Source organism: Flavobacterium saccharophilum, assembly GCF_900142735.1.
GTDB lineage: Bacteria > Bacteroidota > Bacteroidia > Flavobacteriales > Flavobacteriaceae > Flavobacterium > Flavobacterium saccharophilum.
Map to the genome: position 1 here is coordinate 346,029 of NZ_FRBY01000006.1, position 57,671 is coordinate 403,699.

The 57,671-nt window shown below is 33.0% G+C and carries 54 protein-coding genes and 2 tRNA genes (2 of these 56 cut by a window edge); 25 read left to right on the forward strand and 31 right to left on the reverse strand.

The annotated features are described in order from the left end of the window. A protein-coding gene (locus BUA98_RS20010; protein WP_072975377.1) for a YceI family protein crosses the window boundary here: on the forward strand, positions 1–353 show its 3' portion. 181 nt of this gene lie to the left of the window's left edge; only the last 353 of its 534 coding nucleotides appear in the window; its start codon lies off the left edge, out of view; its stop codon occupies positions 351–353. A 203-nt stretch (positions 354–556) separates the two neighbouring features. On the opposite strand, the gene BUA98_RS20015 is transcribed toward BUA98_RS20010, so the two are convergent. Beyond that, positions 557–1,420, reverse strand: a complete 864-nt coding sequence (locus tag BUA98_RS20015) for a helix-turn-helix domain-containing protein (RefSeq protein ID WP_072975379.1) — start codon at positions 1,418–1,420, stop codon at positions 557–559. Positions 1,421–1,581: 161 nt separating this feature from the next. On the opposite strand from BUA98_RS20015, the gene BUA98_RS20020 reads away from it, so the two are divergent. The 4 genes from BUA98_RS20020 (at position 1,582) to BUA98_RS20035 (ending at position 4,006) form a co-directional block, all read left to right on the forward strand. Next, positions 1,582–1,944 carry a DUF983 domain-containing protein gene (locus BUA98_RS20020; protein WP_072975380.1) on the forward strand — a complete coding sequence of 121 codons (363 nt, stop codon included), beginning with the start codon at positions 1,582–1,584 and terminating at the stop codon, positions 1,942–1,944. Positions 1,945–2,017: 73 nt separating this feature from the next. After that, positions 2,018–2,893 carry an ACP S-malonyltransferase gene (fabD, locus tag BUA98_RS20025; protein WP_072975382.1) on the forward strand — a complete coding sequence of 292 codons (876 nt, stop codon included), beginning with the start codon at positions 2,018–2,020 and terminating at the stop codon, positions 2,891–2,893. Positions 2,894–3,025: 132 nt separating this feature from the next. Continuing rightward, positions 3,026–3,367 carry a LytR/AlgR family response regulator transcription factor gene (locus tag BUA98_RS20030; RefSeq protein ID WP_244279236.1) on the forward strand — a complete coding sequence of 114 codons (342 nt, stop codon included), beginning with the start codon at positions 3,026–3,028 and terminating at the stop codon, positions 3,365–3,367. 111 nt (positions 3,368–3,478) lie between these two features. Beyond that, the gene (locus tag BUA98_RS20035; RefSeq protein ID WP_244279237.1) at positions 3,479–4,006 is read left to right on the forward strand and encodes a hypothetical protein; all 528 of its coding nucleotides are present in this window, start codon (positions 3,479–3,481) and stop codon (positions 4,004–4,006) included. 313 nt (positions 4,007–4,319) lie between these two features. Here BUA98_RS20035 and BUA98_RS20040 read toward each other — a convergent pair whose 3' ends face one another. The 4 genes from BUA98_RS20040 to BUA98_RS20055 all read right to left on the reverse strand — a co-directional run bounded on the left by BUA98_RS20040 (position 4,320) and on the right by BUA98_RS20055 (position 7,284). Further along, positions 4,320–4,514 carry a hypothetical protein gene (locus BUA98_RS20040; RefSeq protein ID WP_072975383.1) on the reverse strand — a complete coding sequence of 65 codons (195 nt, stop codon included), beginning with the start codon at positions 4,512–4,514 and terminating at the stop codon, positions 4,320–4,322. A 148-nt stretch (positions 4,515–4,662) separates the two neighbouring features. After that, positions 4,663–5,676, reverse strand: a complete 1,014-nt coding sequence (gene galE, locus BUA98_RS20045) for a UDP-glucose 4-epimerase GalE (RefSeq protein ID WP_072975385.1) — start codon at positions 5,674–5,676, stop codon at positions 4,663–4,665. 30 nt (positions 5,677–5,706) lie between these two features. Then, on the reverse strand, positions 5,707–6,147 hold the full coding sequence (locus tag BUA98_RS20050; protein ID WP_072975387.1) for a nuclear transport factor 2 family protein: 441 nt from the start codon (positions 6,145–6,147) through the stop codon (positions 5,707–5,709). A gap of 3 nt (positions 6,148–6,150) precedes the next feature. Next, entirely contained in the window at positions 6,151–7,284 is a 1,134-nt protein-coding gene (locus BUA98_RS20055) for a DegT/DnrJ/EryC1/StrS family aminotransferase (protein ID WP_072975388.1), read from the reverse strand. Between the two features lie 137 nt (positions 7,285–7,421). On the opposite strand from BUA98_RS20055, the gene BUA98_RS20060 reads away from it, so the two are divergent. Both BUA98_RS20060 and BUA98_RS20065 read left to right on the forward strand, forming a co-directional pair. Next, positions 7,422–8,654, forward strand: coding sequence for a 3-deoxy-D-manno-octulosonic acid transferase (locus BUA98_RS20060; protein WP_072975390.1), 1,233 nt, complete (start codon positions 7,422–7,424; stop codon positions 8,652–8,654). Positions 8,655–9,003: 349 nt separating this feature from the next. After that, positions 9,004–9,216 (forward strand): PG1828 family lipoprotein, encoded by a 213-nt coding sequence (locus BUA98_RS20065; RefSeq protein WP_026985591.1) that lies wholly within the window; start codon positions 9,004–9,006, stop codon positions 9,214–9,216. 217 nt (positions 9,217–9,433) lie between these two features. Here the strand turns inward: BUA98_RS20065 and BUA98_RS20070 are convergent, their stop codons facing one another. The 4 genes from BUA98_RS20070 to mutS all read right to left on the reverse strand — a co-directional run bounded on the left by BUA98_RS20070 (position 9,434) and on the right by mutS (position 12,862). Next, positions 9,434–9,808 carry a DUF1508 domain-containing protein gene (locus tag BUA98_RS20070; protein ID WP_072975392.1) on the reverse strand — a complete coding sequence of 125 codons (375 nt, stop codon included), beginning with the start codon at positions 9,806–9,808 and terminating at the stop codon, positions 9,434–9,436. Positions 9,809–9,932: 124 nt separating this feature from the next. Then, a tRNA-Leu gene (locus BUA98_RS20075) sits at positions 9,933–10,018 on the reverse strand. Between the two features lie 14 nt (positions 10,019–10,032). Then, positions 10,033–10,105: transfer RNA gene (locus tag BUA98_RS20080), tRNA-Gly, on the reverse strand. 150 nt (positions 10,106–10,255) lie between these two features. Continuing rightward, positions 10,256–12,862: a DNA mismatch repair protein MutS gene (gene mutS, locus BUA98_RS20085; RefSeq protein WP_072975393.1), complete on the reverse strand. Its 2,607-nt coding sequence runs from the start codon at positions 12,860–12,862 to the stop codon at positions 10,256–10,258. A gap of 160 nt (positions 12,863–13,022) precedes the next feature. Between mutS and BUA98_RS20090 the strand changes: the two genes are divergently transcribed. The 3 genes from BUA98_RS20090 (at position 13,023) to BUA98_RS20100 (ending at position 16,338) form a co-directional block, all read left to right on the forward strand. After that, complete coding sequence (locus BUA98_RS20090) at positions 13,023–13,445, forward strand: DUF1573 domain-containing protein (RefSeq protein ID WP_072975395.1); 423 nt, start codon at positions 13,023–13,025, stop codon at positions 13,443–13,445. 78 nt (positions 13,446–13,523) lie between these two features. Next, positions 13,524–14,066 carry an RNA methyltransferase gene (locus tag BUA98_RS20095; RefSeq protein ID WP_072975397.1) on the forward strand — a complete coding sequence of 181 codons (543 nt, stop codon included), beginning with the start codon at positions 13,524–13,526 and terminating at the stop codon, positions 14,064–14,066. Between the two features lie 85 nt (positions 14,067–14,151). Then, complete coding sequence (locus tag BUA98_RS20100; RefSeq protein ID WP_072975398.1) at positions 14,152–16,338, forward strand: Ig-like domain-containing protein; 2,187 nt, start codon at positions 14,152–14,154, stop codon at positions 16,336–16,338. 108 nt (positions 16,339–16,446) lie between these two features. Here the strand turns inward: BUA98_RS20100 and folK are convergent, their stop codons facing one another. After that, on the reverse strand, positions 16,447–17,580 hold the full coding sequence (gene folK, locus BUA98_RS20105; RefSeq protein WP_072975400.1) for a 2-amino-4-hydroxy-6-hydroxymethyldihydropteridine diphosphokinase: 1,134 nt from the start codon (positions 17,578–17,580) through the stop codon (positions 16,447–16,449). Positions 17,581–17,856: 276 nt separating this feature from the next. Between folK and sppA the strand changes: the two genes are divergently transcribed. The 3 genes from sppA (at position 17,857) to BUA98_RS20120 (ending at position 23,354) form a co-directional block, all read left to right on the forward strand. Next, complete coding sequence (gene sppA / locus BUA98_RS20110; RefSeq protein ID WP_072975402.1) at positions 17,857–19,614, forward strand: signal peptide peptidase SppA; 1,758 nt, start codon at positions 17,857–17,859, stop codon at positions 19,612–19,614. A 15-nt stretch (positions 19,615–19,629) separates the two neighbouring features. Then, positions 19,630–20,577 (forward strand): alpha/beta hydrolase family protein, encoded by a 948-nt coding sequence (locus BUA98_RS20115; RefSeq protein WP_072975403.1) that lies wholly within the window; start codon positions 19,630–19,632, stop codon positions 20,575–20,577. Between the two features lie 182 nt (positions 20,578–20,759). After that, complete coding sequence (locus tag BUA98_RS20120) at positions 20,760–23,354, forward strand: AsmA family protein (RefSeq protein WP_072975405.1); 2,595 nt, start codon at positions 20,760–20,762, stop codon at positions 23,352–23,354. A gap of 82 nt (positions 23,355–23,436) precedes the next feature. Here BUA98_RS20120 and BUA98_RS20125 read toward each other — a convergent pair whose 3' ends face one another. Together BUA98_RS20125 and BUA98_RS20130 are read right to left on the reverse strand one after the other, a co-directional pair. Next, positions 23,437–24,489, reverse strand: coding sequence for a glycosyltransferase family 9 protein (locus tag BUA98_RS20125; protein WP_072975406.1), 1,053 nt, complete (start codon positions 24,487–24,489; stop codon positions 23,437–23,439). A 249-nt stretch (positions 24,490–24,738) separates the two neighbouring features. Further along, positions 24,739–25,533 carry a DUF2797 domain-containing protein gene (locus tag BUA98_RS20130; protein WP_072975408.1) on the reverse strand — a complete coding sequence of 265 codons (795 nt, stop codon included), beginning with the start codon at positions 25,531–25,533 and terminating at the stop codon, positions 24,739–24,741. A 266-nt stretch (positions 25,534–25,799) separates the two neighbouring features. On the opposite strand from BUA98_RS20130, the gene BUA98_RS20135 reads away from it, so the two are divergent. Next, positions 25,800–27,323, forward strand: coding sequence for a GH3 auxin-responsive promoter family protein (locus tag BUA98_RS20135; RefSeq protein WP_072975410.1), 1,524 nt, complete (start codon positions 25,800–25,802; stop codon positions 27,321–27,323). 299 nt (positions 27,324–27,622) lie between these two features. Here the strand turns inward: BUA98_RS20135 and serB are convergent, their stop codons facing one another. From serB to BUA98_RS20165, 6 genes are all read right to left on the reverse strand, one after another. Then, the gene (gene serB, locus BUA98_RS20140) at positions 27,623–28,852 is read right to left on the reverse strand and encodes a phosphoserine phosphatase SerB (RefSeq protein ID WP_072975411.1); all 1,230 of its coding nucleotides are present in this window, start codon (positions 28,850–28,852) and stop codon (positions 27,623–27,625) included. A gap of 156 nt (positions 28,853–29,008) precedes the next feature. Next, a complete protein-coding gene (locus tag BUA98_RS20145) occupies positions 29,009–29,455 on the reverse strand; it encodes a VOC family protein (protein WP_072975413.1) in 447 nt (148 codons plus the stop codon). Between the two features lie 60 nt (positions 29,456–29,515). Beyond that, positions 29,516–29,962, reverse strand: a complete 447-nt coding sequence (locus tag BUA98_RS20150; RefSeq protein ID WP_244279238.1) for an SRPBCC domain-containing protein — start codon at positions 29,960–29,962, stop codon at positions 29,516–29,518. A 2-nt stretch (positions 29,963–29,964) separates the two neighbouring features. Beyond that, positions 29,965–30,372 carry a VOC family protein gene (locus BUA98_RS20155; protein ID WP_072975415.1) on the reverse strand — a complete coding sequence of 136 codons (408 nt, stop codon included), beginning with the start codon at positions 30,370–30,372 and terminating at the stop codon, positions 29,965–29,967. Positions 30,373–30,479: 107 nt separating this feature from the next. Further along, a complete protein-coding gene (locus BUA98_RS20160; protein WP_072975417.1) occupies positions 30,480–30,884 on the reverse strand; it encodes an SRPBCC family protein in 405 nt (134 codons plus the stop codon). Between the two features lie 85 nt (positions 30,885–30,969). Continuing rightward, entirely contained in the window at positions 30,970–31,380 is a 411-nt protein-coding gene (locus BUA98_RS20165) for a VOC family protein (protein ID WP_072975419.1), read from the reverse strand. Between the two features lie 141 nt (positions 31,381–31,521). Between BUA98_RS20165 and BUA98_RS20170 the strand changes: the two genes are divergently transcribed. Together BUA98_RS20170 and BUA98_RS20175 are read left to right on the forward strand one after the other, a co-directional pair. After that, on the forward strand, positions 31,522–32,487 hold the full coding sequence (locus tag BUA98_RS20170) for a GlxA family transcriptional regulator (protein WP_072975421.1): 966 nt from the start codon (positions 31,522–31,524) through the stop codon (positions 32,485–32,487). Positions 32,488–32,545: 58 nt separating this feature from the next. Further along, positions 32,546–33,010: a hypothetical protein gene (locus BUA98_RS20175; RefSeq protein ID WP_139257031.1), complete on the forward strand. Its 465-nt coding sequence runs from the start codon at positions 32,546–32,548 to the stop codon at positions 33,008–33,010. 254 nt (positions 33,011–33,264) lie between these two features. On the opposite strand, the gene BUA98_RS20180 is transcribed toward BUA98_RS20175, so the two are convergent. The 8 genes from BUA98_RS20180 to BUA98_RS20215 all read right to left on the reverse strand — a co-directional run bounded on the left by BUA98_RS20180 (position 33,265) and on the right by BUA98_RS20215 (position 41,086). Next, the gene (locus tag BUA98_RS20180; RefSeq protein ID WP_072975424.1) at positions 33,265–33,720 is read right to left on the reverse strand and encodes a hypothetical protein; all 456 of its coding nucleotides are present in this window, start codon (positions 33,718–33,720) and stop codon (positions 33,265–33,267) included. 232 nt (positions 33,721–33,952) lie between these two features. Next, on the reverse strand, positions 33,953–34,534 hold the full coding sequence (locus BUA98_RS20185) for a hypothetical protein (protein ID WP_072975426.1): 582 nt from the start codon (positions 34,532–34,534) through the stop codon (positions 33,953–33,955). Positions 34,535–34,537: 3 nt separating this feature from the next. Continuing rightward, entirely contained in the window at positions 34,538–35,941 is a 1,404-nt protein-coding gene (locus BUA98_RS20190; protein ID WP_072975428.1) for a hypothetical protein, read from the reverse strand. A 159-nt stretch (positions 35,942–36,100) separates the two neighbouring features. Next, positions 36,101–37,333, reverse strand: coding sequence for an ATP-dependent Clp protease ATP-binding subunit ClpX (gene clpX / locus BUA98_RS20195; protein WP_072975430.1), 1,233 nt, complete (start codon positions 37,331–37,333; stop codon positions 36,101–36,103). A 161-nt stretch (positions 37,334–37,494) separates the two neighbouring features. After that, positions 37,495–38,169 (reverse strand): ATP-dependent Clp endopeptidase proteolytic subunit ClpP, encoded by a 675-nt coding sequence (gene clpP, locus BUA98_RS20200; protein ID WP_072975431.1) that lies wholly within the window; start codon positions 38,167–38,169, stop codon positions 37,495–37,497. A gap of 316 nt (positions 38,170–38,485) precedes the next feature. Next, the gene (locus BUA98_RS20205; protein ID WP_072975433.1) at positions 38,486–39,808 is read right to left on the reverse strand and encodes a trigger factor; all 1,323 of its coding nucleotides are present in this window, start codon (positions 39,806–39,808) and stop codon (positions 38,486–38,488) included. A 116-nt stretch (positions 39,809–39,924) separates the two neighbouring features. Continuing rightward, positions 39,925–40,269 (reverse strand): phage holin family protein, encoded by a 345-nt coding sequence (locus tag BUA98_RS20210; protein ID WP_072975434.1) that lies wholly within the window; start codon positions 40,267–40,269, stop codon positions 39,925–39,927. A 52-nt stretch (positions 40,270–40,321) separates the two neighbouring features. Continuing rightward, on the reverse strand, positions 40,322–41,086 hold the full coding sequence (locus BUA98_RS20215) for an alpha/beta fold hydrolase (RefSeq protein ID WP_072975436.1): 765 nt from the start codon (positions 41,084–41,086) through the stop codon (positions 40,322–40,324). 220 nt (positions 41,087–41,306) lie between these two features. Between BUA98_RS20215 and BUA98_RS20220 the strand changes: the two genes are divergently transcribed. After that, entirely contained in the window at positions 41,307–42,566 is a 1,260-nt protein-coding gene (locus BUA98_RS20220; protein ID WP_072975437.1) for a hypothetical protein, read from the forward strand. A gap of 50 nt (positions 42,567–42,616) precedes the next feature. Here the strand turns inward: BUA98_RS20220 and BUA98_RS20225 are convergent, their stop codons facing one another. The 3 genes from BUA98_RS20225 to BUA98_RS20235 all read right to left on the reverse strand — a co-directional run bounded on the left by BUA98_RS20225 (position 42,617) and on the right by BUA98_RS20235 (position 46,546). Then, the gene (locus BUA98_RS20225) at positions 42,617–43,471 is read right to left on the reverse strand and encodes a DUF4249 domain-containing protein (protein ID WP_072975439.1); all 855 of its coding nucleotides are present in this window, start codon (positions 43,469–43,471) and stop codon (positions 42,617–42,619) included. Positions 43,472–43,474: 3 nt separating this feature from the next. Beyond that, a complete protein-coding gene (locus BUA98_RS20230; protein ID WP_244279239.1) occupies positions 43,475–45,565 on the reverse strand; it encodes a TonB-dependent receptor plug domain-containing protein in 2,091 nt (696 codons plus the stop codon). Between the two features lie 267 nt (positions 45,566–45,832). Next, complete coding sequence (locus tag BUA98_RS20235; protein WP_072975442.1) at positions 45,833–46,546, reverse strand: pyridoxine 5'-phosphate synthase; 714 nt, start codon at positions 46,544–46,546, stop codon at positions 45,833–45,835. A gap of 116 nt (positions 46,547–46,662) precedes the next feature. Here BUA98_RS20235 and BUA98_RS20240 point away from each other — a divergent pair, with 116 nt between their 5' ends. From BUA98_RS20240 to murI, 8 genes are all read left to right on the forward strand, one after another. Beyond that, on the forward strand, positions 46,663–47,322 hold the full coding sequence (locus tag BUA98_RS20240) for a CBS domain-containing protein (protein ID WP_072975443.1): 660 nt from the start codon (positions 46,663–46,665) through the stop codon (positions 47,320–47,322). A gap of 134 nt (positions 47,323–47,456) precedes the next feature. Then, the gene (locus BUA98_RS20245; protein ID WP_072975445.1) at positions 47,457–48,341 is read left to right on the forward strand and encodes an NAD kinase; all 885 of its coding nucleotides are present in this window, start codon (positions 47,457–47,459) and stop codon (positions 48,339–48,341) included. A 173-nt stretch (positions 48,342–48,514) separates the two neighbouring features. Beyond that, positions 48,515–49,204 (forward strand): type IX secretion system protein PorG, encoded by a 690-nt coding sequence (porG, locus tag BUA98_RS20250; protein WP_072975446.1) that lies wholly within the window; start codon positions 48,515–48,517, stop codon positions 49,202–49,204. A 4-nt stretch (positions 49,205–49,208) separates the two neighbouring features. Further along, positions 49,209–49,949: an isoprenyl transferase gene (locus tag BUA98_RS20255; protein WP_072975579.1), complete on the forward strand. Its 741-nt coding sequence runs from the start codon at positions 49,209–49,211 to the stop codon at positions 49,947–49,949. Further along, positions 49,882–52,626 (forward strand): BamA/OMP85 family outer membrane protein, encoded by a 2,745-nt coding sequence (locus tag BUA98_RS20260; RefSeq protein ID WP_072975448.1) that lies wholly within the window; start codon positions 49,882–49,884, stop codon positions 52,624–52,626. The genes BUA98_RS20255 and BUA98_RS20260 overlap by 68 nt, the downstream gene beginning before the upstream one ends. Before the next feature lie 48 nt (positions 52,627–52,674). After that, complete coding sequence (locus BUA98_RS20265; RefSeq protein ID WP_072975450.1) at positions 52,675–53,691, forward strand: OmpH/Skp family outer membrane protein; 1,017 nt, start codon at positions 52,675–52,677, stop codon at positions 53,689–53,691. A gap of 15 nt (positions 53,692–53,706) precedes the next feature. Then, positions 53,707–54,210: an OmpH/Skp family outer membrane protein gene (locus tag BUA98_RS20270; RefSeq protein WP_208858007.1), complete on the forward strand. Its 504-nt coding sequence runs from the start codon at positions 53,707–53,709 to the stop codon at positions 54,208–54,210. 151 nt (positions 54,211–54,361) lie between these two features. Continuing rightward, complete coding sequence (gene murI, locus BUA98_RS20275; protein WP_072975451.1) at positions 54,362–55,138, forward strand: glutamate racemase; 777 nt, start codon at positions 54,362–54,364, stop codon at positions 55,136–55,138. Between the two features lie 4 nt (positions 55,139–55,142). Here the strand turns inward: murI and BUA98_RS20280 are convergent, their stop codons facing one another. Both BUA98_RS20280 and BUA98_RS20285 read right to left on the reverse strand, forming a co-directional pair. After that, positions 55,143–56,378 (reverse strand): BamG family beta-barrel-assembly machinery protein, encoded by a 1,236-nt coding sequence (locus BUA98_RS20280; RefSeq protein ID WP_072975453.1) that lies wholly within the window; start codon positions 56,376–56,378, stop codon positions 55,143–55,145. Next, positions 56,379–57,671, reverse strand: the 3' portion of a protein-coding gene (locus tag BUA98_RS20285) for a DUF4270 family protein (RefSeq protein WP_072975455.1). Its footprint extends 36 nt past the window's final position; the window shows 1,293 of its 1,329 coding nt (coding positions 37–1,329); its start codon lies beyond the right edge, outside the window — the gene reads right to left on this strand; it ends in the stop codon at positions 56,379–56,381. It abuts the gene before it with no gap.

Consider the following 57,671-nt stretch of genomic DNA (forward strand, 5'->3'; position numbering starts at 1 on the left):
CTGCAAATGCAGACAGAGACGGTCACTTAAGAAGTGCTGATTTCTTTGATGCCGAAAACAATCCAAAATTAACTTTCAAAGGTTCATCATTCAAAAAAATTGATGACGGAGATTACGAATTAACTGGAGATTTAACTATCAAAGGTGTTTCTAAAACTGTAAAATTTCCAGTAGAATTTAGCGGAATCATGACTGATCCTTGGGGAAATACTAAAGTAGGTTTAAATATTGAAGGTAAAATCAATCGTAAAGATTGGGGATTAAACTGGAACTCAGCTCTTGAAACTGGAGGTGTTTTAGTTGGAGAAGAAGTTCGTTTGAACATTGAATTACAATTTGTAAAACAAGCTTAATCCTGAAAAATAGGTTTTAATTTGGTTGGTTAAAAACCCTGTACTTTTTAGGAAGTGCAGGGTTTTTTCTTTTTTTTGGTTTGCCACGACTCGAGCGATAGCGAACAGGCGAAGCAATTACACTAATTTTCACTAATTTTTTATCTGCAAATTGTACAAAAATTAATTCGTGGAAATTTGTGTTATTCGTGGCTAAAAAAAAATCATCGCACAGTATTTCGAAATTCTGTGGGAGACATTCCGGTTTGTTTTTTGAAGAATCTTGAGAAATAAGAGTAATCTTCGTAGCCGACTGCAAATGCGACTTCGTTTACTGCTAATTGTTTATCGATTAACATTCTTTTTACTTCCAGAATTACTCTATCCATAATGACTTCTGTGGCAGTTTTTTGCAGAATTTCATTGCAGATTCTGTTTAAATGTTTTAGTGTGATATTTAATTTTTCGGCGTAAAAAGAAGGCAATTTTTCTTGTCTGAAATATTGTTCCAAAAGCAATTCAAATTTGTTGATTTTAATATTGTATGAATGTGCTTGATGCGAATACGTTTCACTATATTTTCTTGAGATTTCTATGTGAATACAATCAAGCAAATTCAACATTTTATCCAATTGCAATTTATTATTCTGAATATTCTCCTGAATGATCAAATCAAAATAAGGCAGGATTTTTAACATCTCCTTTTCTTCAAAAACCATTTCGGGCCGATTATGAATGGAATGGTAAAAATTATACTCGTTGATTTTTTTCTGTCCGAAATATAAATTATAAAGTTCCTGCGAAAAGATAATCACAAAACCCTCGATATCTTCAGACAAACTCCAATGGTGCATTTGTCCAGGTTGCATTACAAACAAACTTCCTCTTTTTATTTCGAACTGATCAAAATCGACTTCATGTAATCCGGATCCATTTGTAAAAAACACCATTAAATACGAATCATGCCGATGCGGTTCTTCTACAAAACTATGGCTTTTTAGATGTTCTCTAAAAGTATTGACATAAAAATCGCGATGAACATCGTTACAACTGAAATTCTGAACACTGTAAATAGGATATTTTTTCATTGCGAGTAGATTTTAGATTGCAGATTTTGGATTTTGCATTTGGAATTTTCACATTGAAATTTCAAACAAGATGTCTTTATTGTGCTATAAGTAGCGAAGATACTAAAAAGACTTTTATTCAACCCCGAATTACCTTTGTATAAATAAAAAATAACAAAATCATGTCAAGCGCATTAACCCATATTTTAAGCAACGAATGTCCGGTTTGTCATAAAGGAAAAGTATTTAAAGACAAGAATATTTTTTTGACTTTTGGTCTTCCGAAAATGAATGAATACTGCAGTCATTGTAATTACAAATTCCAAAAAGAGCCCGGCTATTTCTTTGGTGCCATGTATGTAAATTATGGATTGACAGTTGCACAAGGTATTGCTACGTATTGTGTTGCTCAATTTTTCTTTGATCAAACATTCGATTTACGAATCATTCCCATTATTGCCGTTGTTATTACTTTACTTACTTCTTTCAATCTCCGATTTTCAAGATTAGCATGGATTTATATGTTTAAGGATTATACGAGCTAAAAAAATACTATTTTTGCCTTTCAATTGAAACTAATTTTCAATTTCAAAAAAAATAAAAAAATAAATTAGACAAATGAAAGCATACGTATTTCCAGGTCAGGGCGCACAGTTTACAGGAATGGGCAAAGACTTATATGAAACATCGGCTTTAGCCAAAGAATTATTCGAAAAAGCTAATGAAATTTTAGGTTTTAGAATTACAGATATTATGTTTGAAGGTACTGCCGAAGAACTAAAGGAAACACAAGTGACTCAGCCAGCTGTATTTTTACATTCTGTTATTCTAGCTAAAACTTTAGGTGAAGATTTTAAACCAGAAATGGTTGCAGGACATTCATTAGGTGAATTTTCAGCATTGGTTGCTAACGGAACTTTATCTTTTGAAGACGGTTTGAAATTAGTTTCTCAACGTGCTTTGGCAATGCAAAAAGCCTGTGAAATTACGCCATCTACAATGGCTGCGGTTTTAGGTTTAGCTGATAATATTGTTGAAGAAGTTTGTGCTTCTATTGATGGAATTGTAGTTGCAGCAAATTATAACTGTCCTGGACAATTAGTGATTTCAGGAGAAACTACAGCAGTTGAAAAAGCTTGCGAGGCGATGAAAGCTGCCGGAGCAAAACGGGCGCTGATTTTACCTGTTGGAGGAGCATTTCACTCACCAATGATGGAACCAGCAAGAGAAGAGTTAGCTGCTGCAATTGAAGCAACTACGTTCTCTACTCCTATTTGCTCTGTTTACCAAAACGTAACAGCAAATGCAGTTTCTGATGCAAACGAAATCAAAAAGAACTTAATTATACAATTGACTGCTCCTGTAAAATGGACGCAATCAGTTCAGCAAATGATCGCTGACGGCGCTACTTTATTTACAGAAGTGGGTCCTGGAAAAGTATTAGCTGGTTTGATTAATAAAATTGACAAAGAAGCGGTTACTGCGAATGCATAATTAGTGTTCAGTGATCCGTTTTTTAGTGATCAGTTTAAAAATTATACTTATAAAAATCCTCATAACTTAATGTTTGTGAGGATTTTTTATATAAAACTATTTACATTTACTCCAGAATCTCAATCCCTTAAAATGATATTAAATAGGATGAAAGAAGAAAAATTTACATTCATAAAAACGGATAAAAAAATTGTAAAACTACATTTTGATTCTATAGCTGTAATTAAAGGCTTGGGGAATTATGTTCAGATTATAACAATAGAAAACATCAACCACACCTATTACAAATCTTTAAAAGACTTAATAGATGTATTACCTAATGAATTTATGAGGGTTCACAATTCATTTATAGTCAACCTAACCAATATAGATAGCATAGAAGACAATCACATTATAGCCAAAGGAAATAAAATAACCATTGGCAAAACTTATAAAGACTGCCTCACTAAAGCAATCAATAAATTCGTGCTGTAACCGTTAACATAAAAAAAACTTCCACACGTATATTATTTACCCACATCTGTATAAAAAAGTTTCTCCTGTGATTTACTATGATTTTATTTGCCCGAACTTAAAAACCCGGCAATGAAAAAATCAATTTTTAAAATCACATTAATTATGATAGCAAATACAGCACTCTTAAGTGGACAGGAGATTCAATACCCATTAAAAGAGGACGTAACTTCAATAGACGGAATCATAAAAGCTTCTTATGAAGTGGTTTCAGGCGATATTGGCGAAAAAAGGCAATGGAAAAGAGATCTTTCACTTCATAATTCAAATGCAATCTATTGTTTTCCTACGGTAAATTCAGAAGGAGAAACTAAACAGACCATTATGCCTATCAGTGATTTTCATAAATTAACGGACGATATGGTATTAACGACTCCTTTTTATGAAAATGAAATTAATCGCGAAGTACAAATATTTGGAAACATTGCTCATGTATGGAGCACTTACGAAACGAGATTAGTAAAGAATGGCCCGGTTGCCCGAAGAGGAATCAACAGTATCCAACTTTATTTTGATGATAAAAGATGGTGGATTATATCCTGGACATTTGACAAAGAGAGTGAAGCACAAAAAATCCCAGCAACTTTTGATCGACATTAGCTACTAAAGTTCTTTTGCTTCTGAGCAATAATTATTTATAATTCCCGTGATCAAATAATTTTGATCGCTTTGCTCAAAAAACGCGTACCAAGTTGTTCTGGCATTAGCTTTATAAAAAACAAAATTTAAACCCAAATATTGAAGTGATTTTAGAGTTTTCTTATGCGGAAATTTTTTAATTCTTTCTGGTATGACATCGTAAATATCATCAACATATTCTTCTGCAGATTCTATAAAACCAAAGTATTGCTTTTTATATAATATACAACCAAATCATCAAGATAACGAATTACAGATGGAGCAAAAATAACTTCTATTTTCCCCACCATTCTCTAATTCTTCTTTTTGCTTCAGCTTTTGCTTCCTCTGGAGTTAATCCTTTTGCAAACTCAGCATCAAAATCAAAAGTCTCGCGGTCTATTCCTCTAAATTTAGGTTTCTCAATTTCGTATTCAACTCTAGGCTCTTCAACTTTATCAGTCTTTTTATTATCTTTTTTCGACTCCATAATTCCTACATTTTTAATCTTACAAAATAAATCTAGTCAAAATAAAAATCCCAAATAATCATTTAAATTATTTGGGATTTCTTGTGCTAGCGCGAGACGCAATGCTGTGCGCCTCTACTGAAAACTGCGACTGTAACTGAACACTAAATTAAGAGCGAACTTTTTGTTCCCACTTCCAAGCACTTGCCATTGCTTCGTCTAAACTCAATTCTGCTTTCCAGCCTAAAACATTATTTGCTTTATCTGTGTTGGCGTAGGCTTCAGTGATATCACCTTCACGACGCGGCATGATTTTATATGGTAATTTTTTATCGCTTACTTTTTCAAAACTATTGATTACTTCAAGAACTGAACTTCCTTTTCCTGTTCCTAAATTAAAGGTTTCTACTTTTTGCAAATTCTTTTTATTGAACAAACGCTGTAATGCAATTACGTGTGCTTTTGCCAAATCTACTACATGAATATAATCGCGAACTGCAGTTCCATCAGGAGTTGGGTAATCATCTCCAAAAACAGATAATTCTTTACGCAATCCCACACCCGTTTGGGTAATAAAAGGTACTAAATTTTGAGGAACACCTAATGGTAATTCTCCAATTTCATTGGATGAATGCGCTCCAACCGGATTAAAATAACGTAATAAAATTGCGTTTATATTAGTTACTTTCGTAGTATCTGTTATAATTTCTTCTCCAATTTGCTTGGTATTTCCGTAAGGAGACATTGCTTCCTGTACGGGCGCGTCCTCGGTAATTGGCATTTTTTCGGCTTGACCGTAAACCGTACAAGACGAGCTAAAAATGAAACTTGCTTCAGGTTTTTGTTGTAATTCCTGTAAAAGATAAATCAAAGAGCTAATGTTGTTTTCGTAATACAACAACGGATTTTCAACACTTTCTCCAACCGCTTTTGAAGCGGCAAAATGAATTACTCCTGTAACATCGCTGTGTTTTTTAAAGAAATCCTGAACTGATGCTTTTTCTCTTAAATCTAACTTTTCGAATAAAGGTGTTTTTCCTGTAATGTTTGTAATTCCTTTTAAAACATCTTCTGAAGAATTCGAAAAATTATCAATTATCACAACTTCAAAGCCTTCGTTTTGCAATTCGACTACCGTGTGAGAACCAATAAATCCCAATCCCCCTGTTACTAATACTTTCATTTTTTGGTTGTTTTTTGTGTTGTTTTTTTTTTATGTAGTTAATTTATAAGCCTGCCTTGCAATCAAAATCCAATTATTCTTTTGTTTTTGCCACACAAGCATTATACCGATTTTAATATCTTTATCAATACCACCATCTTTCGTGTGCGCTGCCAGTACATGCCTAACAATCGCCACATCATTCTGAATCGTAATAGTTTGATCCTGAAATTCAATGGTTACAAAATCTGATTTTCCACTAACAATTCCATCTATAAATTCTGCCTGATTTTGAAAATTACCATTCGAATGAACGTAATTCAATTTTTCAGAAGTCAGTGATTTTAATTTAACACCATCCGCATCAAGCATTGCTTTACGCAAAATCTCTACCTGATCAATTACAGCTGTTTGTTCTTTAGTATTAGATTTTTGAGCAAAACCTGAAAACTGAACAAGAATCATCAAAATTAAAACACTTACTTTCTTCATGATTTATTTGTTTAAAAATTCTAAAACAGAATCTGTAATAAATTTAATTTGCTCATCATCAAGCTCAGTATGCATTGGTAAAGCAATAACTTCTTTCACTAATTGATTGGTTACCGGAAATTGCTCTTCCTTATAACGAGTATCAACATACGCTTTTTGTGAATGCAACGGAATTGGATAATAAATCGCACATGGGATTGCCTTATCCAATAAATGCTGCATTAAAGCATTTCTGTCTGCATCAATAATTCTCAACACATATTGATGAAAAACGTGATCATTTTCATTCGCATCAAATTCTGGTGTAATAATGTGTGCGTTTCCAGCAAAAGCAGCATTATATTTTGAAGCCGCCAAACGACGTGCTGCATTATATTCGTCTAAAAGCGGCAATTTTGCATTCAAAACCCCTGCCTGAATACTGTCTAAACGTGAGTTCACTCCTACTACATCATGATGGTAACGCTCATACATTCCGTGATTTACAATTCCGCGAATAATGTGTGCCAATTTATCATCATTGGTAAAAATCGCTCCACCATCTCCATAACAACCTAAGTTTTTAGATGGGAAAAATGAAGTTGCAGCAACATGACCAATTACCCCCACTTTGCTTTTTGTTCCTGATTTAGAAACATAATCAGCTCCAATTGCCTGTGCATTATCTTCAATTACATATAAATTATGTTCGGTAGCAATTTCCATAATCGCATCCATATTCGCCGCACGGCCAAATAAATGTACCGGAACAATTGCTTTTGTTTTTGGTGTGATTGCTTTTTTAATTGCTTCAATATCAATATTCATATTCATCATATCAACATCAACCAATACTGGCGTTAATTGTAACAAAGCAATAACTTCAACAGTAGCAGCAAAAGTAAAATCGGCAGTAATTACCTCATCGCCTGGTTTTAAATCCAGACCCATCATGGCAATTTGCAAAGCATCAGTACCATTTGCACACGGAATTACGTGTTTTGCTCCTAAATAATCTTCAAGATTTTTTTGAAATTGATGAACCAAAGGTCCGTTTATATAAGTATTTGTATCTAAAACTTCCTGAATTGAAGCATCAACGGTAGATTTTATTTTCTCGTATTGACTCTTTAAGTCAACCATTTGAATTTTTTTCATTTGTCTTTATTTATTTAAAACTTTGAGATTAGCTTTTTAAAACCAATCTCGAAAACGAGGAACAAAAATAGTTATTTAATAGCTTTGGACAATGAAAATAATTGAAAGAAGCGTAATTTAGCACCAAAATTACATATATGCTTTTTCTATACAATTTAGTTGTTTCTATTGCGGGGTTTTTTCTGAAAATTGTAGCACTTTTTAGTCCGAAAATCAAGCTTTTTATTGAAGGAAGAAAAAATGTTTTCAGTATTTTAGAAGAAAAAATAAAACCAAAAGACAAGACTATCTGGTTTCACTCTGCCTCACTTGGCGAATACGAGCAAGGCTTACCAGTTATCGAAAAAATCAAAGAAAAATACCCTTCGCATAAAATCATTGTTACTTTCTTCTCTCCTTCCGGTTATGAAGTCCGCAAAAATAACAATATTGCTGACGTCACTATTTACCTGCCTTTAGACACTAAAAGTAATGCAAAAAAATTCCTAAAATTAACACATCCTGAATTAGCCTTTTTCATCAAATATGAATTCTGGCTGAATTATCTAAAAGAATTGGAAACAAATAAAATCCCAACGTATTTGATCTCGGGAATTTTCAGAGACAATCAGATGTTTTTTAAATGGTATGGCGGTTTTTACAGAAAAGCACTAAAAGCCTTTACTTATTTCTTTGTGCAAAATGAAAAATCAAAAGAAAAAATTGAAGCTATCGGATTCAAAAATGTTATCGTTTCCGGCGACACTCGTTTTGATCGCGTTGCGGCCATTTTAGAAAGAGACAATACTGTTGATTTTATTAAACAATTTAAGAACAACACTCCAACTATAGTGATTGGAAGTTCGTGGCCAAAGGACGAAGCTTTGCTAGCCGAATATATTAATCAGGCTCCATCAACTGTAAAATTTATTATCGCGCCACATAATATCAAACAAGACCAGATCTCCAATTTAAAATCCCAAATTACAAAATCAACGCTTTTATTTTCTGAAAAAGACAATATCAAGGACTTATCTAATTATGATGTCTTTATTATAGACACCGTAGGTTTATTGACTAAAATATATAGTTACGGAACAATAGCATACGTTGGTGGAGGATTTGGAAACCCTGGAATTCATAATATCCTCGAACCCGCAACCTTTGGTATTCCAATAGTGATTGGACCAAATTATTCGAATTTTGCAGAAGCCGTTAATTTGGTAAAAATTGGAGGCTGTATTGTCATTTCAGATTTTACGGAGTTAAAACAAACTTTTGATCGTTTACTTTTAGACAAAAAGTATCTAAATGAAAAGAGTCAAATCTGTAAGTCCTACATTCAAGACAATAAAGGTGCAACAGAAAGCATAATGAAAATCGTTTTGTAAGGGCTCAAAAGCAGTAAAAACAGATTTCTATACCCAACACGATATAAAAATCGCTTAAAACGCATTATTTTACGCTTAGAAACTTGCGCAATAATCAAGCAAAAGCAAAATAAACTGCAAATAAGGGAATCAAAATAGCCAATTCTCTTATAGAATATTCAACAAAAAATAATTTAGACAAAAAAATCAATAATATAACATTTTTTTAGTATTTTGGCATATTCTTTGATAAATAAGATAATCGTGAGCAAGGAAAATATTTTAAAAAAAAAGTGAAAAAATATTTTACATATTAAAAAATTTATATCTTTGCCACGAATTAATAATTAACCTTTTATAATAAAGTAAGATGAAAAAAGTATTTTTAAGTTTAGCTGTTGTTGCTGTTTTAACTGTTGTTTCTTGTAAAAAAGCTGATGCTGCTGCTGAGCCAGCTGTAGATTCTACTGCTGTTGCTGTTGATTCTGCTGCTGCTGTAGTTGATTCTGCTGCTGCAACTGTTGATTCTGCTGCTGCTAAAGTTGACTCTGCTGCTGCTAAAGTAGAAGAAGTAAAAAAATAATTAGAACCTAAGTTCTAAAAATTTTAAAACCATCCTTGAGATGGTTTTTTTTTGCTCAAAAATTAAAAAATTCCAAAATAAAAAATTCCAAATTCTAATTACACACATTGTATTACTGAAATTTGGAATTCTAAATTATAAACTATTTTATTTTTAAAAACCCAAAAACCACGCACTATTGGAATTTGGAATTTTTAAATATTGGAATTTCTTTTTATCACTCCATTTCATCCTCAACCATTTCTTCATCTTCAAAAATAGATTCATTTGACGAGAAATCTAAAATTTCTGATTTTGAAGCATAGTTCACAATTTCTTTTATTCCTTTCTGCAAAAGCAATTCTGTCGTGTATTTTCGACTTGTAGCAAAGTGAAGCTCACCCAACATTAATTTAAAAAAATACTTCCCCCCAGAACCTTTAAACTTCAAAAACTTAGCCTGCTCAATATTTAATTTAAATTTCTCAATATCCTCCTCACACTCAAATTTCAGCTCATAACTCAAACTAGTAAAAATCACTTTGCCTTTCCTGGAAGTAAACACAAATTTATACTCATCATTAAATCGCCTACTAATTACGAAAGCACCCATTTATTAATTTAGATTTTAGATTGTTGATTTTAGATTCTTTTAAAATAAATTTATTTCGCAAATTTATTTTCCAGTGCGTGAATTTACACAATAAAAAAAGCCTCTTCAAAAGAAGAGGCTTTAGTACTCAGAGCGGGACTTGAACCCGCACGAACATTGCTGTTCACTGGATTTTAAGTCCAGCGTGTCTACCAATTTCACCATCCGAGCATTATATGGTTTTGAGCGAAAAACGGGGCTCGAACCCGCGACCTCGACCTTGGCAAGGTCGCGCTCTACCAACTGAGCTATTTTCGCGTTTCAAATTCTTGTAAGAACTACAATACTTGACTTGTTCTGTATTGCGAGTGCAAATTTAGGACATTTATTCAATTACACAAGCCTTTTTTGAAAAAAAATTACACTTATTTTATAACCTTCTGATAACCTAAACTTTAAATCTGAAATTTATTTCTTAACAATCATCCTTTTAATTTCATTGAGTTTCATCAATGCCTCAACGGGTGTGATCGAGTTTATATCAAGACTTAAGATCTCTTCTTTTATCTCTTCCAACAACGGATCATCCAAATTAAAGAAGCTCATCTGCATTTCATCATTAGCCGATTTGATTCCATTTAAAGCATCACTCGAATGATTCTTTTCTAATTTCTTCAAAAGCTTCTGTGCTTTCAAAATTACAGTCTGAGGCATTCCGGCCATTTTAGCGACGTGAATTCCGAAACTGTGCGCACTTCCTCCTTTTACCAGCTTACGAACAAAAAGAACGGTATCTTTTAATTCCTTTACAGCAACATTATAATTCTGAATTCTCGGAAGCGATTCTGTCATTTCATTCAACTCATGATAATGCGTTGCAAACAATGTTTTCGCTCTTCCCGGATGTTCGTGTAAAAATTCGGCAATAGCCCAGGCAATCGAGATTCCATCATACGTACTTGTTCCTCTTCCAATTTCATCTAATAAAACCAAACTTCTGTCTGATATGTTATTCAAAATAGAAGCTGTTTCATTCATCTCTACCATAAAAGTAGATTCTCCCATCGAAATATTATCAGAAGCCCCTACTCGCGTAAAGATTTTGTCTACAATTCCCATTCTGACACTGTCAGCCGGAACAAAACTTCCCATTTGAGCTAACAATACAATTAAAGCTGTTTGTCTCAAAATAGCTGACTTACCAGACATATTCGGACCCGTAATCATGATAAGCTGTTGCGTTTCTCTATCTAAATAAACATCATTGGCAATATAAGGTGTTCCAACTGGCAATTGCTTTTCGATTACAGGATGTCTTCCGTTTTTAATATCTAATTCGAAAGTTTCGTCAATTTCCGGACATACATACTTATTCTCAACCGCTAATTGTGTAAATGAACACAAACAATCTAATTGCGCTACCAAATTAGCGTTCATTTGAACCGGCTTAATATAAGTCGCGATCCAGGCTACTAATTGTTCAAAAAGATCGGTTTCAATTTTATGAATTCTTTCTTCGGCACCTAAAATTTTAGTTTCGTATTCTTTTAATTCCTCGGTAATGTAACGTTCTGCATTTACCAAAGTCTGCTTACGAATCCACTCTCCAGGCACTTTATCTTTATGTGTATTTCGAACTTCGATATAATATCCAAAAACATTATTGAAAGAAATTTTCAAAGATGAAATTCCAGTTCTTTCTGATTCTCTTTTTTCAATTCCTTCTAAATACTCTTTTCCTGAAGTCGAGATGGCACGCAACTCGTCTAATTCTTCACTAATTCCTTTTGCAATCGCATTTCCTTTTGCAATGGCAACTGGCGCATCCTGATTTAAAGTTACTTTGATTTTTTCTCTTAATAAATCACAAGCATGCAAACTGTCTCCAATCACTTTTACTGCTTCCTGCGGGCTTTGCAACGCTAAGGTTTTAATTGGAATAATAGCATCCAGGGATTCTTTCAAATAAACAATTTCACGTGGCGAAACTTTTCCGGCAGCGATTTTAGAAATCAGACGCTCTAAATCTGAAATTTGTTTAATTTGGTATTGAATATTGTGCAGCACTTCAGGATTTGATTTCAAATACGAAACCACATCATGACGGCCTTTTATTTTATTACTGTCTTTTAACGGTAAAGCCAGCCAACGTTTCAACAAACGTCCACCCATTGGCGAAAGCGTTCTGTCAATTACATCTAAAAGCGTTACAGCATTCGGATTATAGCTGTGATATAATTCTAAATTTCGAATTGTGAATCGATCCATCCAGACATAAGCATCTTCAGCAATACGCTGGATTGCTGTTATATGTTGTACACGATTGTGTTGTGTTTCGGATAAATAATACAGAATCGCTCCCGAAGCAATGATTCCTTCCTTTAACTCTTCAACTCCAAAACCTTTTAAAGAAACAGTTTGAAAATGCTTTGTCAAAGTTTCCAACGCATAATCTTCTTTATAAATCCAGTCTTCCAAATAAAAACTATGAAAATCATCTCCAAAAGCAGCTTTGAAATCACCTTTGTTATTCTTCGGAACTAAAACTTCACTCGGATTAAAATTCTGCAAAAGTTTATCAATATATTCTGCATTTCCCTGAGCCGTTAAAAACTCCCCTGTTGAAACATCCAAAAAGGAAATTCCGATATTTTTATTAGCAAAATAAACAGATGCTAAAAAGTTGTTTGATTTAGATTGTAAAACCTCATCGTTTAAAGAAACTCCAGGAGTTACCAATTCGGTAACACCACGTTTTACAATAGTTTTAGTCATTTTTGGATCTTCGAGCTGATCGCAAATAGCAACACGAAGTCCGGCTTTGACTAATTTTGGCAAGTAAGTATTAATAGAATGATGCGGAAAACCGGCTAAAGCGGTTTCAGTTTCAGAACCTGCACCTCTTTTAGTTAATGTTATTCCAAGAATTTTAGAAGCTCTAATGGCGTCTTCTCCAAAGGTTTCGTAAAAATCACCCACTCTGAAAAGCAGACAGGCATCAGGATATTTTCTCTTGATTTCGTTGTACTGTTTCATTAAGGGTGTTTCTTTCACCACTTTCTCTTTCGCTGCCAAATTGTAATGTTTTTAAATGAAAATTTATGACAGCGAATTTATAATATTTTGGCGGCATATCGAAGAGCTTCAAAAATTAAAATATTTTTAAGATTTTTTTGAGTTGAGATATTAGAATTTTCAATAGATTTGTTCATAATTAAAACAAAGACTCTTAAAGATGAAAAAAATAATTTTATTTGTTATGATCGCTGTAGTTGGAATTACAGCTTCAAACGCTCAAACTGCTAAAAAAGCCAAAGTTGCTAAAGTTCAAGGAGCAGGAATGGTTTTTGAAAACGAAACTATCGATTACGGATCTATCGCTCACAATGCTGATGGTAATCGTCAGTTTGTTTTTGTAAACAATGGAACAAAACCATTAATCATTACAAACACACAAGGATCTTGTGGTTGTACTGTACCTACAACACCAAAAGAGCCAATCGCCCCTGGTGCTAAAGGAATTATTGGGGTAAAATATGCTACTGACAGAGTTGGTGCTTTTACTAAAACGGTAACTGTTACTTCTAATGCTGAAGGACAACCTACAAAAGTACTTACTATTAAAGGTACTGTTTTACCAGATCCGGTAAAAAGCTAATCTGAAAAGAAAATAAAATAATCGAAAAAGCTTCCTTATCTTTGGAAGCTTTTTTTATGACCTGAATACAACATACCAATGAGAAAACTTGAAAACAGCGAACTGGATCGCAAATCGATTGAAGATTTTAAAAAATCAGACAAAACACCTCTAATTTTAGTTTTGGATGATATTCGCAGTTTGCACAATATTGGTTCTGTATTTAGAACTTCTGATGCCTTTTTGGTTGAAAAAATCATTTTATGCGGTATCACAGCAACTCCTCCAAACAAAGAAATCCACAAAACCGCTCTTGGTGCTACAGAAACCGTAGCCTGGGAACATCATGAAAATGTTTTGGAAGTTATTGAGAACTTAAAAAAAGAAAATGTGATGACGCTCGCCATTGAACAAGTGGAAAGCTCCATTTTTCTTCAGGATTTTAAAGTAGCTAAAAATCAAAAATATGCCTTAGTTTTTGGCAATGAAGTTTACGGAGTTGCACAGGAAGCTGTTGCCATCTGTGACGGCTGTATTGAAATTCCGCAATTAGGCACCAAACATTCCTTAAACATTGCTGTTAGTGCCGGAATTGTCGTTTGGGATTTGTTCCAAAAATTAAACTGGCCAAGTGCTGATTAAATCTTATTTTTCGGCACATCCTGTCTTTAAATGTTAGAAATTGAAATATATTTTTTTATTATTATAAAATTGATACTTTTATAAAATGAAAAATTTTAATTTCTTAACAATAATGCTTTTATTTCTTGTTTTGAGTTTTAACCCATCTCATGCAAATGATAAAGTTAAAACATTAGATAAGGTTAAACCTGCTAACGACACCCTTAAATCAAATAAAAGAAAAAATACAAAAACTACATTTGCAGTTACTCCCCCTGTGCTTAAAGCAACAGGTGATCAATTATATTGTCCTTTAAACTCTATAAATATTGTAACCTCGTTTACCATTTCTCACGATCCTGCAGAACTTGGAACAAAAGCTGCTTATATTCAGATTTCTTCAGGTTACTCTAATGGTCTTGATAGAATACAAATTCAAAATCCTGCCACACATCCTTCAATTGTACAAGGGTGGTATCCCAATGAAGGAAAACTAGTCTTATCAAGTCCAACTGGCGGAGATGTTTCATATTCTGATTTAGAAGCTGCTATTAAAGATGTTGTCTTCTCTAATTCTTCTGCCACGGCCTCAGGCACCAGAACTTTTTCTATAACCATTGGCCAGGCCAATTACCTACCTTCGACACAACATTATTATTTATATGAGCCAAGTATTGGAATCACATGGACCGCCGCGAAAAATGCCGCTGAAGCAAAAACCTATTATGGATTAAAAGGATATCTTGCTACTATTCTATCTGCTGATGAAGCAAAGTTAATAGGTGAACAAGCCTCAGGAACTGGCTGGATTGGAGGAAGTGACCAAGAAACCGAAGGTGTTTGGAAATGGGTGACAGGCCCTGAAGCCGGAACTGTTTTCTGGAATGGTACAGCAAGTGGTTCTAGCCCAAATTTTGCTTTTTGGAATAATGGCGAACCTAATCAACAAGGAGACGAAGATTATGCTCACATCACACAACCTGGAGTAGGCATAAGAGGCTCCTGGAACGACTTATCAAATACCGGATCACTAACTCCTGGAGACAATTATCAACCCAAAGGTTATGTTGTTGAATATGGAGGATCTCCAGGTGAAGTTCCTTTAGAAATAGCCACCAGTACAAAAATTACAATTCCTGTCGCAACCCCAGATCCAAATCCTGCTCCAATTTGCGATTCAGGAAGTTTCAATTTTACTGCAACAGCAACAACAGGAGCGACAATTAGCTGGTATAGTGACGCAACCGGAGGGACTGCAATTCATACTGGCCCTTCTTTTACAACACCACCAATAAGTACAACTACAACTTATTATGTAGATGCAGGATGCGATTCTAACAGAAAGTCAGTTGTTGCAACAATCAATCATACCCCTACTGCACCTATCGCAGGTCAAACAACTTATAGTAATTGCGGACCAGGACCAGTAACTATTGAAGCAAGTTCAAACATTGGTCAAATAAATTGGTTTGAGGAAGCTAACGGAGGTACAAGTGTACATTTAGGAAACAGCTTCACTCCAACCATTTCTGCAAATAAAACATATTACGCCGAGGCCGCAAACAACGGTTGCATATACGCTACGCGCACACCGGTAAATATTGAAATTTACGCTCTTCCTGTTGTTACTGACGAAACACTTCCTTTGTGCCAGGGACAAACAATTATATTAGATGCCGGATTAGAAGGAATGACTTATTTGTGGTCTACCTCTACCGGAGAAGCTACTCAAAAAATCCCTGTATCTAAAGGCGGAACTTATACGGTTGTTGTTACGAATTCTAACGACTGCTCCAGTACAAAAACCATTATTGTTGATGAACATCTGGTTCCTCAAATAAATGATGTAGTTGTAAACGGAACAACAGTGACTATTAACCTTGTGAAAGACGAAGACTATTTTGAATATTCTGTTAATGGTAATGATTTTCAATCTTCTAATGTGTTTTATGATGTATCAGGTGGTTTACATAACGCTTATGCAAAGGATAAAACTGGTTGTCCCGGAGGAAATCCAAAATCTTTTGTTGTACTTGTTTTCCCAGCATACTTTACTCCAAATAACGATACTTTTCATGATGTCTGGGAGGTAACCGGAATAGAAAATTACCCGCAGGCACAAGTCACTATTTTTGACCGTTATGGAAAATTAATAGCGCAATTAACTGCCTCTAAAATGAGTTGGGATGGAACTTTTAACAAAGTTGCCCTACCCGCTTCTGATTATTGGTATGCATTAAAAATCGACGATACACAACCTGTTTTGAGAGGTCATTTTTCATTGAAAAGATGATGCTAATTAGATGATACTAATTAGACAATGTGTCAATTAGAAAATTAGATAATGATCTAGAATACTGTAAAAACAATTATCTAATTTTCTAATTGGCACATTGATACATTATCCTATTTTCTTCTGAATTTCGTTCAATATAAAAAGATAATCTTCGTGTTTTTTTACAAAATCACGATCGGAAACATCAATGATTAAAACATTCAAATCGGTTTGCGATTTAATATAATCCAAGTATCCTGTGTTGATTTTATCCAAATAGGCTGCTTCGATATTCTGCTCGTAATTTCTGCCGCGCTTTTTGATGTTTTGAAGTAAACGTTCTGTATTTTGATATAAATAAATATACAAATCAGGCTTGGGCATTTCTTTATAAATAATATCGAATAAGTTTCTGTATAAACGATATTCATCTTCTGCCAACGTAATTTTGGCAAAAATCAATGATTTAAAAATATGATAATCGGCTACGACAAAATCTTTAAACAAATCAAATTGCGCCAAATCATCAGATAATTGCTGATAGCGATCTGCCAAAAAAGACATTTCAAGCGGAAAAGCATATCGATTTTGATCTTTATAGAATTTAGGCAAAAAAGGATTATCTGCAAAACGTTCTAAAACTGTTTTGGCATTAAAATCATCTGCAATTTTACTAACCAGAGTCGTTTTTCCTGCACCAATATTTCCTTCAAAAGCAATATAATTGAAGTTTTCTAATGCAATTCCCTGTAAAGGATTTTCCAAATTCTGAACAACAGTACAAACACTATCATCGGGAGTAATTGTAATTAACTCTGAAATAGATTTCTGAAAAACAGGATGTTTCCAGTTTAATTTTAAATCCTGCATGGGCAGCAATACAAATTTTCTATTTTGCATTAAGGGATGCGGAACCTGAAGCTTCTCTGAATCAATAATTTCATCATCAAAAACAATCAAATCAACATCGATAATTCGGGATTGATAACCTTGTTGATTAGAACGAATACGACCTAGTTGCTTTTCTACCTTTAAAATCTGATTTAGTATTTTTTGTGCTGATGAAGTACTATGCAGCAATAATGCACAATTATAGAAAGCATCACTTTCGAATCCCCAGGCAGGGGTTTCATATAGCTTTGAAACCTGAATAACCGTTCCTACTTCCTGATGTATCAGAGCGATACAGCTTTCAATATTTTCTAACCGATTTCCCTGGTTACTTCCGATAGATAAAACGATTTGATGCTGTGACTTCATAATGCAAATTAACTAAAACTATTTCAGAAATACTCACATTATTTACTTCAAGAATCAGAAGTTTCTAACTATTTCAGACTCCTTTTTTATCTTTTTTCTACACAAACCTTTCTTAAAAAACATCACATAATCTAAAAATAACATATCTTTATTTTAGAGAATTTAAAAATGTATAAACTACAACTATTTTATAAATCAGGTTAGAGAGTTACCTGCGATTTAGATTATATTTGTAACAAACCAACCTTTTTCACGACTTATAAAAAAAATATAATTATGAAGTTTTTAGGAAATGTAATTGCCACAGTGATTGGTATTTTTGTATTCATTATGTTATTCTTCTTCGGAGTAATCCTTATCGGGGCTATTTTTGGCGGAGATGACAAGGTTTCCGTTAAAAGTGATTCGGTTATCGAATTGGACCTGAAAAAAATACAAAACGATTACGCCGGAAAATATAAAGACCCTTGGGTAACTGTTTTTTCAGATCAGGAGGGAATTGGTTTAAGCGATGTAATCAACGCTATTGATGCTGCAAAGACAGATGACAATATTAAGGGAATTTCGATCTTAAACGACGAATCTTCATTAGGATTAGCGCAATATAAAGATTTAAGAAACGCCCTTGAAAGTTTCAAAAAATCAGGAAAATTTGTGTGGGCGTACGCCAATACTTATTCTCAAAAAGAATACTATCTGAATTCAGTTGCCAATACTATTTATTTGAATCCCGCTGGAGATTTAGATTTCAAAGGTCTTTCTTCTGAGGTAATGTTCTTTAAAGATTTTCAGGATAAATCAGGTATTCATATGGAAGTGATTCGTCATGGAAAATACAAGAGCGCCGTTGAACCCTTCTTAGAAAATAAAATGAGTGATGCCAACAGAGAGCAGGTTACCGCACTTTTGAACTCTATTTGGGCAACTATTTCTACAGATATTTCAAAAAGCAGAAATATTCCGCTTCCTAAATTAAATGAAATAGCAAATGGCTTATTGGCAAGAACGCCGGAAATGGCTAAAAAAGAAGGCTTAGTAGATATTGTTGCTTACGAAGATGTTTATCATAATGCCATCAAAAAAGCTTTGAAGGTAACTGGTGATGACGACTATAATAAAATTTCGATTTTAGATTACACGCAAAACAATGTTACTACTGCTTTGACCAATACAGCAAGCGACAAAATTGCAATTATTTATGCACAAGGCGAAATTACAGGCGGAGAAGGTGATGTTAATGTAATTGGAGAAGGTGCAATGCGTCGTTCTCTACAAGAAGCCAGAAAAGACGATGATGTAAAAGCAATTGTACTACGAATTGACAGTCCAGGAGGAAGTGCTTTAACTTCTGACCTGATCTGGAGAGAAATTGAAGTAACTAAAAAAGTAAAACCGGTAGTAGTTTCTATGGGGAATTATGCTGCTTCGGGCGGTTATTATATTGCTTGTAATGCCAACAAAATTTTTGCTGAAAGCAATACTATTACTGGATCTATTGGCGTTTTTGGAATTTTACCAAATTTTTCACCATTGGCGACTAAATTAGGTATCAATACAGAACAAGTAAAAACGCATGAGAATTCGGCAAATTATAGTCCGTTTGTTCCTGTTGATGAAAAATTTAAGGCTTTCACTCTTGAAGGCGTTGAGCATATTTACAACACTTTTGTAACACATGTTGCTGAAGGACGAAAAATGACATTTGCGCAAGTAGACGCAATCGCACAAGGAAGAGTGTGGTCTGGAAGCGAAGCAGTAAAAATTGGTTTAGTGGACAAAATTGGAGGACTGAAAGAAGCTATTGCAGAAGCTGCAAGAATTGCAAAAATAAAATCATACAGCACACAGAATTATCCTGAATATGAAAAAACATTTGGTGATCTTTTAGGAAATCTACCTTTTGCACAATCTAAAGAAGCGTTCATAAAAGAAGAAATCGGCGAAGAAAATTATCTTATGCTTGAACAAGTAAAAAGACTTCAGAGACAACAAGGGGTTCAGGCAATGCTTCCTTTTGGAATAAATATTAAGTAATTCCATTCATAAAAAATGAAAAAGATAGTTCTGTTTATCAGTATTTTATTTTTAAGTATTGTACATGCTCAGGATAAAAATGCGATTACTTATAAAGAGTCTCCCATAGTTTTAAAAATCAATACTGACCAACTTTTTGGCACCTTAACAACTCCGGATTTAACAAAGAAATATCCTGTTGCCTTAATTATTGCCGGCTCTGGGCCAACAGACCGAAACGGTAATAACCCAATGATGAAAAACAATTCATTGAAGATGCTGGCTGAAGTTTTGGCTAAAAATGGAATTGCGTCATTAAGATACGATAAAAGAGGAATTGGCGAAAGTAAGGCATCTGCCATTACAGAACAAAGTTTAGTTTTTGAAAATTATACAGAAGATGCAAAAAGCTGGATCAATTTATTAAAACAAGACAAACGTTTTTCAGAAGTTGTGATTATCGGTCATAGCGAAGGTTCTTTAATTGGAATAATCGCCGGAGCAAAAGCCAATAAATTTATTTCAATTGCGGGTCCGGGAGAATCTGCAGATAAACTTATTAAGGCGCAAATATCATCAAAATCAAATAAAATAATCGAGGATATGACTTTCCCGATTATTGATAGTCTGAAAAACGGACATCAGGTAAAGAAAGTCGATCCAATACTTAATTCTCTTTTTAGACCGAGTATTCAACCTTATTTAATTTCATGGTTTAAATACAATCCACAAGTAGAAATTAAAAAACTAAACGTGCCTATTTTAATTGTTCAGGGAAACAATGATCTGCAAGTAACTATTAAAGATGCAGAAAGTTTATCTCAGGCAAATAAAAACACAGAACTTCTAATTGTAGATAAAATGAATCATGTTATGAAAATTGTTGAAGGTGATAAACAAGCCAATTTAGACAGTTATAACAACGAAACTTTACCTCTTTCTGAAGTCATGACCAATAAGATCGTTTCATTCATTAAAAAATAATTGAAAATCATAAAACCATTAAAAATCCGTTTGATATATATAGTCAAACGGATTTTTCATTTTTAACAAACATTAAATATATTCTTACATTATTGTGAAAAAATTATCACTAAACTCATATAAAAAAAATTATTTTTGCAAACAGTTAACAGCAACGTAAACCCTCAAATCTATAAATAATTATGCTTAAGAAAATTTTAAAGATTACCGCCATTGTTCTTGTGGTATTTGTTGCGGCATTATTTGCCATCCCCTATTTTTTTAAAGATCAAATAAAAGCAAAAATTGCAGAAGCCATCAACGAAAGTGTCGATGCTAAAGTGAGTTTTGCTGATGCCGATTTAAGTTTATTTAAAAACTTCCCAAATGCGACCGTTGGAATTGAGAAATTAGTCATTATCAACAAAGCACCTTTTGAAGGAGACACTTTGGTTTCATTGGGCGAATTGAACCTTAAAATGAGCATTAAGGAAATTTTCAAAGGAAAAGAAGAACCTTTGAATATTCAGGGAATAACTTCTGAGAATGGATTAATCAATATTATCTTTAATAAAGATGGCATTGGGAATTTTGATATTGCTTTGAAAGATAAAAAAGAAGATCCTAAAGATGAAAAAAGCAAACCGCTTTCTTTAAAAATTCAAAATTACAAAATCGAGAATTTCACTTTCCGATATATTGATCAGGGTTCTAAAATTAAGATGGTAATTGACAGTTTAAATCACGAAGGAACTGGAGATTTTACTAATTCAAAACTGGATTTAACTACAAAATCTACCGCAAAAGTATCCTTGGATATGGATAAAATCAATTACATGAAAAATGTAAAACTGACTTTAGACGCTGTTTTAGGAATTGATTTGGAGCAAAGCAAATATACTTTTAAAGAAAATAAAGCTTTGATCAATCAACTACCTTTAGAATTTGACGGTTTTATTCAAATGGTTGATGCCGGTCAGATTTACGATTTAAAATTTAAAACTCCAACCTCCTCTTTTACAAACTTCTTAGGTTTAATTCCTTCGGCTTATGCAGCTGGTTTAGATGGTGTAAAAACAACCGGAGACTTTACTGTTGCAGGTTTTGCTAAAGGACAATTAACAGATACTACTGTTCCAAAATTCAATATTGCTATTGCTTCTAATAATGCTTCTTTTCAATATCCGAACTTACCAAAATCAGTTCAGAATATTGTGATTGATACAAAAATCATCAATGAAACAGGAATTCTAAATGATACCTACGTCAATTTAGATAAACTTTCATTCCGTATTGATCAGGATGTTTTTAATGCAAAAGCGAATATTAAAAATATCACAGTAAATCCATACGTAAATGCAGCTTTAAAAGGAACAATCAATTTAGCAAACCTTTCAAAAGCATATCCAATCAAAATGGACAAACCTTTAGCTGGTATTTTAAAAGCTGATGTAACTACAGAATTTGATATGGCTTCGGTAGAAAAAAGCCAATATGAAAATATCAAAAATGCAGGAACGATGAGTTTATCAGGATTTAAATATACTGATGAAAACAATAAGTCAATGAACATTAGTACAGCTTTAGTTGAATTTAATCCGAGTAAAATCAACTTGAAACAATTTAATGCTACTACGGGAAAATCTGATATTGCTATTAATGGAGTATTGGAGAATTTCTACGGTTTTATGTTTAAAAAACAAGAATTGAAAGGAAACTTCAATATGAGTTCAAATCAATTAGCAGTTGACGATTTCATGACTGAAGGCGAACCTGCAACTGAAAAAGCGGCAGCAAAACCAACTGAAGCCATGAAGATACCTGCATTCTTAAATTGTACTATTAATGCAAAAGCAACAACAGTTTTATATGACAATTTAAAACTAAAAGATGTTTCTGGAAGGTTAATTGTAAAAGACGAAAAAGCACTTTTAGAGAACTTTAAAACATCTATTTTTGGAGGGACGATTGGTTTAACGGGAGCAGTTTCTACTAAAGAAAAAGTACCCACTTTTGATATGAACTTAGGTTTCAATCAGGTTGATATTGCGCAGACATTTACGCAATTAGAAATGATGAAAAAGATTGCTCCTATTGCCGGAATCATTAATGGAAAATTGAATTCTACAATTAAATTAAATGGAAATCTGGATGCTAAAGAATTAACGCCCGACCTGAAATCAATTTCAGGAGATTTATTAGGACAATTACTTTCGACTACCATTAATTCAAAAAATTCAACTTTATTGAATGCTTTAGGTTCAAACATTAAATTCATTGATATGAATAAGGTGAATTTAAATGATATTAAAGCTGCCCTAACTTTTGACAACGGAAAAGTAAATGTAAAACCATTTGATATTAAATATCAAGACATTAAAATTACGGTTGGCGGAACTCACGGTTTTGACCAAACGATGAATTACAACTTAAAATTAGATGTTCCGGCAAAATATTTAGGCAGCGAAGCAAATGCATTTCTTGCTAAAATGTCTCCGGCAGATCAGGCAAAACTGCAAAACATTCCCATTAACGCCATGATTACAGGGAATTTTTCTAATCCAAAAGTTTCAACTGATATGAAAAGCGCTGTCAGCACTTTAGCTTCTCAGGTTGCGAATCAGCAAAAAGAAAAATTAACTCAAAAAGGAGCATCAGCCCTTAACGATTTGATTAATAAAAACACAAAAGCAAAAGATACAACGCAAGCTGCAAAGACAGAAAAACAACAAAAGACTCAGGAAACTACTAAAAAAGCAACCGATTTGATAAATGGTTTGTTTAAGAAGAAAAACTAATGTTTTAATACTATAAAAAAATCCTGCCCTCGAAAGTATTTTCAAAGGCAGGATTTTTTATTTATAATGCAATCTAATTTACTTAATTCGATTTATACAAAATTCGATTTATTGCTTCAATAAATACAGGATAATCATTAATAGTCGTATCAATACCAACACTGCTATTTCCGTAAGGTTCGTATTTTTTTAAGTTCGAAACGGAGAACAAACCAACTGTTGGCGCTTTTGAAGCGCTTGACAAATGCATAATACCACTGTCAGCTCCAACAAAAACATCTACATTGGCCAAAACTGAACCAATTTCACGAACATCTTTACTATAAAATGTAGGTGCCTGAAAATTTATTTGAGATACGTTTTCTACAGGCAAAACTTCAAATATGTTGTAATCAGGATATTCCTTTTTCAAAACATCATAAAACTTCTCCCACCATTCTATGCAGTAGCATTTATCACCTGTTGCAAAAGTAAAAATGGCAATTGTTTTTTTCTGCTGATCGATAATATCATTCAGAATCTTTTTCCCATTTGCAATTTCTTGTTCAGACAATTTTAAATCAATCAGAGCAACTGGTTCTTTTGTATCTTGTATTCCAACCTGGCTAAATGTGTATCGTAGATTGTACACAGGATATTTTGCAATATGCCCATAATCTTCATAAGGTAATTCAACGTTTTCCGGTAAATCTCCGAAAATCTTATATTTTGCATTTGAAAATTTTGCTGCCAAACGACCAGACGATGAATTTTGATCGACATTAATTACAATATCATAATTCTGTTTTTTAATTAAAGTCCAAACTTTAAAGTACTTCACTAATTCCTTAAAAGGCTTTTTAGGCAAAGGAATTATTTTATCAATGTTTTCATAATTTTCAAAAACTATGGGGGCCAAAAAACCTTTTACAAATAAGTCAATTTTACAATTCGGAAATGTTTTAGTCACTTCCTGAACCAATGGCGTTATTAATAAAAGGTTTCCTAATCTGCCATTAGGTCGGCAAATTAAGACTTTTTTAATTTTACTCTTATCAATTGGCTCATTTTTACTTATACTTGAATCACCAATATTTTTGGTCAGGCTGCGCATCAGACTTCTTCTGAATACATTAACTTTTTTTAAGTTACCCATTTGTGTTATTTATTTTCTTTGACATAATTTTTACAGAAAAAAATATAGATCATCCTTACTTCCAAAACTCAAAGCTAGGCTCTTTTTTTTTCTAAAAATATCTTCTTTCAACAAGTAATTATTACAAAATTGTAATCAAATGTATCAACATTCACATCTTAAAAGAAGAACAAAATTACGAAAAAACACAACTTAAACACCAACATAATAGACAGTTACCTAATAACAATCGATGAATACCTTATAAAACTAGATGTTTATATCGACAACATAACCCTCTGAACCACGAACATTAAAAACAGTTCCGTCTTCAAAAATCAAATATTGCCCTTTAATTCCAACAAGCTTTCCACTAAATGTTGGTGTCTTATCAAGATTTAAACTGGCAATTTTTGCGGGATAATTTACAACAGGATAATTCAATTTAAATAAATCGTCGCTTTTTGTAACGAAATATTCCTGAACTTGTGTTGGAAGCAAACTTTCGACTTTGGCCTTTTCAGCAATCAGGTCAAAAGCAATTTCAGTATCCTGAAGCATTTTTCTCCAATTGGTTTTATCTGTATAATGATTTTTTAGCGCGACCTCTGTTATTCCTGCTAAATATCGATTTGGAACCTCAACAATAGCTATGGCACGCGTTGCACCCTGATCAATCCATCGTGTTGGAACCTGCGTTTTGCGGGTTACGCCCACTTTTATTTCGGTTGACAAAGCCAAATAAACAATATGAGGTTGTAATTGTACTTTTTCCTCATAAGCTAAATCACGATCTGCAATGCCCAAATGAGCCGTACTTAATTCTGGTCTCATAATCCAATCACCCACAGCCGGACTTGAATAAAAACAATCGTAACAAAAACCTTGTCTGTAGATTTTTTTCTTTTTATTACAATTTAAACATTGAAAACCAGTACAATTAATTTCGATCTCCTTATTCAATAACTGATTCATACTAAGAAAACTATCTTCAAAAACCAGATAATATTGAATTGGATTTCCGATTTCTGTTTGCATTTTTGTAAGTACGCCTTGATATTGCATAGTATTTTAGATTGCTGGTTTTAGATTTTAGATTTGCTCAGGATAGTGAACTTTTATTGTTAAAATTCCACTTTTGAACTGGAATCTTTACTTCAAATAGAATTGTTTTTTACAAAAAAACACTATTTTTGATACAAAGGCAAAGTTAATCTTTGTCTAATGATATTCAAATTTTAAATTCCTGATTTTGATAATAACATAATCAGTAATCTAATGCCGTACCGACTTTTCGGATCGGGACAACAATCTAAAATCTAAAATTATTCATGCCCGTATCAATCATTAACTCTTTCGCATCCTGGGTCCTGAAACAAAGGATACATCAAATAGAACTTTTTCTAAAATACCCGAATGAAGTTCAGGAAGAGCTATTGCATAATTTATTGACCTCCTCGGAAAACACTGTTATTGGAAGAAAATATGATTTTGCATCGATCAATTCTTACCAGACATTTGCTGAAAGAGTACCAATTGCTACATACGAAGAATTACAACCCTTAATTGAGCGAACACGTCAGGGTGAACAGGGCGTTATTTGGGAAACTCCAATTAAATGGTTTGCTAAATCGAGTGGTACAACTAATGCCAAAAGTAAATTTATTCCTGTAAGCAGTGAAGCTCTGGAAGATTGTCATTATAAAGGAAGTAAAGATTTACTTTGTTTGTATTTGAATAATAATGAAGATTCTGAGTTGTTTTTAGGAAAAAGTCTTCGCTTAGGCGGAAGCTCTCAAATTTATGAAAACAACAATACTTTTTTTGGAGATTTATCGGCAATATTAATCGAAAACATGCCTATTTGGGCTGAGTTCAGCAGTACACCAAGCAGTAAAACTTCCTTAATGAGTGAATGGGAAACCAAAATTGCTGCTATTATCAATGAAACTAAAAACGAAAATGTAACGAGTTTTGCGGGCGTTCCTTCCTGGATGTTAGTTTTAATGAATAAAGTTTTAGAAGATACCGGAAAAGGAAATCTTCTGGAGCTTTGGCCAAATCTGGAAGTTTACTTTCATGGTGGCGTAAGCTTCTCTCCTTATAAAGAACAATACAAAAAAATCCTGCCAAGCAAAGATTTTAAATACTACGAAATATACAATGCTTCTGAAGGCTTTTTTGCCATTCAGGATTTAAATAATTCCAGTGATTTATTGTTGATGCTGGATTATGGCATTTTCTACGAATTCATTCCGATGGATACTTTTGATACTCCAAACCAAAAAGTGATTCGTTTGGCAGATGTTGAGTTGAATAAAAACTACGCAATTGTTATTACGACCAATTCTGGTTTGTGGCGTTATTTGATTGGCGATACTGTTCGTTTTACATCTTTAAATCCATACCGAATTAGAGTTACCGGAAGAACCAAGCATCACATTAATGTTTTTGGCGAAGAATTAATGGTCGAAAATACAGATCAGGCGATTGCAAAAGCATGCCAGGTTACTGAAACTGAAGTTGTCGACTATACGGTTGCTCCTATTTTTATGCAGGACAAAGAAAAAGGCGCACACGAATGGATGATCGAATTCAAGAAAAAACCAGCTGATGTTGGTCTTTTCCAAAAAGTTTTGGATGAAACTTTACAGACTTTAAACTCTGATTACGAAGCCAAACGTTACAACAACATGACATTAAATCCTTTGGTGATTAATGTAGCGCGTGAGAATTTGTTTTATGATTGGCTTAAGGAACGAGATAAATTGGGTGGACAACATAAGATTCCGAGGCTTTCTAATCAAAGAGATTATTTGGAGCAGTTGAAGGAGATGTGTGCTGTTAAAAGTTAGCCACAAATTTCACGAATTAGCACGAATTCTTTACCACTTTTACTTTTGAAACTTTAATTACACTAAACCGCATGAGGGATAGCAGTGAAAATCCTTTTGTACCGGTCCCGATAGCTATCGGGAGGCACAAAAGATTGGAACGGATAGCCCGGCCCGGAGGGACATGCCCATAAAAAAACCTTAGCTCAAAGTATTAGCTAAGGTTTTTTATTTTTATTCTGTTTTTGTCAGGCTGAGCGAAGTCGAAGCCCCGTCCCAATTAACACGCCCTTCGACTTCGCTCAGGGTGACAAAACAAACTACATCATATCAATATATCTGTCGTGATATCCTAAAAGGTATAAAACTCCGTCAAGACCAAGGCTTGAAATTGAAGTTGAAGCACTTTCTTTTACTTTTGGTTTGGCGTGGAAAGCGATTCCCAGACCGGCCAGGTTTAGCATTGGCAAATCGTTTGCACCGTCTCCAACTGCAATTGTTTGGTTGATGTGAATTCCTTCTTTTTCGGCAATAGCTTTTAAGTGTTCGGCTTTCTTTAAACCATCTACAATATCGCCTATATATTTTCCGGTTAATTTACCGTCTATAATTTCTAATTGATTGGCATGAACGTAATCGATACCTAGTTCTTTTTGTAGATATTCTCCAAAATAGGTAAATCCTCCTGATAGAATTGCCGTTTTGTAACCGTAATATTTTAATGCTTTCATTAAACGATGCGCACCTTGTGTTATCGGTAAATTTTCGGCTACTTTTTGCAAAACATCTTCGCTCAATCCTTCTAACAACGCCATACGTTGCTTGAAACTTTCGTTGAAATCAATCTCGCCATTCATTGCCGATTCTGTAATGGCTCGAACCTGATCTCCTACCCCGTTTAGTTCTGCCAATTCGTCGATAACTTCTGTCTGGATTAAAGTGGAATCCATATCGAAGCAAACCAAACGACGGTTTCTTCTGTAAATATTATCTTCCTGAAAAGAAATATCAACATTCAACGTTCTTGAAATTTCCATAAAACTGGCTGTCATCAGAATCTTATTTACAATTTCGCCCGTAACCGATAATTGGATGCAAGAACGTGGGAATTCTTCTTTTTCAACAATTGAAGTTCTTCCTGTTAATCGAATAATAGAATCGATATTCAGGTTTTGGTCTGACATAATTTTAGTCACAGCAGCCAATTGTGAAGCCGCTAATTTTTCGCCTAAAATATTAATGATGTATCGTTGTTTCGATTGTGATTTGACCCATGTTTCATAATCTTCAATCGAAATTGGAATAAACTTAACCTTTATTTCTAACTCGTAAGCTTTAAACAATAAGTCTTTTAAAACAGGAGCCGAAGAAGATCCGGCTTCAATTTCGAATAAAATTCCTAAAGAAAGTGTATCATGAATATCAGCCTGGCCAATATCTAAAATATTAGCATCGTACGTCGCCAATACAGCTGTTAAACCTGCTGTAACCCCTATTTTATCGTGTCCTGAAACTTTTAATAAAATAATCTCTTTATCTTCTATTGCCATTTTATGCTTATTGTTTTGAAGCGACAAAAATCGGCAATCTATCCTTGATAAAAAAGGATATTGTTTGTTTTTTTACAAACAAAAAGCACATATCCATGTGCTTTTTGAATTAATTTAACAATTATGTTCGGGTATTAAAATAACCTAACTTTTTTATTACTTATTAGGTTCGTTTACATCGAAATTCACCATCCAATTGACTTCAAATTTATCGGTAAACATACCAAAATAGGCTCCCCAAAAAGTGTTATCCATAGGCATGAAAACGTTTCCTCCTGCTGAAAGTCCGTTGAAGATTCTATCGGCCTCTTCTTTGCTTTCGACATTCACCGAAACAGAAAAGTTTCCTCCAAATTTCACATCTCCTGATTGTTCATTACTGTCACTTCCCATCAAAATAGTATTTCCAATTGGCAATGAAACATGCATTATTCGGTTGGCATCTTTTTCAGAAAATTCAGCGCAGCCTCCATCTTCGGCAGGCGGCATATCTTTAAATTTTCCGATATAAGGAAATTCTCCTCCAAAAACTGATTTGTAAAATAAAAATGCTTGTTCGCAATTTCCGTTAAAAACTAAATAAGGGTTTACTGATGTTGCCATGATATTTTTTATTTTTTGTTATAGTCTGTATTCTATTCTCTTTATTCTATTCTCTTCCCTCTATTTCTCAGAAAGTTCTTTAACCGTTTCCAATCCTTTTGGAAAAGCTTCTTTAAAGTAATCGATATACTTTTCGACCACATCAACCTGTGCAACCAGATCTGTAAACTCATCATCTACTGTTAATCGATAGGTTTCCATTGCACCGCTCCATTTTTTAGTTTCGTCGTCGATAGGTAATTCTTTAAAGTCTTTTATTTCTCCCAGATGCTTAAAAGCCATATATTCATTTGGGGTTTTCTTTTCGATGATGCTGTTCATTCCTTCTCCGTTTGGAGACATGAAATGAATTTTATCACCTTCATTCCAATCGCTTACTGCGTAAGATCCTTCACAAAAAGCTCCTGTCCATTTTTTATACGTTTCGTCGTTCCATAAAACTGACCAAACTTTTTCTGCCGAAGCTTTGATTCTAATTTTAAATTCTAACGTTTCAATTGTTTCCATAACTATGATAATTTACTAAAATCCATATATAGAACATTCCAGCGATGACCGTCTAAATCAGCAAAAGCACAGCCGTACATCCAGCCCTGACTTTCGGCTGGCTGAGCAAAAACATTTCCGCCTGCTTCTTCAGCCTTTTTTGCTAAGTCATCAACTTCTTCTTTGCTTTCGGCATCAATTGAAATCAGAATTTCTGAACTCGTTTGTGTATCGGTCAATTTGTTTTGAGAAAAACTGGCAAATAATGATTCTTCAAAAAGCATTACAACAAATTTTCCTTCACCAACAATCATGCAAGTAGAACTTGGCGTATCGTGTTCTTCATTAAAAGAGAAACCTATTTTCGAAAAAAAAGCTTTTGATTTTGCCACCTCTTTTACAGGCAAATTCAGCCATATTTGTTTTGTCATTTTTTTTACTGTTTTTCGTTAAACTTTTTTTGCCACAAAGGCACTAAGCCACAAAATTTTTTTCAAAGCCTTTGAACCTCTGTCGCTTTGCTCCTTTGAACCTAAAATCAATTAGCTTCTGCGTAACTTTTAAAATTATCCAAAATTGCTTGCCAGCCTCCGCGCTGCATTTCTTCCGGGTTTTGCGTTTCAGGATCGAAACTTTCTATTACTTCAACTCCGTTTGGTGTTTCTTTGAAAGTTATTTCGACCTTTCTTCCATCTGCCATGACATATTCGATAGCCTCGTTTTGTTTTACCAAAGTATATTCTCCTTCAAAATCAAAACTCATACTGCCATCTTTTGCAGCCATTGTCGATTTGAATTTCCCTCCTTCTTTTAAATCATTTTCTGCAAAAGGTGTGTGCCAGTCTGGTGACGCAAAACTCCATTTTGTAATGTGTTCCGGCAATGTCCAGAAATTCCAAACTTTCTCTATTGATGCATTGATTGTGTTTTGTACTGTTATCATTATTGTTTATTGTTTATTTGTTAATTGAATTGTTCTTTAAAATTTTGAATAATAGCGTTCAAAATTGTTCTTGCATCTCTTCAGGTTACATTTCAGTCGGAATCTGACTTTCATCCATATAGAAAACTTCCCAATGGTGTCCGTCCAAATCAAAAAAATCTCTTTGGTACATCCAGCCATAATCTTTAGCTTCATTGTGTGCCGCCCCTCCAGCTTTAACAACCGCTGTCATGATTTCGTCCACCTTATCTCTACTTTCAACAGAAATTGCAGCAATCATTTCTGAGGTTGTCGTTGTATTGCAAATCTCTTTTTTTGTAAATGTTTGAAAAAAATCTTCTAACAAAAGCATTGCAAATATATTTTCACCAATTATCAGGCAAGTTCCTTTTTCATTTGTGAATTTTGCGTCAAACGAAAAACCCAACTTTTTAAAAAATGATATCGACTTATTTAAATCTTTTACAGCAAGATTTAAGAAAATTTTTGTTTTCATATTTATAAAATTACAAATTAACTGACACAAATTTAGAATTTTAGAACAGGCTTTAAATTACAATAAAAGTCAACTTTAGGGTCATTTAAGACAAATTGCTTATTTTTGTAAGGATGTTAACTTTCACAAAAAAGAAAAACCATGGGTAAGAAAATAGCTTTAATTGTCCCGCATGATTATAAATTATTGAGTATAGCTGCAATTTTAGAAGTTTTTGAAACTGCCAATAAACTACATAAAGGACCTGAAAAACCTTTTGAAATAATGGTTTTTCAATCAGTTGAGCAAATAGATCAAAAACATTTATTTGGTTATGAAGTAAATGCGATTGAAACTTCAGATATAAATCTGGAGCTTATTTTGATTCCCGCTTTTACAACAGATAATATGAGTGAAATGATCGCGAAGAATAAAAATTTTATTCCGTGGTTGCAAAAACAACATCAATTTGGAGCCGAACTCGCTAGTTTTTGTACGGGAGCATTTTTGTTTGCTGCTTCTGGTTTATTAAACGAAAAACTCGCTACTACACATGTTGATGCCTGCAGTGCTTTTACCAAAGCTTTTCCAATGGTGAAATTAAAACCAGAAGAAACATTGACAGCTGACGGAAGTTTATACACCAGTGGCGGATCAACCTCAACATTCCATTTATTGATTCTTTTGGTTCAGAAATATTGCGGAAATGAAATCGCGGTTCAGATTGCCAAGATTTTCTCTATTGATTTAAACCGATACAAACAAAGTTACTTCAGCACTTTCAGACCCAATCATTTACACAATGACACTTTAGTGGCCATGCTACAGCAAAAAATTGAAAATCAATATCACAGTATTGAAAAGCTGGAAGAAATTACAAAAGATATTCCCACCAGTGCCAGAAACATGACGCGTCGTTTTAAACAAGTGACCGGGATTCCGCCAATTGAGTATTTACAGAATATAAGAGTGGAGAGTTCTAAGAAATATCTGGAACAGACGCAGCTTTCGATTTCTGAAATTATAGAAAAAACAGGTTATAACGATCCTAAAGCTTTCAGAAAAGTGTTTTATAAAATGGTCGGGATGAAACCCATTGAATATCGCGAGAAATTTAGAGTGCAATAAAAAAATTGTTTAATGGCTTTTTTCTTATATTTACTTTCGATTTTTAAAACCAAAAAACATGAAAAAATTAATTTTGATTTGCCTAACCATGTCCTTTTTAATCAGTTGTAATTCTGATGAGATTGTTATAGACGGATTTAATTATGATGCAATCTTAAACATTTCTGTTCTTAACTCAAATGGTGATGACTTATTAAATCCCGATAATTCAAATGCTATTGATCAAAGTAAAATTAAAATACTTTATCTGGTTAAGGGTAAATTAATTCAAGAACCGAACGGTACTGATCACCCTCGAAATTTTATGATTTACAAACAAGATGGTCTTAACATTATTCGTATTTTCTTAAATAGCTCACCAGAAGAACAATATCCTCAAACTTACATTCAATGGAGCGAAAATAATACAGATATCATTAAAATTGAATATAACAGAACATCAAATTCTGTTACCAAAAAAACAATTTGGTTAAATGACAAATTAGTTTCTGACATTGAGCCTTATTTAAAAGTTATAAAATAGCACACTTCTTTAAAACCAAAAAAAGACTGATGAAAAATCATCAGTCTTTTTTTGATTTATTTTTTATACTTATTTCGAAAAAACTTAATGAGCAAATACAATACATATACTATGATTATTAGTCCGATGATATTTATAATTTGCCAAATAAGTAAATGACCATCGAAATCTTCAATAACTTTATTCATAATACGATAATTTTTGTAGTAATATTATAAAGATATAAAATATAGTGTTTAGAGTTTCTACTAAAATCAATATGTTATAAATAAACCTTCATCTCCTTTAATAATATAATCGAACGCAAATATTTTACCATTTCTTAAATTAAAATACATTACTGGATTATTTTTACTTACTAAAACAAAAATATAATCTGACATATTTGAAAAATTAATTTTAGAGCCTTTAAATTCATTATAAGTTACAATAGAAAAATTTGCAGGATCTAAAAGTGGACCTTTTTCCTTTTTTATTTTTTTCAAATGTTTATCAAGGATCTTTATCCTATCATCAATTGTATATTTTGAATTATTAATTGATCCAAAGTAGATAAAATTATCTGCAATAAATTTCGCATTCGTATTCCGGTAAAAAACTGTTCTTACAAATTCATTTAACATCTTTTCATTAGGCTCATTTTGACTCAACACAACTACTGTATTAACAAAGAACACAACAAAAACTAATAAACCTCTATATTTTTTCATTTGCATTCTCCTTTTTTTAAAGAGGCACTTCCCTTTATTATAGTTTTTGCCCTCCAATGGGTACACTCATACTTCTAATGTCTTGACCTAAATCGCCAGGATTACGTCCTTTAAAATTTACAACCACCGCATTATACGACCCAGTTGTTTTGGGTAAAATTAACCCTCCTTTTTCCGCTGTAGAGATTGCAAAATCAGTACAATTGAAATTATTTCTTAGTACAAAGCTTATCTATAAACATCCACTACAATTGTAATCACCAATTTTCTCAACTACTATCCATTTTTTATTTTCTTTTCTCATTACCACAGCCATCTGAGTATCACCAACAAAATTATTATTATCAATATGATAAAAGAACATAATGTATTTTCTATTATTATAATATAAAGGTTCAGATAAGATTATTACATTTTCTACATTAGGATATTGATTTGAAAATTTACTACTAAAAAGTAAACTTCGACTTCCCTCAATTAATTCATATCCAGGAAAGTCTTCCGCTTTCCAATATTTTTTTATAGTGTCCTGCGAATATTTTTTATATAATTTTTTCCACTGTTTTTCATTAAATAACTTGCTTGTATGATCTATTTCATTTGAATACACAATATGCTCCGACTCTTCTCCTCTGTTAAAAATTCTTAAGACTTGATTATTATTTTCCTTTGCTTTTAGGATGTAATGTACGTTACCATTTTTTTTCTCCAATTCCAAAAAATCATTTATTGGCTCATAGCTTGTCAGATAAGGAGACGAGCAAGAGATACTAATCATCGGAATTAGTATAAGTATATTTTTTAGTTTTTTCATAATTTACTTTTTACAAGGTTTTCCTACTGGCGAATATATACCATATTGCGAACCATTTTTCTCTGTATTTATTCTATACAAAATTCTCTCTCGATCTTTAAAATTCTTATTAGAAGGATCGTTAGGATAAGTTTGATTAAATATTCTTGTTCCTTGAAGCCCACCCCAAGCCAGGTCTAAATAAACCTGCATTGGAAAACCTGAATCAACAGGCTGACCAGTATGAAATTCTTGAATAGCAGAAGCTATTGAATTGACATACTTATTAGCAATTAATTCATGATGGGCATTTGGCAGTAAATTAGGATTTTTACTAATTTGCTGCTGAACATAAGCATCATAAATTGTAGGAAAATCGCATATTTTTGAATTACCACAGCCCGTGTTTTCTTCAAGTAAACTAATCAAATACGCATGAATAATCTCATGTGCCATTGTAGTTGCGACAGATAAGTCGGTAGGCGGGCTAACATTCCCTACACCATTAATATAATCTTCCTTAAAAACCATGCTAATATCAGTTTTCGAACCGTTAATTTTAGTTGTCTGTGCTAAATCATTCGGATTACTTACCTTACCTGTAGACATATTTAAATTAAAAATGGCACCGCCAGGCCTAAAACGTTCTATCATACCTGCAATATCAGTTTGCTTTAAGTTTTTTAATTTATCAAAAACTGCTTTTGTACAAGCATCAAGTTTATCTGAATTAATTTGCTTTTCTATTTTTTGAGCATTGGTTAATGCAGAGGCACCAGACCCTCCACCTCCAACATGAGGTGGATATCCCCCATTATTGTCACTTAGTTCTCCGCCACCACCGCCAAAGCACCCAATTAGCATTAAAGCTTCAAAATCTCCATCTTCATAAAGCCAACCCATATAAACACAAACATCTGACTCCATTTTACCAGTTGGATTTGGTTTTACTAAAATACTATTTTTGAATTTACTAAACTGAACAGCTTCCTTCTTTGGATTGAGTACTAATATTATGCCATCAAAATCATCTGTTATCTCATAAAAATTAAATAATTTATCATTGTTATCGAAATCTTTATTTTTAGTTAATATCTCAACATGATTATAAATGAAATTATCTCCTGATTTTATTAATAATAATCTATGATAGTTTAAATAATCCTGATCTCCAATTTTGGTTTTAAGATTCGATTGCAATGTAAAAGGTACTTCTATAACTTGGCCTTTTTCTCCATTTGTAACTATTGCATTACTCCAATCAATTTCTTTTGTATATTTTAAAATTTCAAAATTTTCAGAGGTGATATTTTCAGTAAACCATTTTTTTGCCTCATTTGTATTAGAATCAATAGATTCTTCTGGACTACAAGAAAAAATAAATAGAAATAAGACAGCTATAAAACCATAATGTAATATTTTCTTCATACAATTCTTTTTAAATTTCATTTCAAAACGAATATACTAAGAATTTACTTTCAATTGTAACACAGTCCATAAATTATCCTAAAATCTGCTAAATAGATTAATAAAAAAAACCTGCTCAAATAAATGAACAGGTTTTAAATATTATAAGTTAATTGCTAATTAAGAAGCAATTTCCATTCTTTTCAATAAATTTTTATTCAAAGTATGTCTTGCATAATCTTCATCGATTGTGAGTACTTTATCGTCTGAACTTGGTAATTCATACATGGCGTCAGTTAAAATTGCTTCGCATAATGAACGCAATCCACGAGCACCTAATTTGTATTCTAATGCTTTATCAACAATAAAATCTAATGCTTCATCTGTAATCGTAAATTCAACATCATCCATTAAGAATAATTTTTGATATTGTTTTACCAAAGCATTTTTCGGCTGAGTCAAAATTGCACGCAAAGTTTCCTTATCTAAAGGATCCATGTGTGTCAATACTGGCAAACGACCAATAATCTCCGGAATCAATCCAAAATCTTTGATATCTTTTGGAATAATATATTGTAATAAATTGTCTTTGTCGATGTTGTCTACGTTTTTAGAAGTAGAATAACCAACTGCCTGACGGTTTAAACGTTTTGAAATAATACGCTCAACGCCATCAAAAGCTCCACCGGCAATAAATAAGATGTTCTGCGTATTTACCTCAACAAATTTTTGGTCTGGATGTTTACGTCCTCCTTTTGGCGGCACGTTAACAACAGTTCCTTCTAATAATTTCAATAACGCTTGTTGAACTCCTTCACCAGAAACGTCACGCGTTATTGATGGATTATCGCTCTTACGGGCAATTTTATCAATTTCATCAATAAATACAATTCCTCTTTCTGCTTTGGTTACATCATAATCAGCAGCTTGTAACAAACGAGTCAAAATACTTTCGACATCTTCTCCTACATAACCCGCTTCTGTAAGTACTGTTGCATCAACGATAGCCAAAGGAACGTCTAACATTTTTGCGATAGTTTTGGCTACCAATGTTTTTCCGGTTCCGGTTTGACCTACCATAATGATGTTACTTTTTTCAATCTCTACTTCATCATCTAATTGCTGTTGCATTAAACGTTTATAGTGATTGTAAACCGCAACTGACATTACTTTTTTTGTCTGATCCTGACCAATAACATATTGATCTAAGAAAGCTCTTATTTCTTTTGGCTTCTTTAAAATTAAGTCCCCAACTAATTTTGCGCTTCCACTTGATTTTAATTCTTCTAATACAATTCCGTGTGCTTGTTCAATACACTTATCACAGATATGTGCATTAATACCAGCAATCAATAAATTAGTTTCTGGCTTCTTTCTTCCACAAAACGAACATTCTAATACTACTTTTGCCATTCTTTACTTAAGTTACTAAGCAGCAAAGATACTAAGTTTCTAAGCTTTTTAATTTAAAACTTAAAAACTTAGCCCTTTACAGCTTAATATTTTTATTTTATTTTTCAATTGACAGAGAAAACTTTAAAACTTAGTATCTCTGCAACTTAGAGAATTTAGAATTATCCTCTTCTTAATACTTCATCAATCATTCCGTATTCTTTTGCTTCGTCAGCTTTCATCCAGTAATCACGCTCACTGTCTTTGTGCACTCTTTCAAATGTTTGTCCTGAATGTTGAGAAATGATATTGTATAACTCATCTTTCAGTTTCAACATTTCGCGTAAGTTGATTTCCATGTCAGTTGCAACACCTTGTGCTCCTCCTGATGGCTGGTGAATCATTACTCTTGAATGTGGCAAAGCCGAACGTTTTCCTGCTGCTCCTGCACATAATAATACAGCTCCCATTGAGGCTGCCATACCTGTACAAATTGTTGCTACGTCTGGTTTGATGTATTGCATAGTATCATAAATTCCCAATCCTGCGTAAACGCTTCCTCCTGGAGAATTAAGATAAATTTGAATATCTTTTGATGCATCAGCACTTTCTAAAAATAATAACTGCGCCTGAACGATATTTGCAATTTGGTCGTCGATACCTGTTCCTAAAAAGATAATTCTGTCCATCATTAATCTTGAAAACACGTCTAATTGAGAAACATTCAGCTGACGCTCTTCGATAATGTATGGAGTCATGTTTGTTGGGTTCATCGCTGCTACGATTTTATCGTAATACATTGCGTTTACTCCCTGGTGCTTTGTAGCAAATTTTTTGAATTCTTTACCGTAGTTCATATTTTTAGTGTTCTAAGTTTTACGTAATATCTGTTTATTCTTCCATCAAAGGTTATACCTCTTTATAAAGAATGTCAATTTGTCTTATTTCTAGCCCAGATAGCAGTGAAAAGCTTTTTGAAATGACAACTATTTTTTGTTGGTAAAAAAAAGCGACCGGAGGAAGCTCTTTTTTTGCCTTACAAAAAAAGGCAGGCATGAAAAAACTTGTAACGGATAGCTGGATTAGCTCCTGAAAAGTAATCAAAAATAAATTAAAACAAAAGAGCGTCAAGAAAAATCTCTTGACGCTCTACTATATTTGTTTTTTCAGAAATTATTCTCCGTAAGACGCAGCGATAAATTCTTCGTAAGTTACTTCTTTAGTTGTTGGATTTGCTTTTTCTTTGAAAACTTCCAATAATTTTTCAGCAACAACCTGCTCAGATAATCTTTTTACTTCTTCCTGGTTAGATAAAACTCTGGCAACAATTCCCTGAACTTCTTCGTCAGTTGGATTTGTTTGACCAAATTGAGCCATTTGTTGTCTGATAGCGTTTGTTGTAAAAGCTTTCAAATCTTCAAATGTAATTTGGATATTACTTTGAGCCATTGCTTTTCCTTCGATTAATTGAAAACGTAATCCTTTTTCAGATCTTGCGTATTCAACTTCAGCTTCTTCTGCAGAAAGTTTTTTCTCTCCAACAGTTTGCAACCATTTTTTAAGGAATTCAGCTGGTAAATCAAATTTTGTATTTTCGATTAGGAAATCCTGAACATCTAATAATAATTTTTGATCTGCTTGTTGCGCGAATTGAGCTTCAGCATCTTCTTTAATTTTAGCTTTCAAATCTTCTAAAGAAGCTACTTTTCCTTCACCAAAAAGTTTATCGAACAACTCTTGGTTTAATTCAGCTAATTCAGCACCGTTGATAGCCTCGATAGTAAAGTTTACTTCGATATCTAAACCATGAACATCATCATGAGCTACTTTTAAGTAATCCATTAATTGGTGATCATCTTCGAATAAACCTTTTGTACTTACTGTTACAACATCTCCAACTTTTTTACCGATGAATTTATCACCTGCTTTTTTGTTGAATGTAGATACAGAAATTGTAGTTGTATTGTTGATACCTTTTTCTTCGTTTGAGAAAGTTCCAGTCAAATCAGAATCAGCTTCAACTTTATCTTGTGGAATTGCTTTTCCGAATTGTTTTTGGATACGCTCTACTTGTCCGTCGATTAATTTATCATCAGCAGTAACGATATATTTTACGATATTATTTTTTGCTTCTAAATCAATTTCGAAGTTAGGAACCAAACCAATTTCGTATTCGAAAGTTAGTTCTTCAGCATCCCAATCAAAGTTTTCATTTACTTTAGCAAGAGGAGTTCCTAAAAGATTTAATCTTTCAGATTGCACGAAACGCTCTAAAGCCAAATCAACTACTTTTTGAACTTCTTCCTGCTTAATTGCTTTTCCGTATTGTTTTTCAACAAGGTCTTTAGGAACTTGTCCTTTTCTAAAACCCTTAACAGTAGCCAATGGCATTTTTTCGTTTATTCTTTTTGCTACTTGACCTTTATAATCCATGTGAACAACTGTCATTACAATCGTTTCATTCACAGCGTCTATTGCTACTCTTTTAATATCCATCTTCTTCTTTAATTTACATAATAAAATTGGGTTGCAAAATTATAAAATTTTTGCAACCCAACCAAGTTTTTAATGTATTGTATTTGAAGCTGTTTTTGATCTCCTTTTATTTCAATTTATTTATCGTCTCCTAATATTTTATAAGTAATAGATTGAAGGATAGATAAGATGATACTGAAGAATAAAGCTGTCCAGAATGTATCGACTGCAAAACCTCCTACTATATTAGTGCAAAGCAGAATAATAATGGCGTTTATTACCAATAAAAACAATCCTAAAGTAATGAATGTAACTGGCAAAGTCAGGATTACCAAAATTGGTTTTATAAAAAGATTTAATAATCCCAGAACTACTGCAACGATTACTGCTGTGGCAAAACTGGCAACATGAACTCCTGGCAGAAAATTGGCAATTAACAAAACCAACGCTGCGGTAACAAGAAGTCTAAGTATTAATTTCATAGTTTATGATTTAAAAGTTTGAATAAAAGTACTAAAATTTTTATCATAAAGATTACTCTTTTAAAAACTCCGTTGTCATCTCAAAAAACATTTTAGGATTTTCAGCATGAAGCCAATGTCCAGCATTTGGAATCGTTTCAAACTTCACATTTGGAAAATGCTGACGAATGGAATCAAAATCAGCATCTAAAATATAACCTGAATCTCCTCCTCTGATAAACAAGGTAGGATTATTGAAAACTAAATCAGCTGCCAAAGCTTTTCCGATGGCATCTAAATTATTATTAAAGACTTCCAGATTAAATCTAAAAGCCAATTGTCCCGGTTCTTTCCAGTATAAATTCTTCAATAAAAATTGTCGCGTTCCAAAATCAGGAACATATTGCGCCACGATTGCTTCAACATCATTTCGGCTTGGTTTTACTGAAAAATCAACAGCGTTTAATCCTGCCAAAATATCCTGATGATGTTGTTTGTAAAATCTTGGGCCAATATCTGCCACAATCAATTTATCTACAATTTCGGGGTGCGTCGTTGCAAAAAGCATTGCTACTTTTCCGCCCATTGAATGTCCTAAAATGTCAATTCTCGTTAATTGATTTGCCTGACAATATTCAAAAACATCCTGAACCATTGCCTCGTAAGACCATTCATCGGAATGAAAACTACGACCATGATTTCTTAAATCTAAAATATGAACCTGAAATCCGGCTTCTACATATTGTCCGGCAAGTGTTTTCCAGTTATCAGACATTCCAAGGAATCCGTGCATGATGATAAATGGTTTTCCTTCGCCTTCTATTTTTGAGTATAACATTTGTATTTTGATTTTAAAAACAGAACACAAAGGTAGAAAACTTATCTATTAATCTCTAACAGAACCCTTTCTATAAAAATCACTTTTACCTTAATTTTATTAAAAAAAAGTTTACATGTTTACGGTTTCCCGTAACTCCACTTCGATATTAAAATGTACATTGCGCTCTGAAAATTAAGTCAGAAAAATCCTGATTAATCGTTTAATTAAAACACAAACCATGATTAAAAAAATCCTATTATTATCGTTAGTTGCATCTCAACTAACAATCTCATGTTCTAGTGAAGACAGCCCTGAAACTACCCCAACAACAGAGCAAACATTAGCAGAACAAATCGCGGAAATTGTTGCAAAACCATATTCTACACTACCTCCATCACAACAAAAGGTAAAATTAGAAGCTGAGGCAAATGAAATGCTTGTTCAGCTGGACAAATCAAAAACTTCTAGCGCCATTGAAGCATTAGAAAACTTAAACAGATTATTAGATATTAGTTCTGTTGATATTTTTAACGGAAAAAATGACAATCAAGCAGAAGACATCTTAAATGTTTCTGGTGTTTACGGCGTTTATACTTGGAAAAATACTGATCAAAAATGGGAAAAAACAGCTTCAACTACTGAATTGAAATTTGTTTTTCCTGCAAAAGAATCTCAAACTACAAACAACACGACATTATCTACAAAAAGTGTTTCTTCTGACATAAAAATAGAAATTTATGACAGTTATGATTGGGAAGCTGATGTTGATGTAAATGACTTCGTTTATTTACCAACCTCTTCAGAAGCTATTTTGAAAATTGATGAGAAAGAAGCTGCTACATTTGCACAAACTGCAAAATATTCAACTAAAAACGAATCTCCAGATGAGTTTGCATTCAAAATGACTACAAATGATGGTTATACTTGGGAGACAAGTGGTAAAAAAGGAGTTGAAAATACTGCAAAAGCTACTCTTACTTACAACGGAAAAACTTTAATTGATTTTAATTCAGGAAGCAATGCAAATATTGACGGTTTAATCGATAATGATGAACTTGTTCAATATAGAGGAAAAGCGAATGGATTATTCAAATTGATGGATAATTTTGTTATTCTTGCTGATACTGATTTAGCTACTGCTGCTGCAGATGATACTACGTTAGAAAATAGCGTACCGTATCCAGTTTATAATTCTGAAACATATTATTCAGAATTAAGCACTTATCATAAAAAAATTGCAGAAGGAAAAGCTGCTAATTTCAATAAAAACATGAAATTGATCTTAGTTTCTAAAAAGGACGGAACTAAAATTGCAGATATCGTTCAGCATTCAGTAAAAGAAGAAAACCCATGGGAATCTTTAGTTGATTATTACAATCCTGTATATTATTTAAAATTCAGCGATAATACTGAAGTAGAAATGGAAGCTTATTTCTCAGAAGGATTTAGCACTTTTGAAACTAAATTCGAAGATTTCATTAAAGCTTTCGAAAAGTAATATTCTTTAAAAATATATTTTAAGCCGATTTGAAACTATTCAAATCGGCTTTATTTTTTGGGTGGAGTTTTCACTATTAAAGTACTTTGTCCATAACCCGCCCAAATACCTATCCCTCCTTTTATATTGGATTTTAAACTAGTATTGGCAGGATAGATTGGGTTTCTGCTGTTAACAATTTCGTTTTGCCAGCTGTTCCAGAAATCTAAAGCGTCTTTATTTTGCGTTCTTAATTTCACATGAATTAAATCTCCATCAGCAAAATAGGGTGTGAATTTTGTTTTTGGAAAAAGCAAAACACCTCTGTTTATTTGTACTGATATTGGCGACGTTGTGAAATTTTTATCATCTAAATTTCCATAAAAAGAAGGAACAAAAATAGGTTCCTCTCCATCAATTTTTGTGGCAATCTGATAGTAATTTTTTTCATTTAACGGATCATCAAATTTTACAAAAACATAGCCTGTTGTATCTGTTTCAACCTTCTTACTATATTCAGCACTTTTGAGTTGCACCGTTTTCGGAATTATTGTTGTCGCTTCAACAATGCGATTCAGGTATTCTATTTTGAGAGAATACTCTTTTCCAGCTTCCCCTTTTAATGTTGCTCCATAATACACAAATGGAGGAACTCGGTTTTTATCCGTTTTTACTCTTAAAACTTCTGAATTTATCCCGTCAGAAATCGTAATTTTTGCAGCTCTGATGGCATGATTTAAAACATTGGTCGAATCAATAACGTCGGTAACCGGAATACTGCTTGATAGTAAAACCTGAGCATAGTCGCCTTCTTCAATCCATCCTTCGACTACAAGTTTAGATTCCAGACTTTTCTGTTCATTAATATTATCATTAGAACAGCTCGTTATTATTATGGCAAAAACAAATAGTAGATATTTTTTCATTTTTTAAAATTTAAATCTCCAGCTTATTGAAGGCAAAATTCGATATAAAACTTTCTCTTCCTGTTTTACAATTACACTGTCTTTATTTTCATTTACCTGAACATTCAATACTACATAAATTGGGTTTGCGATATTGAATGTATTATAAATTGAAAAGTTTAGGGCACTTTCTTTTTTATTCGTTTTCAGGAAAAAATAATTTACAGAAATATCAGTCCTGATGTAATTTGGCATTTGTGCATTGTTATATCCTGAATATTCTTTGACTGGATTATTATTGATGAAATACCAGGAAGTTGGCATTGTAAATCGATTTCCTGAACTGAAAATTTGAGTTATGCCGAAATTCCATTTCGAATTAAGATCGTACATTCCTACTACTGAAAGATTATGACGACGGTCGTATTTGGCAAAATAAGTATTTCCATTATTAAGCTCATCAAAGTTTCGATCAGACCAGCTTAATGTATAACTCAGCCAACCTGTGAATCTCCCATTGCTTTTTCGAAGCATCATTTCAATTCCGTATGCTTGTCCTTTTCCAACCAATAAATCATTTTTTAATGTTGTTGTTTCATTAAACTGAGTTACTCCATAAGGATATTCGAGCAAATCTTTCATAGAACGATAAAATCCTCCAATAGAAGAAGTCCAGTTCCTGGAAATATTCTGATTAGAACCAATAGAAAATTCATCTGAAGATTGTGGTTTTATTCCATCTGAACTGGCGATCCAGAAATCGGTCGGAATCCCAACACTAGAAGTTGTGATTAAACTCAAATATTGATATTGTTTATTATAAGATCCGTAAAAAGAGTACTTTTCATTTGCAAAATAATTTAGCAAAACGCGAGGCTGAAAATGTAAATAAGAATCTTGAGAACCCGAAGTATAATAGTTAATTCTAAGTCCTAATTCTGCAGTGATATTATTAGATAATTTTGGTTTTACACTCGTAAAAATTGATGCTTCATTAGCATTAATTAAACTATTTTGAGATGCATTATTAGTTGTTGTCAAATTCTCGACATTTACTTTCTGAGGCTGTAAATCGTGATACACATATTGAAATCCTGATTCAAAAGGAATGTTTTTAATTGAATATTGAACTGCATTAGTAAATCCAAAATCTTTTACATAAGACGAAACTTCAAACTGAATTGTTGCCTGTTCCATATTCAAATCGTTTGAATACTGACTAAAATATACCGAATTTGACATGCTTACTTTAGGAGAAAACGTAGTAACTAAAGTTGGTGAAATGGTAAAATTACTCCATTTTAAACCCGTTTTAAGTGCCAGATTATTATCCCTGATTTTTAACTCGTCTCCGCTGACAAAAGCATCTACAGAAAAAAGATTCTTTTTTGAGATTTGAGAAATGAGAGTGAAGTTTCCATCCGAAAAACCATATTTCATATCCTGAACATCATTGTTTTTTGACCCGGATTTCAATATTGGTGCAACAATTTCGTCAATATAGGTTTTCCTTCCAGAGATATAGATTCCTGTTTTTTCAGTTACAGGAATAGCAAAATTCAATTGTGAGGCCAAAATACCTACATTACCCTGGATAGCAAATTCAGAAGGTAATTTTTTGTTCGGAATCAAAAGTGTCGTAGAACTTAATCGTCCTCCATACTTTGCGTTCGAACTTGATTTATCAAATTCAACCTGTTGTATATGATCCGTATTATAGAACGGAAAAATACCTAACAAATGTGACATTCCATATACGGGAGTTCCACTATACAAAATAGCATTATGACCAGGATCTCCACCTCGTACATACAAGTAACCATTGGCATCCCCTGAATTCTGAACACCTGGAGTTAATTGCAAAAGTTTAATAATATCTGTGGTACCCAAAACAGTTGGAACTGATGATAGCTCTTTTAAATTAAAAGATAGCTTACCACCTGAAAGAGTTGTTATACCACTTTTTTTAGTGTTAGCTACAACAACCTCATTCAATATAGAAGTATCTTTTTCTAAAATTATGGATAGTAAAGTGTCCTTTTTCAGTTCAAAACTGATCTTTTTTTCTAAATAACCTAAGGCATTTACCTGAAGATGAATAATTCCAGGCTCCAATTTTGAAGAAAAACTACCTAAGGAATCCGATAAACTATAAAAACTTTGGTTATTCGATTGAATTAAAATGCCGGATCCAACCAGGTTTTCTTTTTCAGAAGATTTTATCTCCCCCTGTATAGTGGCTTTAGATTGCGCAAATACATTGAAAAAAGAGAGAGAAAAAAAGAGAATTATTATTTTCGACACTATACTTTTAATAAGAAAAGTGCGAAAATACACAATTATAACCCAATTATATCAGGTTATAATTGTTTAATTTTAATCTTATTTCAATTTATTTAAATACATGTTCACCACATTATCTAAACCCAGATAAATGGCTTCAGAAATTAAGGCATGTCCAATTGAAACTTCCAGTAATCCCGGAATATTTTGTTTAAAAAACTGAATATTATCCAAACTCAAATCGTGACCTGCATTTATTCCCAAATCTAATTTGTTTGCTAATTCTGCAGCTTTCACATAAGGATCAATTCCATTTTTATTCCCTAAAGCATATTCATGAGCGAATGCTTCGGTATATAATTCAATTCTGTCAGTTCCTGTTTTTTTAGCACCTTCAATCATTTCCAAAATCGGATCCACAAAAATCGATGTTCTAATGCCATTACGCTGAAACTCCTGAATAACCTCAGTTAAATAATCCTGATTTTTTATCGTGTCCCAACCTGCCGAAGAAGTAATTGCGCCAATTGCATCAGGAACTAATGTAACCTGAGTTGGCTTACATTCTAAAACCAGATCAATAAAGTTATGCTGCGGATTTCCTTCAATATTATACTCGGTGTGAACAATTGCCTTTAAGTCACGTGCATCCTGATAACGTATATGACGCTCATCTGGACGTGGATGAATGGTAATTCCCTGCCCACCAAATTTCTGGATATCGGTAGCTACTTTTAATAAATCAGGAACATTTCCGCCACGTGCGTTTCTTAAGGTTGCAATTTTATTGATATTTACACTTAACTTTGTCATATAAGTAGATAATTAATTCTAGTAACACTATATTTGTTACGACAAAAATACAAAGTAAAACGTAGCAGTTTTTGCTATTTTTTGATTATTTTGCATCAAATATCTCCAACTGATTTATGACAGAAATTACTAACTATATCACAAACGATTTTCGAGCGATTGATAGTCAGGAAACGATAGCCTCGGTTCAGGATTTTTTTGCCGATGTTAATTTTTCACATTTTCCGGTTTTGGAAAACGGTATTTTCATTGGAAGCATTGCTGCTGATGATATTGAAACTTTTGACACTGATAAAAAAGCGATTGACTACAAATATACTTTAGAACGTTTTTTTGCCAGAAAATCGATGTTGTGGCTTGACGTTTTAGAAGTTTTTGCTAAAAATCACACTAATACGGTTCCGGTTATTGATGAGAATAATACCTATATAGGTTATTATGAGATGGAAGATATCATGAAATTTTTTCAGGAAACTCCATTTTTAAAAGAACAAGGCGGTATTATAATTGTTCAAAAAGGACTATTAGACTACTCTATGGGTCAGGTTACTCAAATTGTAGAAAGTAATAATGGTAAGATTTTGGGTTGTTTTATATCTGAAGCTGATTTAGAGAATGTTCAAATAACAGTAAAAATTGGTGTTGGTCCAATGAATGAAATTATTCAGACATTTAGACGATACAACTATGAAATTGTCTCAGAACACCAGGAAGATGCCTATATTAATAGCTTAAAAGAACGATCCGACTATTTAGACAAATACCTGAACATATAAAATTAGATAATTAGATAATATGTCAATTAGATAATTCCTAAAAAACGACTATTATCAAATTTATTTAATTTCCCAATTGACACATTACCACATTATCTAATTTATGTAATTGACACATTATCTAATTAAAAAAAATGAAAGTAGCCATATACGGACAGTATTATCAAAACAGTACCGAACCTATTATTAAAGATATTTTTCAGTTTTTCAAGTCCAATAATGTAGAAATGGTAATTGAAGAAACTTTCCTGAAAATGCTTTACGAAAAAGACCTGATACAAAAAGAATACAAAACTTTTTCATCCAGTACGTCTCTGGACAGCAGTTTTGAAATGCTGATTAGTATTGGTGGCGACGGAACTATTTTGAGAGCCGCAACTTTAGTTCGTAATTCAGGTGTTCCAATTTTAGGAATCAACGCAGGAAGATTAGGTTTTTTAGCAACCGTTCAAAAAGAAAAAATTGACAGTTTTTTACAATTTGTAATCGACAAAAAATATACTACTACAGAAAGGACGTTATTAAGCCTAACTTGCGAACCACAAAATGATGCTATAGCAGAGTTAAATTTTGCAATGAATGAAGTAACGGTAAGCCGAAAAGACACTACTTCGATGATTACTGTTGAAACGTATTTAAATAATGAATATTTAAATTCCTATTGGGCCGACGGTCTAATTATTTCAACACCAACTGGCTCTACCGGATATTCATTAAGTTGTGGAGGTCCAATATTAACTCCGAATGTAGCAAGTTTAGTAATAACACCGATTGCACCACATAACTTAACCGCAAGACCATTAGTAATTCCTGATGACACTGAAATCAAACTTCGTGTTTCCGGAAGAGAAGATCAATACCTAATTTCACTGGATTCCAGAATTTCTTCTGTAAAAAATGAATCTGTTTTAACTATCAAAAAAACAGATTACAAAATAAAAATGGTCGAAATTCCAGGCGAAACCTTCTTAAAAACCCTGAGAAACAAATTGCTTTGGGGAGAAGATAAAAGGAATTAAGCCTTTTTCTTATTTCATAGTATACGATAATACCACATTTTCCCGTTCTGCATGTAGTGAATCATCATTAAATGTCTCAAAATCATATCGTAAATTGAAAAAAAAGCACATTTAACTAAAGGAACGTTGATTCGTATCGATAATTATTATATTTGCACGCAATTTTGAATTAAATGAAGAAAATTTTTAATTTATTGTTATGTTTTTTCCCCTTTATCACACTAAATGCTCAAATCAATGAGATTGGTGTCTTTCTTGGCGGAAGCAACTTTGTAGGAGACGTAGGAAGCACAACGTATATTGCTCCTGAGAAACTAGCTTTTGGCGTTTTGTATAAATGGAATAAAAGCCCACGCCATTCTTATCGTTTCTCTTATACACAATCAACGGTAGCAGGAAACGACAAAAACTCAGACGAAACCGGGAGAAGCAACAGAGGTTATAGCTTTGAAAACGATATTAAAGAACTTTCAGCTGGTTTAGAATTTAATTTTTTTGATTTCAATCTGCATGATTATCATACAAAAGTTACACCTTATATATATTCAGGTTTAAATTTTTTTATGTTTGATCAGTTGTATCGATTTACAACCAGCCCGAATGTAACGTATTCAGAAAATTCAAGTTCTTTTGCAATACCTATAATATTAGGTATAAAATCTAACATTACACCGCATTTTGTTTTAGGAGCTGAAGTCGGAGCCCGTTATACTTTTACAGATGCTATTGACGGAAGTAATCCGAACACAGATAGTGCGAATATATTGAAATTTGGAAATTTAAATAATAATGACTGGTATGTTTTCTCTGGCATCACTTTAACGTATACCTTTGGACAAAAACCTTGCTATTGCGCAGAATAATAAAATGAACTTACTAGACTCTATAGATCAAACAAATTTGCCTAAACATTTAGCCATTATCATGGATGGAAATGGACGTTGGGCGAAACAACAAGGCTTTTTACGCGCTTTTGGACATGAAAACGGGACCAAATCAGTAAAAAAAACAATTACTACCTGTGCTAAACTTGGCATTGAGTATTTAACGCTTTATGCTTTTTCGACAGAAAACTGGAATCGACCTAAACTAGAAGTTGAAGCATTAATGAAAATATTAATAAATTCATTAAAAAAAGAACTTGGTACACTGCAGGAAAACAACATTAGACTTAACGCTATTGGAAATCTTGAGAAGCTTCCAAAATCAGCTCAAAAAGAACTTTTAGACGTTATCGATAAGACAAAAAACAATACACGTCTCACTCTAACTCTCGCCTTAAGCTACGGATCACGGGAAGAATTGGTAAATGCCGTTAGAATCATCAGTGATAAAGTTAAAAATAATATAATTTCATTAGACACTATTGACGATTCAATTATAAATGAGCATCTTTACACGCAAAATTTACCTGACGTAGATTTATTAATACGAACAAGTGGAGAACATAGAATAAGTAATTTTTTGCTATGGCAGATAGCTTATGCAGAATTATATTTTACTAATGTCTTGTGGCCAGACTTTAAAGATCAAGATTTATATGAGGCTATTATTAGTTATCAAAAAAGAGAACGTAGATTTGGAAAAACCAGTGAACAAATTAAATAATTTTTTAGTGTTACAAAAAAGAATACAAATAGTCCTTACCCTACTTCTTTTGGGTAGTTTTTCACAAATAAAAGCACAAGAAAGAGTTCCTTTTGATCAAGGAAAAAAATATATTCTTGCTAAAGTTTCTGTTGTTGGTAAAATAAGCTTCAATGAACAAACTGTTGTTACTTTTTCTGGCCTTCAAAAAGGACAGGAAATAACTGTTCCAGGAGAAGAAATCAGTGGTGCAATTAAAAAATTAGGAAAACTTGGCCTATTTGATGAAATTGCTTTTTACGTAAATAAAATTGAAAATGATAGTATCTATTTAGATTTAGATATTGTCGAACTTCCTAAATTAAATGAAGTTAAAATCGTTGGTGTTAAAAAGAGTAAAATAGAGGGACTAATTAAGGACAACAACCTGACAAAGAACAAGATTGTCAACGAAAACTTAATTACAACTACCAAAAATTATATAGAAAATAAATACAAAAAAGAAGGTTTCTATAACACAAAAGTTACCATAACAAATACTCCTGATACTACTGCCGGAAATCAGGTAAATATGCTTGTTCGGATAGATAAGGGAGATAAGGTAAAAATTAGTAGTATTGATTTCACAGGAAACAAACAACTTACTGATTCTCAATTAAGAGGTGCAATGAAAGACACAAAACAAAAGAATGTTTTCCGTGTTTTAAAAGCTTCTAAATTTATTCCTGAAAAATATAAAACTGATTTAGAAAAGGTAATTGCCGCCTATAAAGAAAAAGGATATCGTGATGCTCGTATTATCTATGACTCTGTTACTTACAACAAGGAGAAGAATATGCTAGCGATCAAAATTAATATGGAAGAAGGAAATAAGTACTACTTTGGAAATATTAAATTTTTAGGAAATACCGTTTATTCTGACCGTACTTTAAATGGCTTTTTAGGGATTAAAAAGGGAGACACCTATAACGGAGTTTTACTTGAAAAACGAATTGCTGACAACACTAAACCAGATGCAGAAGATATAACTAACCTCTATCAAAATAATGGTTATTTATTCTCAAAAATAAACTCTGTAGAGGTAAGAACTGTTAACGATACTATAGATTTTGAGATCAGAGTTACTGAAGGTCCAATTGCTTATTTTAATAAAATATATGTAACTGGAAACGACAAAACTAATGACCATGTTATTTACCGAGAATTAAGAACTAAACCAGGTGAGAAATACAGTAAAGAACAATTGGTTAGAACCATTCGTGAAATTGGTCAGTTAGGATTCTTTGATCCTGAAGCTATCAAACCTGAATTCAGGAATGTTGATGCAGGAGCTGGAACTGTAGATATCGAATATCAGGTTGTTGAAAAAGGATCTAGTCAGGTCGAACTACAGGGAGGTTACGGTGGAGGTGGTTTCATCGGAACGTTAGGACTTTCGTTCAATAACTTTTCTGCACGAAATATGTTTAAAAAAGAAGCATATAAGCCACTACCAATGGGAGATGGTCAAAAAGTATCGCTTCGTTTACAAGGAAGCACCTATTTCCAAACCTACAGTTTATCATTTTCTGAGCCATGGTTTGGAGGTAAAAAACCAGTACAATTCAGTTCATCTATCTCATATAGTACACAATACTTAAATAATTATGTTACAAGAGATGTAGACAAAAGCAAAAGTTTTAATATTTTTACTGTACAAGTTGGTTTAGCAAAAAGGTTAACTGTGCCAGATGATTATTTTGTTTTATCACAATCGGTAAGTTACCAACATTACGATCTGAACAATTATAACACAGGTTTATTTACCTTTGGTAACGGAGCATCAAGAAACTTAGCGTATACAATTGGTCTTTCGAGAAGTAATAAAGGGGTGAACCCGATATTCCCAATGTATGGTTCTGAGTTTAGTATTTCTGCAAAAGTAACGCCTCCATATTCATTGTTTAATGGAATCGACTATGCTGATCTACCAAATCAAAAAGAATATAAAACGCAATATACTGGTGCAAATGGATCAGATGATTTCGGTCAACCTCTTAACAATGGTGATTATATTAAAACTGACTCATCAGGAAAAGTTGCGAGTGTTGGATCAGATTACGCAAGTGCTGATACCGATCAGGGTAAAGTTGACCAGAAAAGATACAATTGGTTAGAATATTATAAAGTTAAATTTAAAGCAGATTGGTATACTAAAGTTTATGGTAAACTAGTCTTAAGGACATTAACAGAATTTGGTTTCTTAGGAGCTTACGATCAGGCACGAGGAGTTGTACCTTTTGAACGTTTTTACTTAGGTGGAGACGGAATGGCAAACTACTCAATGGATGGTAGAGAGACCATTCAGTTGAGAGGTTATCCAAATAACTCATTAACTCCGGTAAACGCTGCGGGTGAGCAAATTGGAGCAACAATTTATAACAAATTCTCTATGGAATTGCGTTATCCAATTACATTAAAATCATCTGCATCTATTTATGCCTTAACGTTCTTGGAAGCAGGTTCATCTTACCCAACGTTTAAAGATTATAATCCGTTTGACTTAAGTCGTTCGGCAGGTTTTGGTTTACGTGTATTTATGCCGGCATTTGGATTATTAGGTATTGATTTAGGATATGGATTTGATGCACTTCCTGGATCTGTTACAAATAAAGCAAATGGCTGGGAAACGCACTTTATCATTGGTCAACAGTTTTAGTCCAATTTTTAGTACATTTGGCTAGAGATTTGAAAATAAAGTAATGTTATGAGAAAACAATTTTTATTTATATTTTTAGCCCTGATTGTGGCAAATACAAGTCAGGCTCAGACCAGAACGACTCGAATTGGTTATATTGACATGGAATACATTTTGGAAAATGTTTCTGATTACAAAGAAGCCACAGCTCAATTAGAGCTAAAAGCTCAAAAATGGAAGCAGGAAATTGAAGCCAAAAAATTAGATATAAATACGCTAAAGGAAAGCCTTAAAGCTGAAAAAGCTTTATTGACTAAAGAGCTAATTGATGAAAGAGAAACAGAAATTAAATTTCTGGAAGATGAAATGCTGGATTACCAGCAAAAACAATTTGGTGCTAATGGGAATCTAATTCATCAAAAAGCTGCCTTGGCAAAACCAATACAAGATCAGGTTTTTACCGCCGTTCAAGATATTGCTGAAGCTAAAAATTATGATTTCATTTTTGATAAATCATCAGATTTGACTATGCTTTTCAGTAATAAGAAATTTGATATAAGCGATCAGGTTATTCGTGTTTTAAACAGAACTGATAAACGCGAACAATTGACTAAAAAACAATTGAAAGATCAGGAAGCTAAAGAAAGTAAAGAAAATGCAATTGACGAAAATCCGGCAATGGCAGACCGACAAAAAGCACTTGATGAGAAAAAGGCTGCGAGAGAAAAACTAATTGAAGACAGAAGATTAGAGCAAGAGGCTAAGAAAAAAGAATACGACGACAGAAGAAAAGCAATATTAGCAGAAAGAGAAGCCAAAAAAAATGGCACGGTTTCTGAACCTGCAAAAACAACTGAAGCCGGAAAAACAAGTGAAACAGGCACTGATGCAACAGCCAAACCAGCTGCAACGGGAGAAACACCGCCTGCTGAACCAGCTGTAAATAAAGCCGAAGAAAGACAAAAACTTTACGAGCAACGTAAAAAAGAATTAGAAGAGAGAAGAAAGAAAATACTAGAAGAAAGAGAAGCGGCTAAGAAAGCAAAAGAAGCCGAAACACAAAAATCAAATACGACCAATAATTAATTAATATTTTTAAAAATGATGAAACAAATCAAAACTTTACTAATTGCTGCCATACTAATTTTAGGAGCAAGTAACACAATGAATGCACAGGCTAAGGTAGCCCATGTTGATGTTAGCGAGATTATGTCGAAAATGCCTGCAATGCTTGATGCTCAAAATCAACTACAAAAATTAAGTGCTACATATGATGCTGAATACAAAAAAATGATTGATGAATATCAAACTAAAATCAAAAAGTATGAAGCAGAAGCTACAACTGTAACTGAAGTAGTAAACACAGAGCGTTCTAAAGAAGTTCAGGATATGCAAGGTAGAATTACGTCTTACAGAGATAATGCTCAAAAAGAATTACAACAAAAAGATTCTGATATCGTAAAACCAATTATGGAAAAAGTAAAAGCTTCTATCCAAAAAGTTGGAAAAGCTAAAGGATACCAATACGTATTAGATGGTTCTACTTTAATCTTAGCAGATGGACCAAACATTACTGCTGACGTTAAAAAAGATTTAGGATTCTAAAAAACGAATTTCTTATTACAAACTGCTCAAATTTTTAAAAAAGTTTGAGCAGTTTTTTTTATATTAAATTATGATTAAAAAATAGCAATATTCTATGATTTCACTTTACAAAGAATATAAATCTATTTCAAAAAAATACTAAATTTGTAGTATGACGAACAACAATCCTATAGGCGTTTTTGATTCCGGTATTGGAGGAACTTCCATTTGGAGCGCCATTCATGATCTACTCCCAAACGAAAAAACTATATATCTAGCTGATAGTAAAAATGCTCCATATGGTCAAAGAACCAAAGACGAGATTGTTGCTCTAAGCAAAAAAAATGTTGATTTACTACTCGAAATGGGGTGCAAATTAATAGTTGTAGCGTGTAATACTGCAACAACTAATGCAATTCGCGAACTTCGTGCAACATATGATATCCCATTTATAGGAATTGAACCTGCTATAAAACCTGCTGCTAATAATTCGAAAACACAAGTAATCGGAATTTTGGCGACTAAAGGAACATTGAATAGTGAGTTGTTCAACAAAACTGCCGAAATGTTTCAGCATACTACAATTATTGAACAAGTTGGTCATGGTCTTGTTCAGCTTATTGAAGATGGCAATCTGAACTCACCGGAAATGACTCAACTATTAGAGTCTTATTTACAACCTATGATCGATGCTAATATTGACTATCTGGTTCTGGGATGCAGTCACTACCCCTATCTGATTCCGCAGATCAAAAAAATCCTTCCTGAACATATCCAGATTATTGATTCGGGAGAAGCCGTAGCACGTCAGACACAAAATGTTTTACGTGAAAAAGTTGGTTTCTCTGACAATCAAAAAAGCGAGCCTGAATTTTATGTCAATTCAGATCCCGCAGTTTTAGAGTCGATATTGAAATATAAATATCCAGTTATAAAAAAGGATTTTTAACTGCCTATTCTATTTTTCGTTTGACAAACCATATTCCATCGAGCGATAAATTAAGGGATATCTTATGATAATTTTCTTTTATTAAATTATCTGAAATCCTTCCCTTTTGACCATAGGAATAGGAAATATTTAAAGCCGAAAAAGTATTTTCTATAGGTAGAGAAAGTCCTATAGAAATAGCTGCGTTGTTTACACGTTTGCCGTCAACTTCGAGATAACCTGTGTCAAAATTTGCTCCAGCTGCATATTGAACGCTATCCCAATATCTTCGAATATTTTTTTTAGCTCTATAAGTAAATCCAAGTGCAAATCGATCCTGATTTACAAAATCGCCATATAATTCAGATTGATTTGAATCGTTCCATAAACTTTTTTCATAATCTAACGTCATATTCAGATTATTCTTAAAGCGCTTACTAATCCCCACTCCGATCTCTAAAGGCATATAATAATCATCTGTATCAGAGACAACATCTGATTCTATAGTAGAGACCACATCATCCGTAATAGTTTGAACTGTCTGAACTTTTGATGCCTTAATTTGAGTTGGCATTTTAAAAGTTGAACCGATTGTGAGCGTAGAATCAATTTTATACTGCCCTCCTAAAGTCGCACGCAAGCCGTTATAATCTGTTTTTTTATGAATATTTGTAACTGAATTCACTATTAAAGAATTGCGATCATCAGTAGTATTTCCAAACAATAAAGCTGCTGAGACTCCAACTGACAACTTTTTTCCAAATCGGTAGCCATATGAAAAATCAAAATTATTTAATCCTCCAGAACCTGTGGCCGTGAGGTAATAATATTCCTGGCTGTTTTCTATTGGCAATTTTAAATTAGAAATTTTGAATGTTGCACTGGAATAAGGTCTCAAAGCCACACTAAAACCAGAATTCTTTGTAACTGGAAAAGCAAAAGCAATATGCGAAAATTGAAAATTATTACGATTCTCTGTTCGCGAACCACTCTGATAGGTTGTTGCGATAGCTTTACCTCCAATATCAAACATAAAATGATTTTGGGGCAAATACCCTAATGAGGATGGATTCAAATTATTAATAAATGTCTCTGATGGCAAAGCAATTCCAGACGATCCAATAGAAGGGATTGCCCCAAAATCAGAATCGTATAAACTCCCAACTCCATATAATGAATAAGGTGAACTGGAAATACTTTGGGAAAATGAAGTCAACGACATCAATATGGCGCCACTTAAATAAACTATTTTACTTTTCATTTAATAAGAGATGTAATAAATTTTAAGTTGAATTTTATTGTCCGTATGTTTTTGATCTCCCAAAACAATTCTGTTTACAGCTTTAGAAATTCCTGGTAGCGTCAGAATCAGAGAGAATCTGGAATCAGATTGTTTCCACATTTCTTCTTGTAGAAAACCACCAATAGGAATTATATACCCAACACTTTCATTAAATTCATCGCTTTTCTTATTTAAAGTACCATATACATAGGTTCCTGCTGTATTTTGTAAAGAACCACTTATTCTATTTAAATTATCTGCTACATAAACTTTCAAAGAATCCGCTAAAGGATATTGCTCTGAATAGGAATTATTGACAGGTTTTAAAAGTAACTCTGCATTAACAATAGCACCTTTATCTGAGATATACTTAAGTTGTTTAATATTTGGGAAATCAATTCTGCAGGCTACACCTGTTCCAGATTGAATAAACCCTTGTCGATTTGTAAGCGAACTTGATAATTTACTACTCGAAATGGGTAAATTTTGAAGTAAGGTTCCTGTTTTATCCAAAGAAATAGAATTAAACTGCTTTGATGCATCCGAAATTGTAAAATCAACTACATAAGGCGTTTCTTCTGTATCTGCCTGATATTTTGAATAATACAATCTAACTTTACTCGTTCCTCCTTTAAAACCAACTACGCTCGAAGAATTCGAAGTTGAAGAAACCAATACAAGTCCTTTCAAATATTCTGAAAAACTATCAAAATCTGTAATTTCTCTTTTCTTTAATTTTTGAAAAATTGCTGCACCAAATTCATCATTCATTTTTATTGTAATAGAATCCTTTTCGGTAGGTCTTGGCTTATACGAAATTGTACCAATACTTTCATCACTATAATTCAAAACAGAGTTATTGTAAAAACTATCGTCCTCACTATTTGGTTTTACTCTCTGAGTCAGACGATGAATATCAAAAGTTTGCACTTTTGTAGTATCACCATAATAATAATTATCGTATTTGAGGATCATTGCTATAGAATCAAAAACGTAATTTGTTGTTTCGGTGTCTGAACCTCCATTATTTAAGCTGTAAGTACTTGGAGTTAGCTGAAAATAACTATTGGACTTTACTTTCCCAAAAACTGGATCATCATAACTCCCAATTAATATCCTGCTCTGACTGGAAGTCACAAGGGAATCGAAATTTATAGTTGACATTTCGACTGTCACAGTATCAATCAAAACAACTTTGTTACTTAAAGCTAAGTAATCTGACCCTACAACAAATTCGCCGGCATCTGTATCTGTACCACATGAAAGCATCGT

Bases quoted from the DNA above. Each gene is read 5' to 3' on its own strand.
- BUA98_RS20185 (WP_072975426.1), bottom strand. From the start codon at position 34,534: ATGAAAAAACTAAAAAATATACTTATACTAATTCCGATGATTAGTATC.
- BUA98_RS20155 (WP_072975415.1), bottom strand. From the start codon at position 30,372: ATGACAAAACAAATATGGCTGAATTTGCCTGTAAAAGAGGTGGCAAAA.
- BUA98_RS20260 (WP_072975448.1), top strand. From the start codon at position 49,882: ATGAGGCTATTATTAGTTATCAAAAAAGAGAACGTAGATTTGGAAAAA.
- BUA98_RS20100 (WP_072975398.1), top strand. From the start codon at position 14,152: ATGAAAAATTTTAATTTCTTAACAATAATGCTTTTATTTCTTGTTTTG.
- BUA98_RS20015 (WP_072975379.1), bottom strand. From the start codon at position 1,420: ATGAAAAAATATCCTATTTACAGTGTTCAGAATTTCAGTTGTAACGAT.
- folK (WP_072975400.1), bottom strand. From the start codon at position 17,580: ATGAAGTCACAGCATCAAATCGTTTTATCTATCGGAAGTAACCAGGGA.
- BUA98_RS20040 (WP_072975383.1), bottom strand. From the start codon at position 4,514: ATGGAGTCGAAAAAAGATAATAAAAAGACTGATAAAGTTGAAGAGCCT.
- BUA98_RS20095 (WP_072975397.1), top strand. From the start codon at position 13,524: ATGAGAAAACTTGAAAACAGCGAACTGGATCGCAAATCGATTGAAGAT.
- BUA98_RS20180 (WP_072975424.1), bottom strand. From the start codon at position 33,720: ATGAAAAAATATAGAGGTTTATTAGTTTTTGTTGTGTTCTTTGTTAAT.
- BUA98_RS20020 (WP_072975380.1), top strand. From the start codon at position 1,582: ATGTCAAGCGCATTAACCCATATTTTAAGCAACGAATGTCCGGTTTGT.
- clpP (WP_072975431.1), bottom strand. From the start codon at position 38,169: ATGAACTACGGTAAAGAATTCAAAAAATTTGCTACAAAGCACCAGGGA.
- BUA98_RS20280 (WP_072975453.1), bottom strand. From the start codon at position 56,378: ATGAAAAGTAAAATAGTTTATTTAAGTGGCGCCATATTGATGTCGTTG.
- BUA98_RS20150 (WP_244279238.1), bottom strand. From the start codon at position 29,962: ATGGAAACAATTGAAACGTTAGAATTTAAAATTAGAATCAAAGCTTCG.
- BUA98_RS20115 (WP_072975403.1), top strand. From the start codon at position 19,630: ATGAAAAAGATAGTTCTGTTTATCAGTATTTTATTTTTAAGTATTGTA.
- BUA98_RS20215 (WP_072975436.1), bottom strand. From the start codon at position 41,086: ATGTTATACTCAAAAATAGAAGGCGAAGGAAAACCATTTATCATCATG.
- BUA98_RS20090 (WP_072975395.1), top strand. From the start codon at position 13,023: ATGAAAAAAATAATTTTATTTGTTATGATCGCTGTAGTTGGAATTACA.
- BUA98_RS20035 (WP_244279237.1), top strand. From the start codon at position 3,479: ATGAAAAAATCAATTTTTAAAATCACATTAATTATGATAGCAAATACA.
- BUA98_RS20050 (WP_072975387.1), bottom strand. From the start codon at position 6,147: ATGAAGAAAGTAAGTGTTTTAATTTTGATGATTCTTGTTCAGTTTTCA.
- BUA98_RS20070 (WP_072975392.1), bottom strand. From the start codon at position 9,808: ATGGGTGCTTTCGTAATTAGTAGGCGATTTAATGATGAGTATAAATTT.
- BUA98_RS20165 (WP_072975419.1), bottom strand. From the start codon at position 31,380: ATGAAAACAAAAATTTTCTTAAATCTTGCTGTAAAAGATTTAAATAAG.
- BUA98_RS20175 (WP_139257031.1), top strand. From the start codon at position 32,546: ATGAAAAAATTAATTTTGATTTGCCTAACCATGTCCTTTTTAATCAGT.
- fabD (WP_072975382.1), top strand. From the start codon at position 2,018: ATGAAAGCATACGTATTTCCAGGTCAGGGCGCACAGTTTACAGGAATG.
- BUA98_RS20255 (WP_072975579.1), top strand. From the start codon at position 49,209: ATGAACTTACTAGACTCTATAGATCAAACAAATTTGCCTAAACATTTA.
- BUA98_RS20065 (WP_026985591.1), top strand. From the start codon at position 9,004: ATGAAAAAAGTATTTTTAAGTTTAGCTGTTGTTGCTGTTTTAACTGTT.
- serB (WP_072975411.1), bottom strand. From the start codon at position 28,852: ATGGCAATAGAAGATAAAGAGATTATTTTATTAAAAGTTTCAGGACAC.
- BUA98_RS20235 (WP_072975442.1), bottom strand. From the start codon at position 46,546: ATGACAAAGTTAAGTGTAAATATCAATAAAATTGCAACCTTAAGAAAC.
- porG (WP_072975446.1), top strand. From the start codon at position 48,515: ATGAAGAAAATTTTTAATTTATTGTTATGTTTTTTCCCCTTTATCACA.
- BUA98_RS20130 (WP_072975408.1), bottom strand. From the start codon at position 25,533: ATGCAATATCAAGGCGTACTTACAAAAATGCAAACAGAAATCGGAAAT.
- BUA98_RS20245 (WP_072975445.1), top strand. From the start codon at position 47,457: ATGAAAGTAGCCATATACGGACAGTATTATCAAAACAGTACCGAACCT.
- BUA98_RS20240 (WP_072975443.1), top strand. From the start codon at position 46,663: ATGACAGAAATTACTAACTATATCACAAACGATTTTCGAGCGATTGAT.
- sppA (WP_072975402.1), top strand. From the start codon at position 17,857: ATGAAGTTTTTAGGAAATGTAATTGCCACAGTGATTGGTATTTTTGTA.
- BUA98_RS20210 (WP_072975434.1), bottom strand. From the start codon at position 40,269: ATGAAATTAATACTTAGACTTCTTGTTACCGCAGCGTTGGTTTTGTTA.
- murI (WP_072975451.1), top strand. From the start codon at position 54,362: ATGACGAACAACAATCCTATAGGCGTTTTTGATTCCGGTATTGGAGGA.
- BUA98_RS20125 (WP_072975406.1), bottom strand. From the start codon at position 24,489: ATGGGTAACTTAAAAAAAGTTAATGTATTCAGAAGAAGTCTGATGCGC.
- BUA98_RS20060 (WP_072975390.1), top strand. From the start codon at position 7,422: ATGCTTTTTCTATACAATTTAGTTGTTTCTATTGCGGGGTTTTTTCTG.
- BUA98_RS20120 (WP_072975405.1), top strand. From the start codon at position 20,760: ATGCTTAAGAAAATTTTAAAGATTACCGCCATTGTTCTTGTGGTATTT.
- BUA98_RS20190 (WP_072975428.1), bottom strand. From the start codon at position 35,941: ATGAAGAAAATATTACATTATGGTTTTATAGCTGTCTTATTTCTATTT.
- BUA98_RS20145 (WP_072975413.1), bottom strand. From the start codon at position 29,455: ATGGCAACATCAGTAAACCCTTATTTAGTTTTTAACGGAAATTGCGAA.
- BUA98_RS20265 (WP_072975450.1), top strand. From the start codon at position 52,675: ATGAGAAAACAATTTTTATTTATATTTTTAGCCCTGATTGTGGCAAAT.
- BUA98_RS20055 (WP_072975388.1), bottom strand. From the start codon at position 7,284: ATGAAAAAAATTCAAATGGTTGACTTAAAGAGTCAATACGAGAAAATA.
- BUA98_RS20205 (WP_072975433.1), bottom strand. From the start codon at position 39,808: ATGGATATTAAAAGAGTAGCAATAGACGCTGTGAATGAAACGATTGTA.
- BUA98_RS20030 (WP_244279236.1), top strand. From the start codon at position 3,026: ATGATATTAAATAGGATGAAAGAAGAAAAATTTACATTCATAAAAACG.
- galE (WP_072975385.1), bottom strand. From the start codon at position 5,676: ATGAAAGTATTAGTAACAGGGGGATTGGGATTTATTGGTTCTCACACG.
- BUA98_RS20220 (WP_072975437.1), top strand. From the start codon at position 41,307: ATGATTAAAAAAATCCTATTATTATCGTTAGTTGCATCTCAACTAACA.
- BUA98_RS20270 (WP_208858007.1), top strand. From the start codon at position 53,707: ATGATGAAACAAATCAAAACTTTACTAATTGCTGCCATACTAATTTTA.
- BUA98_RS20160 (WP_072975417.1), bottom strand. From the start codon at position 30,884: ATGATAACAGTACAAAACACAATCAATGCATCAATAGAGAAAGTTTGG.
- BUA98_RS20225 (WP_072975439.1), bottom strand. From the start codon at position 43,471: ATGAAAAAATATCTACTATTTGTTTTTGCCATAATAATAACGAGCTGT.
- BUA98_RS20170 (WP_072975421.1), top strand. From the start codon at position 31,522: ATGGGTAAGAAAATAGCTTTAATTGTCCCGCATGATTATAAATTATTG.
- clpX (WP_072975430.1), bottom strand. From the start codon at position 37,333: ATGGCAAAAGTAGTATTAGAATGTTCGTTTTGTGGAAGAAAGAAGCCA.
- BUA98_RS20135 (WP_072975410.1), top strand. From the start codon at position 25,800: ATGCCCGTATCAATCATTAACTCTTTCGCATCCTGGGTCCTGAAACAA.